We start from the raw sequence: 57291 nt of genomic DNA, 5'->3' as shown, positions 1-57291 counted from the left end.
CTCTTTGCAGGCACGCAGAATGCGCAGCGCGATTTCACCACGGTTAGCAATGACAATTTTATCCAGCATGCTTCGCCTCGTTATTCGATGACGACCAGCGGCTCGTCAAATTCAACCGGCTGGCCGCTTTCTACCAGGATCGCCTTCACAACGCCGGATTTATCGGCTTCGATCTGGTTCATCATTTTCATCGCTTCAACGATGCACAGGGTATCGCCAGCGTTCACTTTCTGACCCACTTCCACAAACGCTTTTGCGTCCGGGCTTGGGGTGCGGTAGAAGGTGCCGACCATCGGTGAACGGACAATGTGACCGCTGACTTCAGGCTTAGCGGCTTCAACCGGAGCGGCAGCAACCGGCGCAACGGCAGCGGCCAGTGCAGGCTGCGGAGCAGGTGCAGCATAAGCCTGCTGCATCATAGGATAACCGACATTGGCAGGTGAACGGCTGATGCGAACTGACTCTTCGCCTTCAGAGATTTCCAGCTCAGCAATGCCGGACTCTTCAACCAGTTCGATCAGTTTCTTAATTTTACGAATATCCATGAGTGTGGTTCCGTACTCTGTTTAATTGGAATGTGACAGGCGTTTTATCGCCGTTTGTAAAGCCCACGCGTACCCATCCGCGCCAAGTCCACAAATGACGCCGGCGGATACATCGGAAAGATAGGAGTGGTGCCGGAACGGCTCGCGTGCATGCACGTTGGAGAGATGCACCTCGATAAAAGGTATGCTTACCGCCAGCAAAGCATCACGCAGCGCAACGCTGGTGTGCGTGAACGCAGCCGGATTGATGATGATGTAATCCACATCGCTGCGCGCGGCGTGAATACGATCGATCAGCTGATATTCTGCGTTCGATTGCAAATGACTCAATTTCACATGGTGCTGGTCAGCCTGCTGCGCCAGATCGCTGACGATATCAGCCAGCGTGGCGTGACCATACTTGTCAGGCTCGCGCGTTCCCAGCAAATTCAGGTTGGGACCGTTCAACAACAGTATGTGAAATTTATGCGCCATCTTGCGGCTATCTCCTGCAATCATTAGGGCATCGCGTAAAATACCGCGACATCCTTCATTTGTCACCCTTGAGAGTGAAAAAGAAGGGTTTGCTTGCAATAAAGCCGGGCATTATATCCGTTTCGGGACAATTCGCAGCAAAATACTGGTCTTATCTGCGAAGTTGATCCGGTGCGGCCCGAAGGCCACACGTTTTAACAGAAAGCGGGGGGAGAAAACAACCTCAGGAAAATCAGCGGCTGAAGCTTTTGCGTAACTTTTTGTAGCGCCACGCCAGCAGCAGCGCGGCTGCCAGCGCATAGAGCCACGGCTGTGGTGACAGGACTTTGACTGACCAGAGATAGTGAATGGGAACGAGGATCGCTACCAGATAGATAGCGTTATGCAGCGTTTGCCAGCGTCTGCCCAGCTTGCGCTGCGCGCGCTGAAATGAGGTTATCGCCAGCGCAAATAGCACCACCCAGCTGATCATACCCAGCAGCAGATAGGGGCGGGCGAAAATTTCACTGCCGAGCAGGCGCAGATGCGTAAAGCCCAGCTCCAGCAGCCAGTAGCTGATCAGATGTAGCGTGGCCCAGGCAAAGCACCAGAGACCCAGCATCCGGCGGGTGCGGATCAGCAGTGGCTGTTTGAGATAGCGCGTCAGCGGAGTGACCAGCAGCGTTGCCAGCAACAGCTTCAGCGCCATTCTGCCGGTAAAGTGCTGAATATCTTTGGCCGGATCGGCACTCAGCCAGCCCTGAGCAGCCGAAAGCACCAGATAGATCAGCGGCAGCAGGGCGGCCAGGTGCAGCACCACTTTGAGCCAGGTAACCTGTCGCAGGGTCAGTCGCATTTAAAAATTCTCCCGCAGATCGAGCCCGCGATAGAGTGACGCAACCTCACGTGCATAACCGTTAAACAGCAGCGTAGGCTGCCGCTCTACGTTGAGCAGGCCGCCCGCGCCGATAAAACGCTCTGTCGCCTGTGACCAGCGCGGGTGGTCAACGTGCGGATTCACATTGGCGTAAAACCCATATTCGCTGGCGGCAATCTGGCTCCAGGTGGTCGGCGGCTGTTCAGCGGTCAGCGTAATTTTCACAATCGATTTAATGCCTTTAAATCCATATTTCCACGGCACCGTCAGGCGTATCGGGGCACCATTCTGCGGCGGCAGGGCTTTGCCGTAGACACCGGTGCTGAGCAGCGTCAGCGGATGCATCGCTTCATCCAGCCGCAATCCTTCAACATAGGGATAGTCGAGCCCGCCGCCAATAAAGCGATCTTTCTGACCTGGCATCTGTTCAGGGTCGTAGAGCGTCTGAAACGCCACATAGCGTGCGCGGCTGGTGGGTTCAGCCAGCTTCAGCAGCTTACTGAGTTCAAAGCCCACCCAGGGCACGACCATTGACCAGGCTTCAACGCAGCGCATACGGTAGATACGCTGCTCCATGGCAAAGCGTTTAAAAATGTCATCCATATCCAGCGTCATGGGCTTAGCCACTTCGCCATCAATACGCAGCTGCCAGGGTTCAGTCTTTAGTGAGCCGGCGTTAGCTGCGGGATCGGCCTTATCCAGGCCAAACTCATAAAAGTTGTTGTAGCCCGCAACCTTATCGTAAGGCGTCAGGGGTAAATCCGCCTGCCACTGTGCGGGTTTGGTGAACGTCAAATCGCGTCCTGCGGGTGCCGGCGGTCGATCGTTTCCTTTAAACCAGCTCAGAATGTCCGCCCGCGCGCTACCCGGCAGCGTCGCAGCGGCAGCGCCAATCCCCAGCGCCTTCAGTACCTGACGCCGGCGCAGCGCAAAGATGTTTTCCGGGGTAACATCAGCTTCAGTGAGAGTGTGCTTGAATTTCATGGTGTTCTCCGGCAGATAAGCAGTGATCATTAAGATGCGTAAACCCCATCGGCGATGCCACTTTGCCGGGGAAAATATGAAATTTCCTGGCAGACAGCCTCTGTTGAGAATAGGACGAAAAAGTCCGCCCGGCAGTCAGGCGCCGTGACTTTACCGTTATACTCGCGCGACAGCGTGCTTGCCGGAGCATTGGCGCTGATTCAGACAGCTATTTATGGTACTTTGCTCAGGATTGCGTCAGCTGAATGACGCACAGGCTGGCTGCCCGTTTATAACCGCAGTGGTACAGGCACAGGGATGCGATTAACAACGAAGTTTTCTGCGTTTATTACATTATTAAGCTTACTGGCAATGTTACTGATGCTGGTAGGCTGCGCTTTTAGTTTTATCTGGCTGTCGCAGGAGCGCGTTGAGAGCCGTATCGATACGCTGGCGACCGAAGTTGACAAAGCGCTGATGACTCAGTCGCCGCAGGAGGTTGAACAGTGGCTAACGCGGCTGATGCCGGTGATCAACGCTGAGCAGGTCACGCTGCTCAATGACGAAGGCGAAGTATTCCGTCTTACCCGCCATGAGAATCCGATGCTGGAAGATGAGCCTAACCGGTTTATTCAGCTTGAGCTGCCCCTGGTGCATGCGCCCGAAATGCAGCTGCGCGTCGTGGTTCTCGATCCGGCAAAAACCTGGTTCCGCTCCTTTACCGGCGCCTATACGCTGGTGGTGCTGCTGAGCGTGGTTGCCATTATGGCGGCGCTGCTGGCGATGACGCACCACTGGCTTAATCGCCGCTGGCGCAATATGGATCGGCTGGAGGCGCGCGCGGAACGCATTATTGCCGGCGAGCGCATTGCCCGCGTTCCGGGCACCACTGAATGGCCGGCTAAAGCCAGCCGCGCGCTGGATACGCTGCTCAGCGATCTGCAGGAAGCAGGAGAACAGCGTCTGCGAATCGATACGCTGATCCGCACGTTTGCGGCTCAGGATGCGCGCACGGGTCTCAATAATCGCCTCTTTTTTGATAACCAGCTGGCGACGCTGCTGGAAGATCAGGAGGATGTCGGTACGCATGGCGTGGTAATGATGATCCGCCTGCCTGACTTCGACAATCTGCATGAGATAATTGGTCCGACGCTGGCCGAAGAGTACCTGTTTGATATCATCAATATGTTTTCTACGTTTGTGCTGCGCTATCCGGGGGCGCTGCTGGCCCGCTATTTTCGCAGCGATTTTGCCGTGCTGCTGCCGCACCGGACGCTGAAAGAGGCGAACAGCATCGCCGAGCAGCTTATCAATGCGGTGGACTCGCTGCCGCCGATGCGCAGGGTGGATCGTGATGATTTAATCCATATCGGCATCAACGCCTGGTGCAGCGGACAGAGCGCACTGCAGGTGATGGAGAGCGTAGAGCTGGCCACGCGGCGCGCCGTGCTGCAGGGAGGCAACACCTGGTCAGTGGGCGAGGGTAATCCGCTGGAGATGGGCCGCGGCAGCGTGCGCTGGCGTACGCTGCTGGAGAATACGCTCAATCGCGGTGGTCCCCGTCTTTATCAAAAGCCTGCGGTACTGCTGGATGGTAAAGTGCACCACCGTGAGATGCTGGCGCGCATATTTGATGGTGATAAAGAAGTGGTTGCCGCCGAGTTTATGCCGCTGGTCATGCAGCTGGGGCTGACCGACAGCTGGGATCGCCAGCTGGTGACGCGCATCGCCGCGCTGACAGAAGTGTGGCCGGATGAGACGCTGGCGCTGCCGGTAAGTATCGATTCACTGCTGCAGCGCCCGTTCCAGCGCTGGCTGCAAAAATTGCTGCTGCAGTGTAATAAATCCCAGCGCCGGCGATTTTTATTTGAACTTGCCGAGGCGGATGTGTGTCAACACATCAATCGTTTGCTGCCGGTCTTTCACATGCTCACCACGTTTGGCTGCCGTATCGCAGTCGATCAGGCGGGAATGACGGTGGTCAGCAGCGCCTATATCCGCCAGCTTCCTGTTGATGTGATTAAGCTGGATCCGGGGCTGGTACGGAATATTGACCGCCGCACAGAGAATCAGCTTTTTGTGCAAAGCCTGCTGGAGGTGTGTAAATCCACCTCCAGCTATGTTTTTGCTGCTGGCGTGCGTACCCGGGCTGAATGGCAAACCCTGACTGCGCTTGGGGTAGCGGGCGGGCAGGGCGATCTGTTTGCGCCTTCCTTACCGGTTAACAGTAACGTTAAAAAACACTCGCAACGTTACCGCATTTGATGCGCTGGCAGGGTTTGTCCCGGCAATCGATGTTTTTCTGGCGTTAACCAGCGGGAGCGGGCAGAGCCAGAGGCATGAAATGTTAAATTTTATGTCGATAACCCCGCCGCAGGTCCGGGCAATTTGCGTTAAAGAGGGCCGTTTAGCGCTATCTGGCGCTGCCAGTAGCGAACAGTACCGGCCGGAAAAATTATATGGTCTATTTTTTCACCTTAGCCGAACGTTTTTGCGCCTTGTAGCGGCTTCGTGTGGTTGGTAAAGTAAGCGGATTTTATTTTCCGCCCCCAGCTTGCAGGATTATCCCTTAGTATGTTTAAAAAATTTCGCGGCATGTTTTCCAATGACTTGTCCATTGACCTGGGTACTGCGAATACCCTGATTTATGTAAAAGGACAGGGCATCGTGCTGAACGAGCCTTCAGTGGTTGCTATCCGTCAGGACCGCGCCGGCTCCCCAAAGAGCGTAGCGGCTGTTGGTCATGACGCAAAGCAGATGCTTGGCCGTACGCCGGGCAACATTGCCGCTATTCGTCCGATGAAAGATGGCGTGATTGCCGACTTCTTCGTGACTGAAAAAATGCTCCAGCACTTTATCAAGCAGGTACACAGCAACAGCTTTATGCGCCCGAGTCCGCGCGTACTGGTGTGTGTACCGGTCGGCGCGACCCAGGTTGAGCGTCGCGCTATCCGTGAATCTGCGCAGGGCGCAGGGGCACGCGAAGTATTCCTGATTGAAGAGCCGATGGCTGCGGCTATCGGTGCCGGCCTGCCGGTCTCTGAAGCAACCGGTTCTATGGTCGTGGATATCGGTGGCGGTACGACTGAAGTCGCCGTGATCTCCCTGAACGGCGTGGTCTACTCCTCTTCTGTACGTATCGGTGGCGATCGCTTTGATGAAGCTATCATTAACTACGTGCGCCGCAATTACGGTTCACTGATTGGTGAAGCCACCGCAGAACGTATCAAGCACGAAATCGGTTCAGCCTATCCGGGCGACGAAGTGCGCGAAATTGAAGTGCGCGGCCGTAACCTTGCAGAAGGTGTGCCGCGTGGCTTTACGCTGAACTCAAATGAAATTCTTGAAGCGCTGCAGGAGCCGCTGACCGGCATCGTCAGCGCGGTTATGGTTGCGCTGGAGCAGTGTCCGCCAGAGCTCGCTTCTGATATTTCAGAGCGTGGCATGGTGCTGACCGGCGGTGGCGCACTGCTGCGTAATCTGGATCGCCTGCTGATGGAAGAGACAGGTATTCCGGTCGTGGTAGCGGAAGATCCGCTGACCTGCGTAGCGCGTGGCGGCGGTAAAGCGCTGGAGATGATCGACATGCATGGTGGCGATCTGTTCAGCGAGGAGTAATTCCTCACTGGCTGCGACCATGGTCATATTGCGCAGGGAATCGCGACAATACTCATCATAAACTGAACCGCACGCAGCGTTGTATTATGCAGCGGCGGTTCAGGCATGGGTAAATGGCGCGGCTGCGTATGACGGCATAGTGCGTCCAGCCCTGGAGGCGCGGGTCTGCGGACTGGTGCTTCTTCCCTGATGTCGAGGAATTCGCAGAATTTATGAAGCCGATTTTTAGCAGGGGGCCTTCCCTGCAGTTGCGTCTCTTTCTGGCCGTTATCGTGGCAATTGCGATTATCATCGCCGACAGCCGCGTAAGTACTTTCTCCCGGATCCGCAACTATCTGGACACGTCAGTCAGCCCATTTTATTTTCTGGCCAACGGCCCGCGACAGCTGCTTGACGGCGTGTCGGATACGCTGGCATCCCGTCAGCAGCTGGAGCTGGAGAACAAAGCGCTGCGCCGCGAGCTTTTCCTGAAAAACAGCGATCTGCTGATGCTGGGGCAATATAAGCAGGAAAATGCCCGCCTGCGCGAGCTGCTTGGATCGCCGCTGCGTCAGGATGAGCACAAAATGGTGACGCAGGTGATCTCAACCGGCACCGATCCTTATACCGATCAGGTGGTGATCGATAAGGGCAGCGTAAACGGCGTTTACGAAGGTCAGCCGGTGATCAGCGATAAAGGCGTCGTCGGGCAGGTGGTGGCCGTTGGCCAGCTGACCAGCCGCGTGCTGCTGATCTGCGACGCCTCTCACGCGCTGCCGATTCAGGTGCTGCGTAACGATATTCGCGTTATTGCTGCCGGTAACGGCTGCAGCGAAGATCTGCAGCTGGAGCATCTGCCAGGCAATACTGATATTCGCGTCGGCGACGTGCTGGTGACATCCGGCCTCGGCGGCCGGTTCCCGGAAGGTTATCCGGTCGGCGTCGTGTCGTCAGTTAAGGTAGATACCCAGCGCGCCTATACGGTCATTCAGGCGCGTCCGACTGCCGGCCTGCAGCGTCTGCGCTACCTGCTGCTGCTGTGGGGAGCAGATAAAAATGGCGATATGCCGATGGCACCGGATGAGGTACATCGCGTAGCGAACGAGCGTCTGATGCAGATGATGCCTCAGGTGCTGCCACCGGCGGGTGAAATGGGGCCGCCGGCGCCCGCGGGGATGCAGCAGAGTCAGCAGATGGGACCGCCATCCTCTGCGGCCAGCGGGAATGTGCAGAGCACGCCGGCGAACACGCGTGGGGGCCAGCCTTGAGCCGATATCGCAGTCAGGGACGGTGGGTAATCTGGCTCTCTTTTCTGCTGGCATTAATTCTGCAAATCATGCCGTGGCCGGAGCAGTTCTATATGTTCCGGCCGTCGTGGCTGCTGCTTATTCTGATCTACTGGGTGCTGGCGCTGCCGCATCGGGTCAACGTCGGCACTGGATTCTTTCTCGGTGCCGTTATGGATCTGATTGCCGGCTCCACGCTGGGCGTACGCGCGCTGGCCTTCAGTATCATCGCCTACCTGGTCGCCTTTAAATTCCAGCTGTTCCGCAACCTCGCATTGTGGCAGCAGGCGTTAATGGTTATGGTTCTTTCACTGGCAGTAGATGTCATTGTTTTTTGGGCTGAATTCCTGGTCATAGACGTCTCATTCCGGCCAGAAATTTTCTGGAGTAGCGTGGTCGACGGCATCCTCTGGCCCTGGCTATTCTTATTGATGAGAAAGATCCGCCGGCAGTTTGCCGTTCAGTAAGGAACACAATGATTACCCTGTATCTGGCTTCCGGCTCGCCCCGCCGGCGCGAGCTGCTTACGCAGCTTGGGCTGCAGTTTGAGCGTCTGTTAACCCATACTGAAGAGCAGCGTCAGCCCGACGAAGCGGCTGAACATTACGTTCGCCGACTGGCGGCGGATAAAGCCCGCGCCGGTGTCACTATGGCACCCCGGGATCTGCCGGTGCTGGGCGCGGACACGATTGTGGTGCTGAATGGTGACGTACTGGAAAAACCGCGTGATGCGGAACACGCCGCAGAGATGCTGGCAAGCCTCTCCGGACAGACGCATCAGGTGATGACCGCGATAGCGCTGGCTGACAGCGAGACGCTGCTGGATTGCCTGGTGCTTACCGATGTGACCTTCCGCAACGTGACCGCTGATGAAATCGCGCACTATATCGCCAGTGGCGAACCGATGGATAAGGCGGGCGCCTATGGCATTCAGGGTCTGGGCGGTAATTTCGTGCGCACGATTAATGGCAGCTACTACGCCGTAGTGGGACTACCGCTGGTGGAAACCACAGAGCTGCTGAGCCATTTTCAGTCGCTGCGTGCATTAAGGGGACAGAATGACGGCTGAACTGCTGGTAAATGTGACACCTTCGGAAACGCGCGTTGCCTATATTGATGGCGGCATTTTGCAGGAAATTCATATTGAGCGCGAAGCGCGACGCGGCATTGTTGGCAACATCTACAAAGGCCGGGTCAGCCGCGTGCTGCCGGGTATGCAGGCCGCCTTTGTCGATATTGGCATGGATAAAGCCGCCTTTCTGCACGCCTCCGACATCATGCCGCATACCGAGTGTGTTGCCGGCGATGAAAAGAAAAATTTTGTTGTACGCGACATCGCCGAGCTGGTACGCCAGGGGCAGGATCTGATGGTGCAGGTAGTGAAAGATCCGCTCGGCACCAAGGGCGCACGCCTGACCACCGATATCACGCTGCCGTCCCGCTATCTGGTCTTTATGCCCGGCGCATCACACGTGGGTGTTTCACAGCGTATTGAAAGTGAGGCGGAGCGCGAACGGCTGAAAGCGGTGGTGGCTGCCTACTGTGACGATCTGGGCGGTTTTATTATTCGTACCGCTGCGGAAGGCATCGGCGCAGAAGAGCTGGCGCAAGATGCGGCGTTTCTCAAACGCCTGTGGACCAAAGTCAGCGAGCGCAAAAAGCGTAACCAGACGCGCTGCCTGCTCTATGGCGAACTGGCGCTGGCGCAGCGTGTGCTGCGCGATTTTGCCGGCGCCGCGCTGGATCGCATTCGCGTCGATTCGCGTCTGACCTGCGATCTGCTGGTGGAATTTACCAGCGAATATATTCCTGAAATGGCGGGCAAAATAGAGCATTACAGCGGCAAGCAGCCTATTTTCGATCTCTATGATGTAGAAAATGAGATTCAGCGTTCGCTGGAGCGCAAGGTCGAGCTTAAATCGGGTGGCTACCTGATTATCGATCAGACGGAGGCGATGACCACGGTAGATATCAACACCGGAGCGTTTGTTGGCCACCGCAACCTGGATGAAACCATATTTAATACGAATATCGAAGCGACGCAGGCTATTGCCCGTCAGCTGCGGTTACGTAACCTCGGCGGTATTATCATTATCGACTTTATCGACATGAGTAATGACGATCACCGCCGTCGCGTGCTGCATTCGCTGGAGAGTGCGCTGAGTAAAGATCGGGTCAAAACCGGGATCCATGGCTTTTCAGCGCTGGGCCTGGTGGAGATGACCCGTAAAAGAACGCGTGAAAGCATTGAGCATGTGCTCTGTGCCGACTGCCCGGTATGTAAAGGACGCGGCTCGCTGAAAACCGTAGAGACCGTCTGCTATGAAATCATGCGTGAAATTGTACGCGTGCATCACGCCTATGACTCCGACCGCTTTCTGGTTTACGTCTCGCCGGCGGTAGGCGAAGCGCTGAAAACAGATGAGTCGCATGCGCTGGCCGAAGTCGAAATCTTTGTCGGCAAACAGGTCAAAGTTCAGGTTGAACCGCTCTATACTCAGGAGCAGTTTGACGTCGTCATGATGTAGGGCCTGCGGCCAGACGTTATTATCCAGTGACCAGCAAGGAGAGATGTGTGAGGCGGTTGCCAGGGATTTTGTTACTGCTGATCGCCACAGTGATTGTCATTGTGGCGCTGCTGGTGAGCGGGCTGCGTCTGGTGATGCCGCATCTCAACAGCTATCGCAGCGACATTCTGCAGACGGTTTCACGCATCAGCGGCGTCACCGCAGACGCCAGCGAACTGCAGGGAACGTGGCAGAATTTTGGCCCGACGTTGCAGGTACGCGATCTGCGCATTGATATGAAGCAGGATGGCGAACTGCACATTGGCCGCATCACTCTTGCGCTGGATGTCTGGCAGTCGCTGCTGCACTGGCGCTGGCAGTTCCGCGATCTCACCTTCTGGCAGCTGCGTCTGGCGACGGAGCGGCCGCTGTTTACCCGCGACAGCGATACCACCAGCATCAAGCCTGCTCAGATTAACAACCTCTTCCTGCGCCAGTTCGATCACTTCGATTTACGCGACAGCACTATCCGCTTTCTGACGCCTTCAGGCCAGCATGCCGAGCTGGCAATACCGCGCCTTACCTGGCTGAATGAAGCCAGCCGGCATCGCGCTGAAGGCGAGGTCAGCCTCAGCAGCTTTACCGGCCAGCATGGCGTGGTGCAGGTCAGGCTGGATTTAAAGGATACCCGTGGCCTGCTGAACGACGGTCGCATCTGGATGCAGGCAGACGATGTGGATGTGCGTCCCTGGATTGGCCGCTGGCTGCGTGATAACACCAGTCTGGAGAGCGCGCGTATCAGCCTGGCGGCGTGGGCCAGCCTGCGCGATGGCGAACTCTATGCGGGCGATGTGCTGATTAAACAGGGTGGGGCGCGCTGGCGCGGCGAGCAGCGCGACCATCAGCTGCAGATTGACGGACTGACCGCACACCTGGCGCGCTTCCGCGACGGCTGGAGCCTGAATATACCGCAGACCCGGCTCAGCACCGATGGCGTGGCCTGGGCGCCCGGCCGGATTGCGCTGCTGTGGCAGCCTGAAGATAAAGCGGCAGCGGAGATCCGCGTGCGCGCTACCCGGCTGGACCTGCAGCGGTTTGCGCCGCTGGTGCCGCTGATTGGCCCGCTCTCGCCGACGCTGCTGGATACCTGGCGTGCGCTGCAGCCGCGCGGTTATATCGATACGCTGGCACTGGATGTTCCACTGGCGCAGCCGGAACAGACGCGACTGCAGGCGACGTGGCGCGATCTGGCATGGCATAACTGGAAGCTGCTGCCGGGCATCAGCAATCTCAGCGGGCGCGCCAGCGGGAGCGTCAGCAATGGTCAGGTTTATCTCAGCATGGGGCAGGCTGAAGTGCCCTATGGTGATATGTTCCAGGCGCCGCTGGATATTCATCAGCTGAGTGGCCAGCTGAGCTGGCTGCGCGACCGTCACGGCCTGACGCTGGCCGGACATCAGCTGGATGTGCAGGCGCGGTCGCTCTGGGCGCGCGGAGATTTCCGCTATCAGCAAAACAGTGACGCTGCACCACGGCTCGATATTCTGGCCGGCATCCGCGTAACCGACGCGGGTGATGCCTGGCGCTATCTGCCGGAACCGCTGATGGGGCATAACCTGACGCACTACCTGAGCGAAGCGATAAAAGGCGGGGAGACCGATAACGCCACGCTGCTGTTCGCCGGCGATCCGCGCCTGTTCCCGTTTAAGCATAACGACGGCATGTTTGAAGTTAAAGTGCCGCTGCGCAATGCCGCGTTTCGCTTTCAGCCGGGCTGGCCGGCCCTGCAGGATCTGGATATCGATCTCGATTTTGTGAATGACGGCCTGTGGATGCGCGCCGATAACGCGCGCCTGGGCAAGGTCGAAGCGCGTAACGTCACGGCCGTTATTCCGGATTATCTTAAAGAGAAACTGCTGATCGCCGGCGATCTGAGCGGGCAGGGGGCGGATATCGGCGCCTACTTTAATGAGACGCCGCTGAAATCGTCGCTCGGCGCGGCGCTGCAGCAGCTGCAGGTTGGGGGCAACGTCAAAAGCACGCTCAACCTGGAGATCCCGCTGGATGGCGAACAGGTACACGCCAGCGGCAACGTGGTGATGAATAACAACACGCTGCATATTAAACCGCTGAAGAGCACGCTGACGCAGCTGACAGGGCGTTTCCGCTATAACAACGGCAACCTTGAAAGCGAAGAGATGCAGGCAAACTGGTTTGGTCAGCCGCTGGGCGTGACCTTCAGCACGCAGGAAAATCCGCAGGATTTTGGCGTTAACGTCCACCTGCTGGGCGACTGGCAGCCCGCGCGTCTCAGCGTGATGCCAGCGGCGGTAGCGCGTCAGCTCAGCGGTTCACTCGCCTGGCAGGGCGATGTGGCTATTACGCTGCCGCATAGCGGAGGTGCGAACTACAGCGTCGATCTCAGAGGCGATGGCAAAGCAGTAAGCAGTCACTTACCTGCGCCGCTGACCAAATCTGCCGGCGAGGCGCTGCCGGTGACGGTTAAGGCTAAAGGCGATCTGAACGGCTTTATGCTCAGCGGCAGCGTGGGCGAGATGCACCGCTTTAACAGCCGCTGGCTGCTGGAGCCGCAGCTGCGCGTCGAACGCGGCATCTGGCAGAACCAGACCACGGCAACGCCTGCGCTCCCGGCGCAGCGCGGTATGGTATTAAACCTGCCGCCGCTGGATGGGGAAGCCTGGCTCGGTGTTCTGGCCGGAGCGGGCGGCAGCGGAGAGGGCGCCACGCAGGTGGGCGGGGTCGGCTTACCTGGCGATGTCACGCTGCATACGCCAGCCCTGACGCTGGGCGGGCAGCAGTGGCACGATCTCAGCGCCACTCTGCTGCAGGGCGCGGGCGGTGATGCGCAGCTGAAGCTGGAGAGTCGTGAAGCGCGCGGCACGCTGACAACAGCGCAGCGTGCACCGTGGCGCATCAATCTGAACTACCTTTATTACAATCCGCAATGGAAAGAGACCGGCAGCAAACAGGCGTCATCACCGTTCAGCGGCGACAGCGGGATCGATTTCAGCCAGTGGCCTGCGCTGCAGCTTAACTGCGATGAGTGCTGGCTGCGCGGACAGAAGTTCGGACAGATGGCTGCGACGCTGACGCCGCGCGGAGAGACGTTAGCACTCACTAACGGAATTGTGGACAGCGGCAGCGCCCGGCTCAGCATCAGTGGCGAATGGGTTAACTCGCCGGGCAATCCGCGCACCTCGCTGAAGGGACGCCTGAGCGGCAGCAATATCAATGACGCCACTAACTGGTTCGGTATGAACACGCCGCTGCGCGATGCGCCGTTTAACGTGGATTATGACCTGCACTGGCGCGCCGCGCCCTGGCAGCCTGCTGAGGCGTCGCTGAGCGGCACGCTGAAAACGCACTTTGGCAAAGGAGAGATTGCCGACGTTAATACCGGACGGGCAGGACAGCTGCTGCGTCTGGTAAGTTTTGATGCGCTGCTGCGCAAGCTGCGTCTGGATTTCAGCGATACCTTCAGCGATGGCTTCTATTTTGATTCAATCAACGGCACCGCCTGGATCGAAAACGGCGTCATGCGCACTGATAACCTGCTGGTAGATGGGCTGGAGGCGGATATCGCGATGCAGGGCCGGATCGATCTGGTACAGCGGAAAATTGATATGGAAGCGGTCGTGGCGCCAGAGATCTCCGCGTCGGTCGGTGTGGCAACGGCGTTTGCAATCAATCCGGTGGTTGGCGCCGCCGTTTTTGCCGCCAGCAAGGTACTGGGACCGCTCTGGAACAAGATTTCCCTGCTGCGCTATCACATCAGCGGCCCGCTGGATAAACCGGAAATCAGTGAAGTGCTGCGCAAAGCGCGCGACGCCGGCAGCAAGTGAATTTGACGCCGTCGGGGAATTGCCGCAGGCTATGACTATCTGAGCACATAATGAGTGAGAAACGATGACTCTGAATCTGGTAAGTGAGCAGTTACTAGCTGCGAACAGCATTAATCAGCAGGACCTCCATTCCCTGTTAGGGCAGCTTTCAGAACGTCGTCTGGATTATGCCGATCTCTATTTTCAGTCCAGCTTCCATGAGTCCTGGGTGCTGGAAGATAAAATTATTAAAGATGGCTCCTACCATATCGATCAGGGCGTTGGCGTACGTGCCGTAAGCGGTGAAAAAACCGGCTTCGCTTATGCAGACCAGATCACCCTGAATGCGCTACGGCAGTCTTCGGAAGCCGCGCGCAGTATCGTACGCGAGCAGGGCAATGGCACCGCACATACGCTGCAGGCAGTAATGCAACGTTCGCTCTATGCGCCGGTTAACCCGCTCGACAGCCTGACGCGCGAAGATAAAATCGCCCTGCTGCATCGCGTGGACCGCGTGGCGCGCGCGGCCGACCCGCGCGTACAGGAGGTCAATGCCAGCCTGAGCGGCGTTTATGAACAGGTGCTGGTTGCGGCAACCGATGGGACGCTGGCAGCCGATATTCGTCCGCTGGTGCGTCTGTCAATCAGCGTGCAGGTGGAAGATCAGGGCAAGCGCGAGCGCGGCTCAAGCGGCGGCGGCGCGCGTACCGGCTATGAATTTTTCCTCGCCGATGAGAGCGGTGACGTCCGGGCTGACGCCTGGGCGCGCGAAGCGGTGCGTATGGCGCTGGTTAACCTCTCTGCAGTGGCAGCCCCAGCTGGCGCGCTGCCGGTTGTGCTGGGCGCTGGCTGGCCGGGCGTGCTGCTGCACGAAGCGGTAGGACATGGCCTTGAGGGCGATTTTAACCGTCGTGAAACGTCGGTATTCAGCGGCAAGATGGGGCAGCTGGTTGCTTCGGAACTCTGCACCGTGGTGGATGATGGCACGCTGGAGGGGCTGCGCGGCTCGCTGGCGGTGGATGATGAGGGCGTTCCGGGTCAGTACAACATGCTGATCGAAAATGGCGTCCTGAAAGGCTATATCCAGGACAAGCTGAACGCCCGCCTGATGGGTGTGCCGCCAACCGGTAACGGCCGGCGCGAATCGTATGCGCATCTGCCGATGCCGCGCATGACTAATACCTACATGCTGGCGGGCAAGTCCACGCCGCAGGAGATCATCGAAAGCGTGGGATATGGCCTCTATGCACCTAACTTCGGCGGTGGTCAGGTCGATATCACCTCGGGCAAATTTGTCTTCTCTACCTCAGAGGCGTATCTGATTGAGAAAGGTAAAGTTACCCGGCCGGTTAAAGGCGCTACGCTGATTGGCTCCGGCATTGAGGCGATGCAGCAAATCTCAATGGTCGGTAACGATCTGGCGCTGGATAAAGGCGTCGGCGTATGCGGTAAAGAGGGTCAGAGCGTCCCGGTTGGCGTGGGCCAGCCAACGCTGAAGCTGGACAAAATCACCGTAGGCGGCACCGCCTGAGGTGCCGGACCTCTGTCACTATAAGGGCTGCCCGCGGGCAGCCTTTTTTGTGGCTGCATCAGCTATAAATGCCTCCGATTCAGCCACTTTGGCAAAAACAGACAGCGCGCTAAGTCGTGCGATTATTTATTCGGATTAAAAAGTGATTTATGTCACGATTTGTAGAAAACATATAGTCAGGCACGTTATTATACGCGCGCTGGGTTTATGCACTGCATTCCGTTACGGACCAGACAGGCTGATGATACGCTATGATTAGCGCAGGGCGGCCTGAAGGTTACTGCCATTTTTCTGCTGCCTGCTTAACCATTCCCGGTGCGGCACAGCGTGGGGGCAAAAGCGGTGCGATTCCGGCAAGGTCGAACTAAGGAACCGAAATGAGTGTGCTTCCGGTATTTGTCGTATTCGGGCTATCTTTCCCGCCCATCTTCATTGAACTACTGGTTTCGCTGGCGCTGTTCTGGCTGGTGAAACGTGTGCTGACGCCAAGCGGGATCTACGATCTGGTCTGGCATCCGGCTCTGTTTAACACGGCCCTGTATTGCTGTGTGTTTTATCTTGTATCCCGTCTATTCATCTGAGGTTTTAAGTGAAAGCGCTCATAAGAAAAATCGCGCGTTACGCGATTACGCTCCTGCTGGTTATCATCGCCGTCGTGATTGTCTTCCGCGCCTGGGTGTTCTACACCGAATCCCCGTGGACACGCGATGCTAAATTCTCTGCGAATGTGGTGGCTATCGCACCTGATGTCACCGGTCTGATCACCGACGTGCCGGTACATGACAACCAGCTGGTGAAAAAGGGCGATACGCTGTTTATCGTCGACCGGCCGCGCTATCAGAAAGCGCTGGCGCAGGCGCAGGCAGACGTGGACTACTATCAGGCGCTGGTGAGTGAAAAACGCCGCGAGGCGGGACGCCGTAATCAGCTCGGTACCAGCGCGATGTCGCGTGAGGCGATTGAACAGGCCAACAGCGATCTGCAGACCAGTGAACATCAGCTGGCGAAATCGATCGCTACCCGCGATCTGGCGGTTATCGATCTCGACCGTACCACGATCAAAGCCCCCTCTGATGGCTGGGTGACTAACCTCAATGTCTATGAGGGTGAGTTCATTACGCGCGGCTCCGTGGCGGTCGCGCTGGTACAGCAGCACTCTTTCTACGTGCTGGCTTATATGGAAGAGACCAAACTCAGCGGTGTGCGTCCGGGATTTCGCGCTGAAGTCACGCCGCTGGGCAGCAATACCGTGTTACGCGGCACGGTGGACAGCGTGGCTGCCGGGGTGACCAACAGCAGCAGCAGCATTGATAATAAAGGTATGGCAACGGTGGACTCTAATCTGGAATGGGTGCGCCTGGCGCAGCGCGTGCCGGTGCGTATCCGTCTGGATGCCCAGCCTGGCAACCGCTTCCCGGCAGGCACAACCGCGACCGTGGTGATCACCGGCGAGCAGGATCGGCAGACCAACGTCTCGCCGCTGGCGCAATTCTTCAATCGCCTGCGTGAGTTTGGTTAAGCGGGGGCGTGATGATTGAGTTTTTGCGTTTCCCGATCAAGCTGACGTTTGCGCTGGTGGCCGCGCTGATGATTGGCTTTCACTTTCATCTGGAAACGCCGCGCTGGGCGGTGATGACGGCCGGTATTGTCGCTGGCGGCACCGCCTTTGCGGCCGGCGGCGATCCCTACTCCGGCGCGCTGCGCTATCGCGGCGTGTTGCGCATCATCGGCACCTTTATCGGCTGTATCGCCGCGCTGACTATCATGATCACCACCGTGCGTGCGCCGGTCGTGATGTTGCTGCTGTGCTGCATGTGGGCCGGTTTCTGCGTCTGGCTCTCTTCGCTGATCAAAGTCGAAAACTCCTATGCGCTTGGGCTGGCAGGCTACACGGCGCTGATTATCGTTGTAACCGCTGACGCAACCGGCGGGCTGACGCTCGCCCCCCAGTTTGCCGTTGAGCGCTGCAGCGAAATTGTGCTCGGGATCCTCTGTGCGATTCTGGCAGATATGCTGTTTTCACCGCGTTCCATTAAAAAAGTCATCGATGCCGAAGTGGATGCACTGCTGGTGGCGCATTATAAACTGCTGCAGCTCTGCGTTGCGCATGAAGATAAAGATGAGGTGGACAAAGCCTGGAGCGCGCTGGTACGCCGCACCACTGCCCTGAACGGCATGCGCAGCCAGCTGATGATGGAGTCATCTCGCTGGCAGAACAGCAGTCGCCGGCTAAAGATGCTTAATACGCTGTCGCTGACGCTGATTACGCAGGCCGCTGAGACGTTTCTTATCCAGAACTCCCGGCCCGACTATATTCCGCCGCAGTTCCGGCTGCTGCTGGAAAAAGAGGCAAACAGCGCCGGTGAGGTGCATAAGCGCATGAAAGTGCTGCGTCGCGTTATCAGCGACAGCAGCAAAACGGTTCCGGTCACGCTGGCGAGCTGGACCGGAGCAGCGACTGAATATCTGCTGCTGATCAAAGGGATTAAATGCAACAGCCGTATCAGCGCCCTTGAAGAGAACATCCTGCAGCGGGAGATTATCGTTCAGGCCCGTTCGGCTGAAACGCACCATGCGATGATCAACGGTATTCGCACCTTTGTCGCCACCGCGCTGGGGGCCCTGTTCTGGCTCTATACCGGCTGGACCTCCGGCAGTGGCTGCATGGTCATGCTGGGGGTGATCACCGCACTGGCGATGCGCATGCCCAATCCGCTGATGATGGCCAAAGATTTCTTTTACGGTATGGCGGTCGCCGTGCCGCTCGGGTTGTTCTACTTCACCTGGGTTCTGCCTGCCACGCAGCAGAGTGCGCTGCTGCTTTGCATCGCCATCGGCCTGCTCGGCTTTGTCGGCGGTATCTTTGTGCAGCGGCGGCAGATTGGCACGCTGGGCGCGCTGATCGGCACAATCAATGTGCTGGTGCTGGATAACCCGATGAAGTTTGAATTCAACGTGTTTCTCGATAACGCGCTGGGGCAGTGGATCGGCAGCTTTGTCGCCATGATGGTGATTTTGCTGATTCGCGATAAATCCAAAGCGCGTACCGGCCGCAAACTGCTAAATCGCCTGATGTATGCTGCTGTTGCAGCGCTGACGACGAATCAGGCCCGGCGCCGGGAAAACCATCTGCCGGCGCTTTATCAGCAGCTTTTTCTGCTGCTCAATCTGTTTCCGGGCGATATCGATAAATACCGTATCGCCCTGACGCTGATTATTGGTCATCAGCGGCTGCGTAATGCAGAAGTGCCGGTCAATGCGGAGCTCTCCGCTTATCACCGGCAGCTGCGACACACCGCGGATCGGGTTATCTCAGCCAGCAGCGATGATAAGCGACGCGACGCGTTCAAAACGCTGTTGCAGGAGCTGGCTGGCTATCAGGAGAAGCTGGCGCATTATAGTGCCCCTGCCAGCGTCACGGAGCCGGTCGCCCGCCTGACGCAGATGCTGGACAAATATCAGAACACCCTCATCCAGATTTAAGCCTGCCGCCCCGGGCGGCGGCGGGTTTATGCCACGCTGACACAAATCGGCTGCGCGTTGCCATCTATACTTTCCTGACGGATGCATACTGACAGGAGAATATCGATGTCCGCTTCTTTGCAGCAACATGAACTCTTCAAAACCGGCTTCTTCGCTGCGGGTCAATGGCATGCCGCCTCCGCGACGTTTGACGTAACCAATCCGGCGACCGGCGAGGTCATTGCCCGCGTCGCCAAAGCGGGTAAAGCGGAAACCGAACAGGCGATCGCTGCCGCGCAGCGCGCTTTCCCCGGCTGGCGGGATAAAACGGCCAAAGAGCGATCCGGGATCCTGATGCGCTGGTATCAGCTGATCGTGGAAAACAAACGCTGGCTTGCAGAGCTGATGACCGCCGAGCAGGGTAAGCCGGTCAAAGAGGCGGAAGGCGAAGTAGAGTATGCCGCGAGCTTTATTCAGTGGTTTGCAGAAGAGGCAAAGCGCGCTAACGGCGAGATTATTCCGCCCGCTAAACCCGGCTCGCGTATTCTGGCCACGCGTGAACCGGTTGGCGTGGTCGCGGCGATTACCCCCTGGAATTTCCCGATGGCGATGCTGACCCGTAAGCTTGGGCCGGCGCTGGCCGCAGGCTGCACCGGGATCATTAAACCGGCGAACAATACACCGCTCAGCGCGTTTGCCCTGATAGCCCTGGCGCAGCAGGCTGGCGTGCCGGACGGCGTGCTCAATGCCGTCGCGGGCGATACCCAGGCGATCAGCGACGCTATCATGGCCTCACGCGCGGTGCGCAAAATCTCGTTTACCGGCTCAACTGCCGTGGGCAAAACGCTGATGCGCAATGCGGCTGAGACGATGAAAAAGGTCTCCATGGAGCTGGGCGGCAACGCGCCATATATCGTCTTTGAAGATGCGGATATTGACGCTGCGGTACAGGGTGCGATTGCCAATAAATTCCGCAATGCCGGTCAGGTCTGCGTGAGCGTGAATCGTTTTTATATCCATGAGCAGATTTACGATCGCTTTGTTACGCAGCTGGCAGAAGCGGTTAAGCAGCTCAAAGTCGGGAACGGTATGGATGAAGGCGTAATCGTCGGGCCGCTGATCGCTGCCTCCGCGCTGGAAAAAGTTGAAGAGCATGTGCAGGATGCGGTGCGTAAAGGTGGCCGAATTGTCACCGGTGGCGAACGGCATGCGCTGGGCGGCAATTTCTGGCAGCCCACGGTCATTGCCGGGGCGCAGGAGAGCATGATGCTGGCGCAGGAGGAGACATTTGGTCCGGTTGCGGCCTGCTTCCGCTTCAGCAGTGAAGAGGAGGTAATCGGGCGGGCGAATGATACCGAATATGGTCTGGCTGCCTACTTCTATACGCAGAATCTGCAGCGGGTGTTCCGCGTCGCTGCCGCGCTGGAAGCGGGGATGATCGGTATTAATGAGTGCGCGGTCTCTACTGAGGTGGCGCCGTTTGGCGGGATTAAAGAATCAGGTCTGGGACGCGAAGGCTCAGTGCTGGGTATTGAAGAGTACCTGGAAGTCAAAGCGCTGCATCTGGGCGGTCTCTCTTAGCAGGAGGATACAGCATGCGAACCGAGCGTTTCGATTTTGATGAAATCGTCGATCAGGCCCACTTCTACAGTCAGTTTGGCGAGCGTTTTATGCTGAACGAGGCCGCTATTCGCGATCCGGACGATCTCTGGCGGGTGATGACCGGTGAACAGCTTCCGCTGCCGCTGGAAATTGTCTTCGTTAATCTGGGGAGAGGGCAGAAACGCCGGTATAGCGCACTGATCCTGCTATTTGAAAAGGCAGAAGAGGAGCTGGAGGGCCAGCTCCGCTTTACCGCTCAGTAATACAACCCAAAAAGGGCCCCGCAAAGCGGGGCCAAAGGGTTCGTCAGGGGTGACGAGGAATTACTTATAGAGTTCGGCGGTCACATGATAGCTGTCGCCGGTACGCGCTTCGATGACGCGGTAAGCACTGGCACCCTGCGCATCAGCTTTCTGAGAAAGCTGTTCGCGATAATCCATTGGTGAACCGCCGGTACCGCTGATTGAGATGGTGCTGCCAGCAGGCTGCAGATTTTGTGCTGATTCACTGGTAACCAGTTGAGCCGCAGAGGCGCCAAAGGCAAACAGAGAGAGCAGGCCAGCCGTTGCAAGAGTTGTTTTGATTTTCATGATGTATCTCCTCGTTAGCATCAACAACCTGCAGCTACACCAGAGTAAGCGGGTCGTCGATTAGCATCGGCGTTGTATCACGCCGGTTGACAGTTATTTATAGAGTTCAGCTGTAGCGTGGTATGTGTTGTCGTTATAAGCCTCGATAACACGATACGCTTTTGCGCCCTGCGCATCGGCTTTTGCATTCAGCTGCTGGTGGATATCCATTGGCGAGCCGCCCACGCCGCTGACGCTGATGGTGCCGGCAGACTGCAGGTTCGCTGCCTGATCGGCAGAAATAGAATCTGCTGCAGAAGCGCCAAATGAGAGTGCAGAGAGAATGCTTAGGGTGGCGATAGCCGCTTTAACGTTCATGGTATTTTCCTCGTCTGTGATTTTTATCTTTTTAGTTAGTGTGATTTGCGTCACGAAAAGAAGTATAGATCTAATAACGCGGGAAATTAATACTTCGCTAATAATGTTTCGTTGTTATCCTTTATCCTTATGCCACTTTTTTATAACGTTAAGTTATTAAAATCGGCTATTTTTCATCCGTTAAGCGCTTTTTTTTCGCAAAAACAGTGATCTGCGTCAAATTAACTTTTCGTGCCAAAGTTTATGGTCAATGCCGCTGCACGCTGGCGAAAAAATTAGTTAAAACGGGCGAAAGAGCGGTTACAGGCAGGAGAATATATGGCTGAGAGTAACAGGAGCTTAAAGGTCTGACCTATATTAGCCGGCTTGATAACCTTTAGCGATAAAGGCGGGGCGAAGTAACAGAGGACATCAGGTATCTGAACGCCAGAAGGTGCCGGCAGACTGGCCACCGGCAAAGAAGTGTTACAGCTCCTGCTCAAACAGCACCAGTACCGCGTCATAGAGCTGCTTAACGGTAAAAGCACGCGCCGGGGTGATGAAAATGGTGTCATCGCCGGCGATAGTACCCAGAATTCCTTCTGCTTTGCCGAGAGAATCGAGCAGGCGGGCAATCAGCTGCGCGGCGCCCGGACTGGTATGAATCACGACCAGCGCTTCATTGTAATCGATATCCAGCACCAGGTTTTTCAGCGGGCTGGTAGCGGTAGGGACGCCCAGTTCAGCGGGCAGGCAGTAAACCATCTCCATTTTCGCGTTGCGCGTGCGCACCGCGCCAAACTTTGTCAGCATGCGGGAGACTTTTGACTGATTGATATTTTCAAAGCCATCTTCCTGCAGCGCCTGCACGATTTCGCCCTGAGAGCTGAATTTTTCTTCTTTAAGCAAGGCTTTAAATGCCTTGATAAGGTCGTCTTGTTTTGAAGGATTACGCATAAGCTACCAATGAATGAGAGGCGCAGCAGGCAACAAGCCTGCAGCTGATAAATTATTATGCATTTAGATGAATTTTTATGCAATGCGTCAGTAGCGACTTTCGCCATACGTCCGCGCGGGACGGGCATTCTAGCAGAAACTGGCTACGCACCAAAATCGCGCGCTGACGCGCAAAGCAGAGGTTGCAAAGTTGTTATATTATTGACGTGGTAACAACCAGATCGACGATCAAAGCCGTATATCTCTGCTGGCTGCGATAAGATCATTCAGGTGCTTCTGAAACAGAGCGGTATCGGAAGCGGATAGCAGCATGCTGCCTGTGCGCAACGGCTATGTCGCTATCGCCTGAGATGTTGACTAAACTCGTAAGCTGATGGATTTCTGGCATATCTTTGCCCCATCTTAATAAGGAGTTCAGGATGAAAGTTGCCGTTCTCGGAGCCGCTGGCGGTATTGGCCAGGCGCTGGCTCTGCTGCTCAAAACGCAGTTACCCGCGGGTTCCGCCCTCTCTCTCTATGATATTGCACCGGTCACGCCTGGCGTGGCGGTCGATCTCAGCCATATCCCTACCGCTGTGACGGTTGAAGGTTTCAGCGGTGAAGATGCCACCCCTGCGTTGAAGGGGGCCGACGTGGTCCTGATTTCTGCCGGGGTAGCGCGTAAGCCCGGCATGGATCGCGCGGATTTGTTTAACGTTAACGCGGGCATTGTCCGAAACCTGATCGCGCAGGTAGCCAGCACGGCGCCCAAAGCGCTGATTGGCGTCATTACTAATCCGGTTAATACCACCGTGGCGATCGCCGCAGAGGTGCTGAAAAAAGCCGGCGTTTACGATAAAAACCGGCTGTTTGGCGTCTCCACGCTGGATGTCATTCGTGCTAATACCTTTGTCGCTGCGCTCAAGGGTAAACAGCCAGGAGAAGTAGAGGTGCCGGTCGTGGGCGGCCACTCTGGCGTGACCATTCTGCCGCTGCTGTCGCAGGTGCCGGGCGTCAGCTTCAGCGAGCAGGAGATCGCCGATCTTACAAAGCGTATTCAGAACGCCGGCACCGAAGTGGTGGAAGCCAAAGCGGGTGGCGGATCGGCGACTCTCTCAATGGGGCAGGCCGCCGCACGCTTTGGTCTGTCGCTGATCCGTGCGCTGCAGGGTGAGGCCAATGTAGTTGAATGCGCCTATGTCGAAGGCGACGGTGAATATGCGCGCTTCTTCTCTCAGCCGCTGCTGCTGGGGAAAAACGGGATTGCCGAACGTCGCCCGCTGGGCACGCTGAGCGAATTTGAACAGCAGGCGCTGCACGGTATGCTGGAGACGCTGAAAAAAGATATTGCGCAGGGTGAAGAGTTTGTGAAGCAGTAACTCCTGTTACGCAGTGTGAAACGCCCGGCTGAAGCCGGGCGTTTTTGTTACAGTCCGCCAGATTTGAAGGTCTGCGTCGCCGCCGTGCCATTGCCGGCAGGCGTTTTGCGTCCCAGCGTTTCCATACGTACCTGGAAGGGCGGGAAAGGCATCTCAATATTGTGCTCCGCGAAGCCCCGCAGAATGAGCTGATGCAGCTCATGCCGTAGCGGCATGCGATGGCCCATCTCTGCCGCATGCACGCGCAGCTCAAACAGCTGAATACCCTGCTGCAGGTCCACCAGGTAAACTTCCGGCGGCGGCATATCCAGCACATAGGTGCAGCGCTCGGCCGCCTGTTTCAGTATGGTGGTGGCTTCTTCACTGTTTACGCGCGCCGGCGCCGGAATCGTCAGCACCACACGCGTAACGGAATCTGACAAAGACCAGTTCACGAACTGCTCGGTAATAAACGCTTTATTGGGCACGATAATCTCTTTCCGGTCCCAGTCGGTAATGGTGGTCGCGCGGGTGTTAATACGCGTAATGCTGCCGGTAAGATCGCGAATAGTGACGGTATCGCCGATGCGGATCGGTTTTTCAAACAGTATAATCAGGCCGGAGATAAAGTTGGCAAAAATCTCCTGCAGGCCAAATCCGAGCCCAAGACCCAGTGCAGCGACCAGCCACTGCAGCTTTGACCACTCCACGCCAATCATTGAGAAGCCTATCAGGCCCCCCATCAGCATCAGCGCATATTTGGTCAGCGTTGTAATGGCGTAGCCGGTACCCGGCGCGAGGCTGAGATGCTGCAGCAGCGCCAGCTCCAGCAGCGCCGGCATATTGCGGACCAGCTGCGTGGTGATGATCAGCACCAGAATGGCGATAAGCACCGCACCCAGCGTGATAGGCTGCACGCTCTCAACGCCCTGAACCGTGGTACTGGCATCCCAGAGCGGAATGTTATCGAGGAAGCTAAACGCGGAGTGGATTTCCGACCAGAGCAGGATCACCGATACCAGTGCAATCAGCGTCAGGATAGAGCGCACCAGCCGCAGCGACTGCGCACTGATGGCATCGAGGTCAATCACCGGCTCATCAATTTCAATGGTGTCAGTATTGGTGGCGCTCTGCTGCTCTTTTTCTTCTTCACTGCGGGCGCGATTGGCCAGCATATCAGCGCGACGCTGGCGGGCGCGATCAAACGCAATGCGTCGGCGCTGAATCAGCATCCAGCGGCGAATAATGTGATAAATCACCAGCAGGAAGAACCAGATACAGACTGAGGTTTCCAGGCGAGCCAGCAGCGCCTGGGCGGTTGCCAGATAGCCGATGCAGGATGCAAAAGCGGCCACCAGCGGAATGGCGATCATCAGGTTCCACAGGATGCGATTGACAAAATTATCACCGCTGCCCTCTTTATCAAGATAAAGCGGAATACCGGCGCGCTTCAGGCTGACCGTGACAATGCTCAGTGCACCGCAAATCAGCACAAAACAGAGTCGTCCCAGCGTCGCGGAAAACTGTGGATCTTCCAGATTGCCAAAGGCGATCAGCAGCATGATCAGCGGTACAATCAGCCCAACCGTCAGCGAATAGTAGCGCATGGCGCGCGCCACCCGCGTCTGCGGCCAGCGAAAATGCACGACAAACAGGCCGTCGTGACGGGCAAAGGCGGCGCTGATCATAAACGCCCATAGCAGAGGCAGCGTGGCGGTAATGCCATCCCCTATCGCCACGGCAAACGGATAGGGCCACGCATGCTGCAGGCCATACCCCAGTGCCGCCCAGAGCACCGGCAGCGGCAGCGCCACCAGAATGGACCAGAATACCGTCCGCAGCGTCAGGCTGAAGCGATCCTGTGTCACTTTGCCCACGCGGCTGGCGGCGCGCGCCATAAACGCGTTGTAGTGGCGGCGTGAGCTGATGCTGAAACCCACCAGCAGCACGGCACCCATAATCGGCAGCACCGTTTCACGACTGGTAAACATCATGGCCAGCGCTTTGCCCATCTGACCCAGCGTATCCAGCGACAGCAGGCGGGTGAGGGCGCTTGCTACCTCAAGGGGATACTTCAGGCCCACCGGACTGACATCTGCCGTCCAGAAGAGGTAACGATGCGTCGCCTCTTTAACTTCGCTGAGCGCATCCTGCAGCTGCGTGTTTGACACCCGCAGCTTAGTGATCTCCAGAATCAGCGTATCGCAGCCGGAGATCAGCGAATTAAGCAGTTCACGCTGGGTGCGCAGCTGCGCGTCCAGGATCCGGCTCTGTTCGCTGGTATAAGGCGTGCCATCTTCCTGCTTCTCTTTACGCAATGTCTGCTGACGCTCGAGCAGTGACTCATAGTGCAGCCGCTGCACCCGCAGCTCGCCCATTTCGCTATCGATCTGCTGTGCTTTTGGCATATCGGGCAGACGGGCTACCTGCGCGCGCAGTGCTTCACCCAGCAAATTAGAGGCGCCCAGCCACTGTGACTGCTCGCGCAGCGTGCTCAGCGCCTGGCGCACCTGCAGCGTCTGATTAGTTGCCAGACGCTGCTGCGAGGCGACCAGATCCATACGCTGCGCCTGCTGATTCAGATCGGCAGAGAGCTGACGATTAATACGCAGCTGCTCGCTAATGGTGGGCGGCAGATCGCCGCTGTTTTCCGCCAGCTGCTCCGTGCGCTCCAGCGCCAGTTCCGCCTCGCGCTGACGCTGATTGTTCAGCTGGCTGCGCAGCGCCTGCAAATAGTTATCCAGCTGCGTGGCTTTCCGCTGATGCACTTCTGCCCGCATGCGCGCCAGTTCCTGACGGTTATTGGCTGAGAGCTGCGCCAGCTCCAGCTCATCCACCCGGGCTTTGCTCGCTGCGCTTTCCGCCTGACGGGCATACACCTGCGCCTGGGCAAGGGGTGACGCGTTGTTTGAAATGCCCTGCGCGCGACGCTCATTCTCCGTCATGGCACGGCGCGCATCAGTCTGCTGCTGCGGCAGCTGCGCCAGCGAGTCGCTGATTTCACGTGCGCGGTCCTGCTCCTGCTGCGCCTGCCGTCCCTCTTCCAGCAGCTGGCTGCTGACCTGGAGTATTTCCTGATCCAGTTCCGCATTGCTCATGTTGCTGCGTACGGGTTTGCTGGTCTCGTTCAGCGTGGCGATCTGCTGGCGCAGTTCGCGTGCCAGCCGGGGAAAATCGTCGATCACCTGCTGATACTGCTTCGCCCGCTCCAGCGAGTCGCTGCGTTCAGAGAGAAAATTGATGGCCGCTTCCAGCGCCTGCACCTGTTCGGTTTGTGCAGGACTGTTTTTAGCGGATTTCGCCTCATCCAGCTCCTGCTGCAGCTGCGTAGTGGAGGGGAGGGAGGCGGCACAGAGAGGGCTGCTGAGCACGAGGCTCAGCAGTAGAACAAGGAAAGCGCGCACGGGAGCAGGTCTCTGATTATTGAGTCAGCGGGGCGCTGTCGCCAGACTGCGGCAGTGCAATAGCCAGCGGCTGGCCGAGACGCGTTTTACTTTCCGCCTCCAGGCTTTCCGCCAGTTTTACCCGGTCAGGAGCGAACAGGTTGATCACGGTTGAACCCAGCTTGAAACGGCCCATTTCCTGACCTTTCAGCAGTACGACCGCACCATCATGTTCGGCAGAAGGATAGCGCCAGCGTTTGATCACACCTTCACGCGGCGGCGTCACGGTTCCTGCCCAGACAGTTTCAATACTGCCGACGATAGTGGCACCCACCAGAATTTGCACCATCGGGCCGTGATCGGTATCAAATACGCAGATAACGCGCTCATTACGCGCAAACAGATTAGGAATATTGCGCGCCGTGAGCGGGTTAACGGAGTAGAGGTCGCCCGGCACGTAGATCATTTCACGCAGGATGCCGTTGCAGGGCATATGCACGCGGTGGTAGTCGCGCGGGGCAAGATAAGTGGTAACGAACTCCCCATCAATAAACTTCTCTGCCAGCTCGTCGTTGCCTGCCAGCAGCGCCTGCAGCGTATAGTAGTGTCCTTTCGCCTGAAAAATCTGATCGCCGGTGATGCGGCCCAGCTGGCTGATCGCGCCGTCACACGGCAGCGCCAGCAGCGAGGCGTCAGGATCGACAGGGCGGGCACCCTCTTTCAGCGGGCGGACAAAGAAATCGTTGAACGTGCGATAGCTGCCGGTATGTGGCTTACTGGCTTCCGCCATATCAACATTATAGAACCAGACGAAAGCATCAATGACCGCTTTGGTCAGCCAGCCACCGCGGCGACTGGCGCCCCAGCCGGCGAGTTCGGTCAGCGCCTTCTTGGGCAGAATATGATTCAGGCCGAGTTTAAAACGATCAAACACCGTTGCCTCCTGGCTTAATACCTGTGGTTTACGTAAAAAAGGGGGGGCGGATTGTAGCAGCGCCCCGGTGAGTTAGCGACTATGTCGTTTTACCGATCAATCTTCATCGGCAGAAAAGTTTTTACGCGTTTTTACCTGCGCCATACTCTCAAGAATACGGTGGTAATTATCAAAGCGCGACGCGTTGATCAGGCCATTCTCTACCGCTTCACGGATTGCGCAGCCGGGATCGGTATCGTGCTTGCAGTCGCGGAACTTACAGCTGCCGAGAAATTCGCGGAATTCGATAAACCCGCGGGTAACCTGTTCCGGCTCAAGATGCCACAGGCCAAATTCACGCACTCCGGGTGAGTCGATTACATCGCCGCCGTGCGGGCAGTGGTAAAGACGTGAGGCGGTCGTGGTGTGCTGACCCAGTCCGGACACATCCGACACATCATTGGTCAGAATCTCACTGCCGGCAACATCCAGTCCCAGCAGCCGGTTCAGCAGGCTCGATTTACCCACGCCTGACTGGCCGGCAAAAATGCTGACGCGCCCGGTCAGTGCCGCTTCCAGATCTTTCAGGCCATCCTGTGCGTAGCTGGAGACCATCAGCACGCGATAGCCGATATGGCGATAGATATCCATCTGCTCATCAACAAACGCACGCGCGTCACTATCCAGCAGATCGATCTTGTTGAGTACCAGTAACGGCTCAATACCCAGCGTTTCGCTGGCGACCAGATAGCGGTCGATAATATTGAGCGAAAGCTCCGGCAAAATAGCTGACACGATCATGATCTGATCGATATTGGCCGCGATAGGCTTTACGCCGTCATAAAAATCGGGGCGGGTCAGCACGGTTTTACGCTCGTGTACCGCTTCAACGATACCTTTACCGCCATTTTCATTCGCTGCACGCCATACAACGCGATCGCCGGTAACCAGCGAGCGGATAGTGCGGCGGATATTACAGCGATGCACTTCGCCCGCCTGGTCTTCGACATCTGCGTGCATGCCAAAGCGGCTGATCACCACGCCCTCAGACGCATCGCCAAACAGGCTATCATCAGGCTCCGGTTTTTCACTCCGTTGCTGCAGACGACGCTGATGGTTTGCGCTTACGCGACGTTGTTGACCCTTCGACAGTTTATTTTTGCTCACGCATCCTCTCACGCTTTCGCCAGGCTTCGCCCCGCTGGGCAAAACGTCTATGATACACCTTAACGCGGTCGAATGACGACACTGGCAACGGATGGAAAATAGATGACAGCTGGAAACGAAAATAACCTGATCTGGATCGACCTTGAAATGACCGGACTCGATCCGCTTCGCGATCGCATTATTGAGATCGCGACGATCGTTACCGATGCAAACTTAAACGTGCTCGCTGAGGGGCCGGTACTGGCGGTGCATCAGTCTGATGAGCAGCTGGCCCTGATGGATGAGTGGAACGTGCGGACCCATACCGGCAGTGGCCTGGTTGAGCGGGTCAAAACGAGTCAGTATGACGATCGGGCGGCAGAACAAGCCACGCTGGCGTTTCTGCAGCAGTGGGTGCCTGCCAACACTTCACCGATTTGCGGCAACAGCATCGGTCAGGATCGCCGTTTTCTGTTTAACTATATGCCAGAGCTGGAAGCCTACTTCCATTACCGCTATCTGGATGTCAGCACGCTGAAAGAGCTGGCGCGACGCTGGAAACCGCAGATCCTGCCGGGCTTTAAAAAAGCGGGTACGCACCAGGCGCTGGATGATATTCGCGAGTCAATCGCGGAGCTGGCGTACTATCGCGAGCATTTTTTGCAGCTTTAACGGCCTGAAATGCACAGTAAAGCATCATTTTGTCGATTAAATCAGCAAACGCGCTGAAAGCGCAAAATTTTGCGATAAGAGGCTTGCGGCAAAAACGAATTCTCGTATAATGCGCACCCCGTACCGATGAAGAATTTCGTGTGGTGCGCAGCAGTAAAGCATCAGCGTTTATCCCTCCGCGTGAAAGTTACGCCGGTTCAGATAGTCGCGATGATGATGCGGGAATAGCTCAGTTGGTAGAGCACGACCTTGCCAAGGTCGGGGTCGCGAGTTCGAGTCTCGTTTCCCGCTCCAGATTTAAAGATGTAGTCAGATACCAATATCAGATGTTTTGCTTTGCCGCATAGCAGCAGGCTGAATATCAACGATAATGCGGGAATAGCTCAGTTGGTAGAGCACGACCTTGCCAAGGTCGGGGTCGCGAGTTCGAGTCTCGTTTCCCGCTCCAGAATCTGTTTTGTAGTAACCTCTTTGCGGGAATAGCTCAGTTGGTAGAGCACGACCTTGCCAAGGTCGGGGTCGCGAGTTCGAGTCTCGTTTCCCGCTCCAGTTTTCTTATTCACGATTGTTTCCTGCCTGCGGGCGTCATCAGACATTAAGCACTGCTTTTGCTCTTTCTGCAGTCTGCGTTGTTCTGAACATTACACACGCTGTGTCAGCGTCGATATTGCCGATGGTTTGCTGCATACCGCTGCAAGTTATCCACAATTTGTCCGTGCCTGAAAGGCGGCGTTATACCCATCATGCAAAACCCTTTTAAACAGAGTTATCCACAAGCTCTGGCTCGACGCCTGCGCGTTATTCAGCAAATATAAGTTTACAGTTTACATTCAAGTAATTGTTTTTATTATATAAATCACTATTTCATTATGTTAATGGTCTCTATAGACCACGCATGCTTGTGCGTCACTATTTTTATAAAAAAATCTTATGCACAGCGTGTGGACAAGCCTGTGTGCAGCAGATGCGCTCAATCATGCATCACGTGTCAGACCCTTTTCCACGGCGCGGACTAAACGCAGCGTTTTCGCAGGCTGCACCTCAATAACTTCAGCTGCGCGCTTCTGCTGCTGCTGATCCAGCGCCCAGTCAATATGCTCATCCAGCAGCGGATCTTCACCGCGTCGCTGCTGCAGCGCCGCCACGCATTCATCTGACCAGGGGGCATTGCCCAGCGCCACGGCAATGTTGCGCAGCCAGCGCAGATGACCGATTCGCCGGATTGCCGAGCCTTCCGTCACGCGCAGAAAACGCGCCTCATCCCAGCCAAACAGCGCGGTCAGCTCTGGCGCATGCAGTACCGCACGCGGTGAAAAGTCCGCTTCATCCGTCAGCTGGCTGTAGCGGTTCCAGGGACAGATCAGCTGGCAGTCATCACAGCCATAAATACGGTTGCCGATTAGCGGGCGAAACGCTTCAGGGATGGCGCCTTCCAGCTCAATGGTGAGGTAGGAGATACAGCGCCGCGCATCCACAACATAGGGCTCCACAATGGCCCCGGTCGGGCAGATTGTCATGCAGGCGACGCAGCGGCCACACTGCTCCTCCTGGGGAGCATCAACCGGCAGCGGCAGATCGATCAGCAGTTCACCGAGAAAAAACCATGAGCCTGCTTCACGATTCAGAATCAGTGAATGTTTTCCGGTCCAGCCGAGGCCCGCTTTCGCCGCCAGCTGCCGCTCCATTACGGGAGCGGAATCCACAAACGGGCGAAAATTGAGTTCACTGCAGTGCGCCTGGATCATTTCTCCGAGCTTTTTCAGACGATTGCGCAATACTTTGTGATAGTCGCGACCCAGCGCATAGCGGCTAACGTAGCCAAGCTGAGGATTTTTCAGGGTTTGGGCAAAAGCCGCTTTTGCAGGCAGATAGTTCATGCGGACGCTGATCACCCGCAGCGTGCCGGGCAACAGTTCATGCGGACGCGCACGCATCATGCCGTGACGCGCCATCCATGCCATCTCACCGTGATACTGCTTGTCCAGCCACGCCTGGAGCTTTGGCTCTTCGGCACGTAAATCGGTGTCGCAGATGCCGACCTGCTGAAAGCCGAGGTCGCGGCCCCACTGTTTAATCTGTTGAGCAAGCTGTTGAAGATCGAGAGGGTATGACATGAGAAACCAGGCAGTTGATGCAAACGCGCGCAGTTTATCACACTCTGTCTGGCCTGCGCAGGCCATGGCGCAGCTGGAGCAGGATGCAGCAGACAGCCTGGGGCTGACGCTTTATGAACTGATGCAGCGCGCCGGTCAGGCGAGCTTTACCCTGGCGCGCCAGAGCTGGCCAGAAGCCGGGCACTGGCTGATCCTGTGCGGCCACGGCAACAACGGCGGTGATGGCTACGTCATTGCGCGGCTGGCTCAGGCAGCCGGTATGGCGGTCACGCTGCTGGCGTGTGAGGGCAGCAGGCCGCTGCCTGATGAAGCACGGCAGGCGCGCGAAGCCTGGCTGGACGCAGGCGGCGAGATCCATGCCGCAGACAGCCCGTGGCCGGAGCAGGTCGATTTAATTGTGGACGCGCTGCTGGGCACCGGCCTCAGCCGCGCGCCCGCGGCACCTTATGCACCCCTGATTGAAGCGATCAATCAGCACACCGCGCCGGTACTGGCTATCGACGTGCCGTCCGGCTTACTGGCGACGACCGGTGCCACGCCAGGTGCGGCGGTTGTCGCCAGTCGCACGCTGAGCATGATTGCGCTGAAGCCGGGTCTGCTGACGGGAAAAGCACGCGATCATGTCGGTGAGCTGCGCTGCGATACGCTGGGCCTTGATGCCTGGCTCAGCGGGCAACAGGCGCCTGTCCGGCGCTATGCAGCGGAGCACCTGACGCGCTGGCTTAAACCGCGCCAGGCGACCTCGCATAAAGGCGATCACGGACAGCTGCTGATTATTGGCGGCGACAGCGGTACTGCCGGCGCCATCCGTATGACCGGCGAGGCGGCACTACGCAGCGGTGCCGGACTGGTGCGCGTGCTGACGCAGGCTGATAATATCGGTCCGCTTATTACCGCACGTCCTGAGCTGATGGTTGATGCATTTACGCGCGAAAAACTGCATAACGCGCTGGCGTGGGCGGACGTCGTGGCGATTGGGCCGGGTATGGGACAACGCGACTGGGCACAGCAGGCGCTGCAGCAGGTCGCGGCCTGTGAAAAGCCCATGCTTTGGGATGCAGATGCGCTTAACCTGCTGGCAATCAATCCGGATAACCGTCAGAATCGCATCATTACGCCGCATCCCGGCGAAGCGGCCCGGCTGCTCGGAGTAAAAACCAGTGAAATCGAGCACGATCGCCTGCAGGCCGCGCAGACCCTGGCCCGGCGTTATGGCGGAGTCGTGGTTCTGAAAGGCGCCGGTACGGTCATTGCCAGCGCCGCGGGCGATATTGCCATTGCTGATGTCGGTAACGCCGGTATGGCGTCGGGCGGCATGGGCGATACGCTGAGCGGTATCATTGCGGCCCTGCTGGGCCAGCAGCTTTCGCTGTTTGAAGCCGCCTGTGCGGGCTGCGTGGTACACGGCGCAGCGGCCGATGCAGTTGCCCGTCAGCACGGAACGCGCGGTATGTTAGCCACTGATTTGTTTGAGCAACTGTGGCAGTTTGTTAATCCAGAGATGATGCAATAATAACGCATGAAAACCTGTGTAATTTCTTTGCCCGATGAGGCGGCAACCCTGAAAATGGGTGCGCAACTGGCTCGCGTTTGCAGCAGCGCGGCCGTTATTTATCTGTATGGCGATCTGGGCGCCGGTAAAACGACGTTCAGCCGCGGCTTTCTGCAGGCGCTCGGTCATCAGGGCAATGTTAAAAGCCCGACCTATACGCTGGTTGAGCCCTATGAGATTGGCGATCGTACCCTCTATCATTTCGACCTCTATCGCCTGGCCGATCCGGAAGAGCTGGAGTTTATGGGTATCCGCGACTATTTCAGCGGTGAGGCGCTCTGTCTGGTTGAATGGCCGCAGCAGGGCGCAGGCTTTCTGCCCGAGCCCGATCTGTCACTGACGCTGCGTTATGCAGAAACGGGGCGTGAAGCAGAAATCACGGCGGTTTCCGCACACGGCGCCGTGCTGCTGGAGCAGATGCAGCAGGGAGATCCGGCATGAAGCCACGGATAAAAAGCATCGTGCTGGTCGTGCTCTGCCTGTTTTCCGCTACGTCATTTGCCGCCACGCTTTCAGATATTAAAGTTGAGAACGGGGCGAATCAGGCAACGGTGACGCTCAGCTTCAACGGCCAGCCGGTATACGGTTTTTTTCCGCTGCATAACCCTGACCGGGTGGTGCTGGATATTCGCCAGAGCGGCACGATCAAAGGGCTGCCGCTGAGCTTCAGCGGTGAAAACATCGTGCAGCGCATTCGCAACAGCCAGCCTAAAGATGCCCAGAGCATCCGGCTGGTATTTGATTTAAACCAGTCCACTAAAACGCGCGCTGCGACGCAGCGTGACGGCAATAATTATCGCGTGGTGTTTACCCTGCGCGGCACCCGGCCGGTAAACCGCAGCAGCACCGCAGCCGCGCCGGTTACCGCTGCGCGCCAGAGCGCCAGCGTAGCCAGCAGCCAGGGCAATCCGTTTGATGGCAATCCGGTCACCGCGGTGACCAACAGCAACACCACGATACGTCCGGGCGGCGCGGTTACCCTTAACGATGCGGTGATTGTGGCCATTGACGCCGGTCATGGCGGGCAGGATCCGGGGGCGATGGGGCAGCGCGGGCTGCGGGAAAAAAACGTTACTATCGCCATTGCACGCAAGCTTAAAGCGCTGCTGGATCGGGATCCGATGTTTAAACCGGTGCTGACGCGCAACGGCGATTACTTTATCTCGGTGATGGGACGTTCAGAGGTTGCCCGCAAAGAGAACGCCAATTTGCTGGTCTCTATTCACGCCGATGCGGCGCCAAACCACTCGGCAACCGGCGCTTCCGTCTGGGTGCTGTCAAACCGGCGCGCCAATAACGAAATGGCAAACTGGCTGGAGCAGAAAGAGAAACAGTCTGAGCTGCTGGGCGGAGCGGGCGATCTGCTGGCGAACAGCCAGGCCGATCCCTATCTCAGCCAGGCGGTGCTGGATCTGCAGTTTGGCCACTCGCAGCGCGTCGGTTATGACGTAGCGGTCAAAGTTCTGCAGCAGTTACGCGGCATCACGCCGCTGCATAAACGGTTGCCGGAGCACGCCAGCCTTGGCGTGTTGCGTTCACCCGATATTCCATCTTTACTGGTTGAAACCGGCTTTATCAGTAACGCCGGGGAGGAGCGGCTGCTTGGCAGCAGTGCGTACCAGGAAAAAATTGCGCTGGCGATCCATAAAGGCCTGCGCAGTTATTTCCTCGCACATCCGTTACAGTCCGTCCCAAAGCAGGAAAACCGGCCGCTGGACAGCGCACCAGCGGTTAGCGTCGCCAGCAATCCCGCCAGCGGAACCGTACAGTATACGGGCGTGACGCAGCGCCACACGGTAACGCGCGGCGAAACGCTGTCGGGAATCGCCGCAAAGTATGGGGTCAGCATGGCGACGCTGCGCGATCTCAACAACCTGAAGCGCGACGTGGTCTGGGTGGGGCAGCGCCTGAAAGTACCTGCCGGCAGCCGCGTCAGCACGACGGCTGCACGCCCGGCGCGCCACAAAGTGGTTCGCGGTGATTCGCTGACGGCCATTGCCGTGCGTTACGGCGTGAGTCCGAAAGCGATTATGCAGGCCAATAATATGAAGTCAGACAATGTAATGCTGGGACAGAATTTAAAAATTCCTCAATCCTGATCGCTGGCCTTCGGGCCAGCAAGCTACAAGGATCACCACCATGCCTATACAGATTTTACCGCCGCAGCTGGCAAACCAGATTGCCGCTGGCGAAGTGGTTGAGCGTCCGGCATCGGTTGTAAAAGAGCTGGTGGAGAACAGCCTCGATGCCGGCGCAACGCGTATCGATATCGATATTGAAAAAGGCGGAGCCCGGCTGATTCGCATTCGCGATAATGGCTGCGGTATTCCCAAAGCAGAGCTGGCGATGGCGCTGGCGCGTCACGCTACCAGTAAAATTGCGTCGCTGGACGATCTCGAAGCGATAGCCAGCCTTGGCTTTCGCGGTGAAGCGCTGGCCAGCATTAGTTCAGTTTCCCGTCTGACGCTGACCTCACGCACCGCCGATCAGCAGGAAGCGTGGCAGGCGTACGCCGAAGGGCGTGATATGCAGGTCACCGTTAAGCCGGCGGCCCATCCGGTGGGAACCTCGCTGGAGGTGCTGGATCTGTTCTACAACACGCCGGCCCGGCGCAAATTTATGCGCACGGAAAAAACGGAGTTCACCCATATTGATGAAGTGATCCGTCGCATTGCGCTGGCGCGTTTTGACGTCGCGATTTCGCTCACGCACAACGGTAAACTGGTGCGTCAGTACCGCGGCGTGACGCAGACGTCGCAACAGGAACGACGTCTGGGCGCGATCTGCGGTACGGCATTTATGCAGCATGCGCTGCGTATCGACTGGCAGCATGACGATCTGGCGCTGCGCGGCTGGGTAGCCGATCCGGCTGGCGCGCGGCAAACTCCGGACCTGCAATATTGCTACGTCAACGGTCGTATGATGCGCGACAAGCTGATCAACCATGCCATCCGCCAGGCCTGGCAGGCCCAGGGGGGCGACGATCAGCAGCCTGCCTATGTACTCTATCTGGAGATCGACCCGCATCAGGTTGATGTCAACGTTCATCCTGCCAAGCATGAAGTGCGCTTTCACCAGTCGCGACTGGTGCATGACTTTATCTGGCAGGGCGTGATGAGCGTGCTGCAGGCGAGCCGCAGTGCGGAGCTGCCGGAAGTCGCGGCAAAAGAGCCTGCTGCACCGTGGCAGCCAGAGAACCGTCAGGCCGCCGGCGGTAACCATTTTGCTCAGCCTGCCGCTGCCCCATCCCGGCCTGACGACGCCGCCGCCAGCCCGCGCGATCGTGCGCCCGCCCGCAGCGGAAACGCGGGCGCAGGCTGGCAGCATAAAGAACCCGCGTATCGCGCTCGTGAGGGCGCCGCGTATCAGCAGCTGCTGAAGGCGCCCTCAGCCGCACCCGCGGCACCGACACCGGCTCCGGCAGCCCCACAGAGAACGCGCGAGCCTACAGCTGATGCACCGCTGGCCGCGCACGCGCAGAGTTTTGGTCGCGTGCTCAGCGTCGTCCGCGAGCGCTATGCGCTGCTGGAGCGGGGCGCAGCGCTCCAGCTACTCTCGCTGTCCGTCGCTTCGCGCTGGCTAAAACAGGCGCAGCTTCAGCCGGGGGAGGAGGGGCTGCGGCCGCAGCCGCTGCTGATACCGGTACGCCTGAAAATTGCCGCCAGTGAGCAGGAGGTCATTACCACCCGGGCTGCGCTGCTGCAGCAGATGGGTATTGATTTGCAGCGGGATGGGCAGCATGTCACCCTGCGCGCGGTGCCTTTACCGTTAAGAACACAAAATTTACAAATCTTGATTCCAGAACTGTTAGGCTACCTGGCCCGGCAGCAAGAGGTTTCTGCGTCCATGCTGGCTCAGTGGCTGGCACGTCGTGAGGATGCAGAGGAGCCACACTGGAATCACTCGCAGGCGATTGCGCTACTGGCGGAGCTGGAACGGCTCTGTCCGCAGCTGCTGAAGTCGCCGCCTTCAGGTCTGTTACAGACCCTGGATATTGAGAGCGCGATTAACGCGTTAAAGCATGAGTGAACTAAACCAGGCTGGCCGGCCAAAGGCTATTTTTTTGATGGGGCCAACCGCCTCCGGCAAAACCGCGCTGGCCATTGCATTACGCCAGCAGCTGCCGGTAGAGCTGATTAGCGTTGACTCCGCCCTGATCTATCGCGGGATGGATATAGGAACAGCAAAACCTTCAGCTGAAGAGCAGGCGCTGGCTCCTCACCGTCTGCTGGACATACGCGATCCGGCGGAGAGTTATTCTGCCGCTGAATTTCGTCGCGATGCGCTGGCAGAAATGGCGGAGATTACCCGGGAAGGTAAAATTCCGCTGCTTGTTGGTGGAACCATGCTCTACTTTAAGGCGTTGCTTGAAGGGTTGTCGCCGCTGCCCCCGGCCGATCCGCAAATACGTCAGCAAATAGAGCAAACGGCGGCTGAACAAGGGTGGGAAACCCTGCACCGCCAGCTGTGTGAAATCGATCCGGTCGCCGGCAGTCGTATTCATCCGAATGATCCGCAGAGACTTTCGCGAGCACTGGAAGTTTTTTTTATTTCGGGTAAAACTTTAACGGAACTGACAAAAACGTCCGGTGAAGCGCTACCCTACGATGTGCACCAGTTTGCGATCGCTCCGGCGCATCGTGAAATGCTGCACCAGCGCATTGCAATGCGTTACGACCAGATGTTAGCGTCAGGCTTTGAGGCGGAGGCTCGTGCCCTTTTTGCGCGAGGTGATTTGCATACGGATATGCCTTCCATTCGTTGTGTCGGTTATCGCCAGATGTGGTCTTATCTTTCAGGCGAAATCAGCTATGACGATATGGTTTATCGGGGAATTTGCGCCACCCGGCAGTTAGCCAAGCGCCAGATGACCTGGTTACGAGGCTGGGAAGGTGTGCACTGGTTAGACAGTGATGCGCCTGAAACAGCCCGCGACACGGTACTTCAGGTAGTTAGTGCTAAGCAGGGCTGATTGTGTACAATTGATCGGTTAGCGTGCGCAAATTTTTACGCAGTTTTTCTGAACCACGGTTCTTAAGTAACAAACAACAAGCATATAAGGAAAAGATAGAATGGCTAAGGGGCAATCATTACAAGACCCGTTTCTGAACGCACTGCGTCGTGAACGTGTTCCGGTTTCGATTTATCTGGTGAACGGCATTAAGCTGCAGGGACAAATTGAGTCTTTCGATCAGTTCGTTATTTTACTGAAAAACACAGTGAGCCAGATGGTGTATAAGCACGCCATCTCTACCGTGGTTCCTTCGCGTCCGGTTTCGCATCACAGTAATAATGCGGGCGGCGGCGGTAGCAGTAACTACCACCACGGCGGAAGCAATCAGAGCGCTCAATCGCAGCCACAACAAGACGGTGATAGCGCAGAGTAAGTTTGCGTAGCCGTAAAGCCAGGGCCGGGGAGCAATCAGGTTTTCCCGTCCTGGTTATTTTATTTTAGCGAGGTTATAGCTTGTTTGACCGTTATGATGCCGGTGAGCAGGCCGTACTGGTACACATCTGGTTCTCCCAAGACAAAGAGCTGGAAGATTTGCAGGAGTTTGAAACTCTTGTCTCTTCTGCGGGCGTCGATGCACTGCAGGTCATTACCGGCAGTCGTAAAGCGCCACATCCCAAATATTTTGTCGGTGAAGGAAAGGCAGTTGAAATTGCCGATGCGGTAAAAGCGAGTGGAGCATCGGTCGTATTATTCGATCATGCCTTATCTCCTGCTCAGGAACGTAATCTCGAGCGTCTGTGCGAATGTCGTGTTATCGATCGCACCGGCTTAATTCTCGACATCTTTGCGCAGCGCGCCCGTACCCATGAAGGGAAATTGCAGGTCGAGCTGGCGCAGCTACGCCATCTGGCCACCCGCCTGGTGCGCGGCTGGACACACCTTGAACGTCAGAAAGGCGGCATCGGACTACGTGGACCCGGTGAAACTCAGCTGGAAACTGACCGGCGCTTGCTGCGCGGTCGCATCAGCCAGATCCTGTCGCGGCTTGAGCGCGTTGAAAAGCAGCGTGAACAGGGACGTCAGGCGCGTGCCAAAGCTGATGTGCCTACTGTTTCGCTGGTGGGTTACACCAACGCCGGAAAATCCACCCTGTTTAACGCGGTAACGTCTGCCAATGTGTATGCGGCGGATCAGCTGTTTGCCACGCTCGATCCAACCCTGCGCCGTCTTAATGTCGCCGACGTAGGCGAGGTGGTGCTGGCCGATACCGTCGGTTTTATCCGCCATCTTCCGCACGATCTGGTCGCGGCGTTTAAAGCAACGCTGCAGGAGACCCGCCAGGCAACTCTGCTGCTGCACGTCATCGATGCAGCTGATTTACGCGTTACCGACAACATTGACGCCGTGAATGAAGTGCTGGCTGAAATTGAGGCGGATGAGATCCCCTCGCTGCTGGTTATGAACAAAATCGATATGCTGGATGGGTTTGAACCGCGTATCGATCGCGATGAAGAGCAGCGCCCGACGCGCGTATGGCTCTCAGCGCAAAACGGCATCGGTCTGGAGCTATTGTGGCAGGCGCTCTCAGAACGGCTGGCAGGTGAGATTGCGCAGTATGAACTGCGTTTGCCACCTGAAGCAGGACGTCTGCGTAGCCGCTTTTACCAGCTGCAGGCGATAGAAAAAGAGTGGAATGAAGAAGATGGCAGTACGGGTTTGCAGGTGCGTATGCCGATTATCGACTGGCATCGCTTATGCAAACAGGAGCCGTTGCTAACCAGTTATATTGTTTGATATTGCCCAAACGCCTTTATCTGACACATGAGAATGGTGCTGTAAGTATGACTGCAGGCTGTCTGCGCCGGAACAGGGTTTCGCGGGCGCAACGTCAACTGCGCGCATGACCGGATGCTTACCTCTGTAGCGGATCCGGCGGCGGGCAGGCAGTTCACCACGCGGCGGCAGGCGACGTGAAAGGTAAAACACGTAAATACAATAAATGGAGTAGAAACATGGCGTGGAATCAGCCCGGAAATAACGGACAGGACCGCGACCCGTGGGGAAGCAGCAATAATCAAGGCGGCAACTCTGGGGGGAATAAAGGAGGGCGCGAGCAGGGGCCTCCCGATCTGGATGATATCTTCCGTAAGCTGAGTAAAAAACTCGGCGGACTGGGCGGTGGCAAACAGAACGATAACGGTCAGCGCAGCGGCGGTAGCGGTGGCAAACTGGTTGGCATTGCAGGCGCAGCCGTAGTGATTATCTGGGCGGCAAGCGGCTTCTACACCATCAAAGAAGCGGAACGCGGTGTTGTAACCCGTTTTGGCAAATTCAGTCATCTGGTTGAGCCTGGCCTCAACTGGAAGCCGACATTTATTGATAACGTACGCGCTGTCAACGTTGAAGCCGTGCGCGAGCTGGCTGCATCAGGCGTGATGCTGACATCCGATGAAAACGTGGTACGCGTTGAGATGAACGTCCAGTATCGCGTGACCGATCCGGAGCGCTATCTCTATGCAGTAACCAGCGCGGATGACAGCCTGCGTCAGGCCACCGACAGCGCGCTGCGTGGCGTGATTGGTCGTTCCACCATGGATCGCATTCTGACCGAAGGGCGTACCGTGGTGCGTAGCGATACGCAGCGTGAGATTGACGAAACGATTCGCCCCTACAATATGGGGATCACCCTGCTTGACGTAAACTTCCAGGCGGCGCGTCCACCGGAAGAGGTAAAAGCCGCGTTTGATGATGCGATCGCCGCACGCGAAAACCGTGAGCAGTATGTGCGTGAAGCAGAAGCCTATGCCAACGAAGTGCAGCCGCGTGCCAACGGTCAGGCGCAGCGTATTCTGGAAGAAGCGCGAGCGTACAAAGAGCGTACCGTACTGGAAGCGCAGGGTGAGGTTGCCCGTTTTGCGCGTCTGCTGCCGGAGTACAAGGCGGCTCCGCAAATTACCAAAGAGCGTCTCTATATCGAAACCATGGAGCGCGTGCTGAGTCATACGCGCAAAGTGCTGGTTAACGATCGCAGCAACAATCTGATGGTACTGCCGCTCGACCAGCTGCTGCGCAACGGCCAGTCAGGCAGCCAGAGCGGTCAGAACAACACTAACCTGATGAAATTGCCTTCGTCGCCAGGCAGCAGTGCCGATCGCAACAGTAACTCATCTTATAGTCCGGACAGCGTCATGGACCAGCGTCGCGCAAACGCGCTGCGCAACGATACCCAGCGCGAAGGGAGGGAGTAACCGATGCGTAAGCCAATCATCGCCGTAATTATCGTAGTGCTGGTGGTGCTCTACGCGTCACTGTTTGTTGTGCAGGAAGGCCAGCGCGGTATCGTGCTGCGTTTTGGTAAAGTCCTGCGCGACGACGAGAATAAGCCACAGGTTTATTCGCCGGGTCTGCACTTTAAAATCCCATTTATTGAAACCGTGAAATCGCTGGATGCGCGTATCCAGACCATGGATAACCAGGCCGATCGCTTTGTCACTAAAGAGAAGAAAGATCTGATCGTCGACTCTTATATCAAGTGGCGTATCAGCGACTTCAGCCGCTACTACCTGGCAACGGGCGGTGGCGATATCTCTCAGGCTGAGGTGCTGCTGAAACGTAAGTTCAGCGACCGTCTGCGTTCAGAAATGGGCCGCCTCGATGTGAAAGATATTGTGACCGATTCGCGTGGCCGTCTGACCACTGACGTACGCGATGCGCTGAACACGGGCAGCGCGGGTAACGATGATGAAGTACAGACGCCGGCAGCAGATGATGCCATCGCCAGCGCTGCCGCACGCGTTGAGCGCGAAACCAATAGCAGCGAGCCTGCGCCAAATCCAAACAGTATGGCGGCGCTGGGTATTCAGGTTGTTGATGTGCGTATTAAGCAGATCAACCTGCCAACTGAAGTCTCTGACGCTATCTACAACCGTATGCGCGCCGAGCGTGAAGCGGTTGCCCGTAGCCAGCGTTCACAGGGGCAGGAAGAGGCAGAAAAACTGCGTGCGCAGGCTGATTACCAGGTAACCCGTACGCTGGCTGAAGCGCAGCGTCAGGCGCTGATCTCGCGCGGTGAAGGGGATGGTGAAGCCGCCAAGCTGTTCGCCGATGCCTTCAGCCAGGATCCTGATTTCTATGCGTTCATTCGCAGCCTGCGGGCGTATGAAAACAGCTTTGCGGATAATCAGGACGTCATGGTGCTGAGCCCGGATAGCGATTTCTTCCGCTATATGAAAGCACCGACCAACGTTTCACGATAAGCGCTTATAAAGCCAGGGCCGACACTGATGTCGGCCCTTTTTTTTGGATAACGTATGAATTCAACCATCTGGATGGCGCTGGCGCTGGTGCTGATACTGGAAGGCGCAGGGCCGATGTTAATGCCGCGACTCTGGCGGCGCCTGATCCTTTCTCTGACGCAGCTGCCTGACCGCCTGCTGCATCGTTTTGGCGGTGGACTGGTGGTGGCGGGCGTGGTGATTTACTGCCTGTTCAGCCAGCATATGCAGGGATAATCGCGCCGCTTACCGGTTAAGTTGTGCCTGTCGGGCCGAGCCTCCCCAACATGTTGTGAGCTGAACAAAAGGCAGGCAAAAAACAGCGCAAACGTGTGCTAAAAGTGCTGAAACTGTGAAAAACCGATGGTAGAATCCATTTTTAAGCAATCGGTGATTTTAGAAATGGGTAAGAACGTCGTCGTACTGGGCACCCAATGGGGTGACGAAGGTAAAGGTAAAATCGTAGACCTTCTGACTGAACGCGCTAATTATGTGGTGCGTTACCAGGGTGGCCACAATGCAGGCCATACACTTGTCATCAACGGTGAAAAAACCGTCCTCCACTTAATTCCTTCTGGCATCCTGCGTGAAAATGTTACCAGCATCATTGGTAATGGAGTGGTATTGTCACCTGAAGCGCTGATGAAAGAGATGAATGGTCTGGAAGCGCGCGGTGTGCCGGTACGTGAACGTCTGCTGATTTCTGAAGCCTGCCCGCTGATCCTGCAATATCACGTTGCAATGGATCTGGCACGCGAAAAAGCGCGCGGTGCCAAAGCGATCGGTACCACGGGCCGCGGTATCGGGCCTGCCTATGAAGATAAAGTGGCGCGTCGCGGCCTGCGGGTCAGCGATCTGTTCAACAAAGAGACCTTTGCAGCCAAGCTGAAAGAGATTGTTGATTTCTATAACTTCCAGCTGGTGAACTACTACAAAACCGATGCCGTTGACTACGAAAAAGTGCTGAGCGACGTGATGGCCGTAGCGGACATCCTGACCAGCATGGTAGTGGACGTATCCGATCTGCTGGATGGCGCGCGCAAGCGTGGCGATCTGATCATGTTTGAAGGTGCGCAGGGTACCCTGCTGGATATCGACCACGGTACTTACCCCTATGTGACTTCCTCTAACACCACCGCAGGCGGCGTGGCAACCGGCTCCGGTATCGGTCCGCGCTATGTCGACTACGTGCTGGGTATCGTGAAAGCCTACTCCACCCGCGTCGGAGCGGGTCCGTTCCCGACCGAGCTGTTTGATGAGACCGGTGAGTTTCTGTGCAAGCAGGGCAATGAGTTTGGTGCCACTACCGGCCGCCGTCGCCGTACCGGCTGGCTTGATGCGGTTGCTGTACGCCGTGCCGTACAGATCAACTCGCTTTCCGGCTTCTGCATGACCAAACTGGACGTGCTGGATGGCCTGAAAGAGGTTAAAATCTGTGTCGGCTACCGTATGCCGGATGGCCGCGAGATGACCACTACGCCGCTGGCAGCTGAAGGCTGGGAAGGTATCGAACCGATTTACGAAACTCTGCCTGGCTGGAGTGAGACCACCTTTGGTGTCAAAACCGTGGAGGGTCTGCCCCAGGCCGCACGTGATTACATCAAGCGTGTCGAAGAAGTAACCGGTGTGCCGGTTGATATTATCTCAACAGGTCCGGACCGTAGTGAGACCATGATTCTGCGCGATCCGTTCGACGCATAATCTTCTCAGGCCGGACATGTTCCGGCCTCTGTTTATCCGCTGTCTGCTTCCGCTCACTCTGTTTTTTTCGGCTCAGGACCACACGGGCATGAAAAAAGCGCTTCGGGTTTTTCCGCACTGGTTTATCATCATTGTTAATCGAAGCGCGCAGCTGGCGCTAAAACTAAAAAATCTGATGGTTTACTGAGGTATATGTGCAGCTAACAAGTTTTACCGATTATGGTCTGCGCGCACTGATTTACATGGCTACGCTGCCCGAGGGCAGGCAGACTAACATTACTGAAGTCACCGATACTTACGGCGTATCGCGTAACCATATGGTAAAAATCATCAATCAACTGAGCCGGGCCGGCTTTGTAGCTGCTACACGCGGCAAAAACGGCGGAATTCGTTTAGGCATGGACCCGGAAAAAATTATTATTGGCGACGTTGTCAGAAAGATGGAGCCGCTGCAGTTAGTTAACTGTGACACCTGCGCCATCACCCCAGCCTGCCGCTTACGTAAGGCGCTTAATGACGCCGTGCAGTTATTTTTGCAGGAGCTGGATAACTATACGCTGGCCGATCTGGTAAGAAACAACGATTCGCTCTACCACATCCTATTGTCCGAACCGCCGGTGGCAATCCACTCCAAATGACATCGGAGGAACCTAATGTCAAAAGATCCTTTTCAGGACAGAGAAGCTGAAAAATATGATAACCCGATCCCCAGCCGCGAATTTATTCTCGGGCTGCTGGAGCAGCGGGAAAAACCAGCCAGCCGCGAAGAGATTGCGGGGGCGTTAAACATCACCAGTGAAGATCAGCTGGAGGCGCTGCGCCGTCGTCTGCGCGCAATGGAGCGTGACGGTCAGCTGGTCTTTACCCGTCGTCAGTGCTATGCGCTGCCGGAACGCCTCGACCTGCTGCGCGGCAAAGTGATAGGCCATCGTGACGGCTACGGCTTTTTACGCGCTGAAGGGCAAAAAGATGACTTCTATCTTTCCGCCGAACAGATGAAATTCTGCCTGCATGGCGACGTGATCCTGGCGCAGCCAGGCGGTGCCGATCGTAAAGGTCGCCGTGAAGCGCGCGTGGTGCGGGTGCTTGAACCGCGCAACAGCCAGATTGTCGGCCGCTACTTTACCGATGCCGGCACGGGCTTCGTGGTGCCGGACGATAGCCGTCTGAGCTTTGATATTCTTATTCCGCAGGACGCAACGCTTGATGCCCGGATGGGCTCTGTTGTCGTGGTCGAGATTGTGCAGCGCGCCACGCGCCGCACCAAAGCTATCGGTAAAGTCACCGAAATCCTCGGCGACAATATGGGCACCGGTCTGGCAGTTGATATGGCGCTGCGTACGCATGAAATTCCGCACACCTGGCCGGAAGAGGTCGAAAGAGAGATTGCGAAGCTGAAAGAAGAGGTGCCGGAAGCGGCGAAGCAGGGACGTATCGATCTGCGTCAGCTGCCGCTGGTTACCATTGATGGCGAAGATGCCCGCGACTTCGATGATGCCGTCTACTGCGAGAAAAAGCGCGGTGGTGGCTGGCGCCTGTGGGTAGCGATCGCTGACGTAAGTTACTACGTGCGGCCGGGTACGGCGCTGGATGACGAAGCGCATCAGCGCGGAACATCAGTCTACTTCCCGTCGCAGGTCGTGCCGATGCTGCCTGAGATCCTCTCCAACGGCCTCTGCTCGCTGAATCCGCAGGTTGACCGCCTTTGCATGGTCTGTGAGATGACTATCTCTGCCAGCGGTAAACTGACCGGCTATAAGCATTATGAAGCGGTGATGAACTCACACGCGCGACTGACCTATAACAAAGTCTGGAATATCCTGCAGGGTAATCCCGAGCTGCGTGAGCAGTATGCGGCACAGGTAAAACATCTCGAAGAGCTGCACGCTATGTACGAGGTGCTGGAAACCGCACGCGAGCAGCGCGGTGGCATCTCATTTGAAACGGAAGAAGCGAAGTTTATCTTCAACGCTGAGCGCCGTATTGAGCGCGTTGAGCGCACGGTACGTAACGACGCGCATAAACTTATCGAAGAGTGCATGATCCTCGCTAACATCGCGTCTGCCCGCTTTGTGGAGAAACACCAGGAGCCGGCGCTGTTCCGCGATCACGATCGTCCGAGTGAAGACAGCATCACCAGTTTCCGCACCGTACTGAGCGAGCTGGGTCTGAGCCTGCCGGGCGGCGCAAAACCGCAGCCTGTGGACTACGCCGAACTGCTGGATCAGATCGCCGAGCGTCCGGATGCTGAGATGCTGCAGACCATGCTGCTGCGCTCCATGAAACAGGCGGTCTACGATCCGGAAAACCGCGGACACTTTGGTCTGGCGCTGGCTTCTTACGCCCACTTTACTTCGCCGATCCGCCGCTATCCGGATCTGCTGCTGCACCGTGCGATTAAATATCTGCTGGCAAAAGAGCAGGGCATGGAAAACGGTATCACTACGCCGAACGGCGGCTACCACTATGATATGCAGCAGATGCTGCAGCTGGGTCAGCACTGTTCGATGACCGAGCGCCGCGCTGATGAAGCGACGCGCGACGTTGCTGACTGGCTGAAGTGCGACTTCATGCAGGATCAGGTGGGCAATGTGTTTAACGGCGTGATCTCCAGCGTGACCGGCTTTGGCTTCTTTGTGCGGCTGAGCGATCTGTTCATCGATGGCCTGGTGCATGTCTCCACGCTGGATAATGACTACTATCGCTTTGATGCCGTCGGACAGCGTCTGATCGGCGAATCGGGCGGCCGTACCTATCGTCTTGGCGATGCGGTGGAAGTACGCGTGGATGCGGTGCACATGGATGAGCGTAAAATCGATTTTGCACTGATCTCCAGCAAGCGCGTGCCGCGTGGCGAAGGCAAAACCGCGCGGGAACGCGAGAAGCGCAGCGGCAAGCCTGCCACAAAGCGCCGTCGCGACGCGGGTAAAAAAGGCAACTTTGAACCGGATGCGGCTTTCCGTGGTGAAAAGAAACCGGCTGCTGCGCAGAAAAGTGAGAAAAAAGGTAATAAAGTCTCTGAGAAAACCCGTAAAATCGCCGCCGCCACTAAGGCTAAGCGGGCATCAAAGAAAAGCAGCGCGACCTGATGGTCACCGGATTGTCCTGACAGGCAATCCGGGTATGCTTTACGCGCTGTACCGGATGCGCCGCCGCGCGCATCCTGAACCCGGATCTCAGCGATCGCTGTTCTAACCCAATCTTGAGCAAAATAATGAGCGAAATAGTTTTTGGCATTCATGCCGTGCAGGCGCTGCTGGAGCGCGACCCCCAGCGTTTTCAGGAAGTTTTCATTCTCAAAGGGCGCGACAATCGCCGCCTGCAGCCGCTGATTGCCGCACTGGAAGCTCAGGGTATTGTGATCCAGCTGGCTAACCGCCAGTGGCTCGATGCACAGGTAGAGGGCGGCGTGCATCAGGGCATCGTGGCGCGTATCAAACCGGGTAAAAATTACCAGGAGGGCGATCTGCCCGATCTGCTGCAGTCGCTGGAGAAACCGTTTCTGCTGATCCTCGACGGCGTAACCGATCCACACAACCTGGGTGCCTGCCTGCGCAGTGCTGACGCGGCGGGTGTTCATGCGGTCATCGTGCCGAAAGATCGTGCTGCACCGCTTAACGCCACGGCAAAAAAAGTCGCCAGCGGCGCTGCGGAAAACGTTCCGCTCATTCGCGTCACTAACCTGGCGCGCACTATGCGACTGCTGCAGGAATACAACATCTGGATCGTTGGCACTGCCGGTGAGGCGGATCATACGGTTTATCAGAGCAAAATGACCGGTCCGCTGGCGCTGGTGATGGGGGCAGAGGGCGAAGGTATGCGCCGCCTGACGCGCGAACACTGCGATGAGCTGATCAGCATTCCGATGGCAGGCAGCGTCTCTTCGCTGAACGTCTCGGTGGCGACCGGCGTCTGCCTGTTTGAGGCCGTGCGCCAGCGCCAGGCGTGATCGGCACCGCAAAATATCAACAAGCGCTTTCCCCTCCTGTACGGCTCTCCTGAATAATTCAGACAGAGCAGGCTGCCAGACGGTTACTCTGCCTGGCAGCCTCGTCGCTATGATGCGTTATCATCAGGAGGCGCTATGTTTCATACCACTCACCACGTATTCAACCAGCCTCATCCTCTCTGCAACAGTAATCTGTTTACCCGCGACAGCGCGCTGTGCGATGCCGTGGTGCGCGAAGGCGCGGCCTGGGACCAGGCGTGGCTGGCGTCGGTTGGTCTGCAGCTTGGCAGCGCGGAATCGCTGGAGCTGGGACGGCTGGCCAATAGTGAACCGCCGGTACTGCAGCGCTATGACGCGCGCGGCGAGCGCATCGACGAGGTGCGGTTTCATCCCGCCTGGCATCTGCTGATGCAGGGCGTCTGTGCCAGCCGCTTACATAATCTCAGCTGGCAGCCTGATGCCCCGGCTCATGCCATGGTAGCGCGTGCGGCGCGCTTTATTCTGCATGCCCAGGCGGAAGCGGGTTCCCTCTGTCCGGTCACCATGACGCACGCCGCGCTTCCTCTGCTGCAGGCGCATCTGCCCGCAGCCTATGCTGACTGGCGCGCAGGCCTGCTGAGCGACCGCTATGATGCCCATCACCTGCCAGGCGGTCAGAAGCGCGGGCTGCTGATTGGCATGGGGATGACTGAAAAGCAGGGCGGTACTGACGTGCTGACTAACACCACGCGCGCTGAACCACTCGGTGTGCGTGCGCCGGGCGAGCCGTGGCGCATTACCGGTCATAAATGGTTTTTCTCTGTGCCGCAAAGCGATGCGCATCTGATCCTGGCCCATACCTCACGCGGCCTGAGCTGTTTTTTTCTGCCGCGACTGCTGCCTGACGGCACGCGCAATGCGCTGCGCATCGAGCAGCTCAAGGAGAAGCTGGGCAACCGCTCCAATGCCAGCGCTGAAGTGGAGTTTCAGGATGCCACCGGCTGGCTGATGGGCGAAGAGGGTGAAGGCGTGCGGCTGTTGTTACGCATGGGCGGCATGACGCGCTTCGACTGCGCGCTCGGCAGCCACGGCCTGATGCGCCGTGCGCTGTCGGTGGCGCTGCATCATGCGCAGCAGCGACAGGTCATGGGCAAACCGCTCAGCGAGCAGCCGCTGATGCGCCTCCAGCTGGCACGACAGGCGCTGCAGCTTGAAGCGCAGACTGCGCTGTTGCTGCGGCTCGCCCGGGCGTGGTCAGCGCCAGCCAGCGAGACGGAGCGGCTCTATGCCCGGCTCTTTACACCGGTAGCGAAGTTTGCCATCTGCCGGGCCGGTATGCCGTTTGTCGCGGAGAGCATGGAGGTGCTGGGCGGTATCGGCTACTGCGAACAGAGCGAACTGCCGCGGCTGTATCGCGAGATGCCGGTTAACAGCATCTGGGAGGGATCGGGCAATGTCATGTGTCTGGATATTCTGCGCGTACTGCAGCGCTATCCTGCATGCCATGCGCTGCTGCAGCAGGAGTTTGAGGCGGTGAGGGGCGCTAATCGTCATGTTGATCGCAGCTGGCGTCAGCTGCGTCTGCAGCTGCGTCATCCGCATGAAGCGCAGGCGCGTGACCTGGCGCAGGAGCTGTTCTGGCTGGCGAGTGCGGCGATACTGCTGAAAGTTGCAGAACCGCCGCTGGCCGATGCGTGGTGTGCGCTTGCGCTCGACGGGCGCGGCGCACGTGGCCCGGATGAGACGCTGGCCGCGCGTCTGCTACTGCGCGCCGGCGCTGCCTGAAGGCGCGCCGTAGAGGATCGCGGTGGCGTACCACAGGCCGGGAAAGGAGGTGTCATCCAGCATCACAATCTGATAATAGACAGCCCCAGCCTGGCTGGCGCGTGCGGCAATCGCGCGCTGTACATCATCCGGTGAACCGCGCGTCGACGCGCTGATATTGCCCAGCTTCGGCAGTCCGGCGCTCTGCGCGCGCGAAATCTCCTGTGGCTGTGAGGCGGGCGGCGGCGGCGCCTGCGGGGTCGACTGCAGCGTTGAACATCCACACAGCACCAGACTCAACAGCAGTAACAGACGGGACATAACGGCTCCGGAAGTGCAGGGAAGATAGCTAAAGTGTAAGCCATCTTCCCGCAATCATCAGCTGTTGAGCCTGAACAGGCTGACCAGCGCCGTAAGATGATGCCCTTTTTCGCTCAGATGCCGGGCGGTGCTCTCAGACTGCATAACCATATCGCTGCTCTGATGCGTCGCCTGACCAATATGGTTCATCGCCAGATTAACCTGACCGATACCCGCCGCCTGCTCCTGCGCCGCAATATTGATCTCATCCATCAGCGTTTTGACCTGCTCAAAATGCGTCACAATGTGGCTCATATTATCGCGCGTCTGCTCAGAGAGCGCATGGCCCGCCGCAACCCGCTCAATGGATCGGGCGATCAGCGTATCGATCTCTTTTGCTGCGCTGGCGCTGCGTTGCGCCAGCGCCCGCACTTCGGCGGCGACCACGGCAAAGCCGCGCCCGTGTTCGCCGGCGCGCGCGGCTTCTACGGCCGCGTTCAGGGCCAGGATATTGGTCTGGAATGCTATTGACTCAATCACATGGGTAATATCGGCAATACTCTGCGACGCAACCCTGATCTCCGCCATGGTTTCCGCTGAGCGGGCGACAGTGGCCCCACCCTGACTGACGGTACCGGCAGCTTCGCTCATCAGTGCCATCGCCTGACGTACGTTAGCCGCGGTCTGCGCCACCGTGGCGCCAAACTGCTCCATGCTGGCGGAAGTCTCTTCCACGCTGCTCGCCTGACGGCTAATCTGCTCGCTGATGGTCGCGCTGCCAGCCGCAATCGTATCGGTGCCGTCACTGATCTCCTGAGCGGCGCCCCGCACCTGGCGCACCACTTTTTCCAGCCCGTCGCCAATGCCGTTGATGGCAGCCACCAGCTGGCCCACCTCATCGCGTCGCGCTGAGTTAAGATGCGCCTGAAGGTTACCTGCCGCATACTCTTCGGCCAGATGGATCACCTGCTGCAACGGGCGGGTAAGGGCATGACGACAGTAAAAAACAAAGCCGGCAGCAAACAGCAGCACCAGCGCCAGGCCGATAGCCATAAACAGGTTGCGACTCTGCGTAACCGGCGCCAGCAACGCGGCACGGCTGACCTCACCGGCAATAACCCAGTCCCAGCCCGGCAGCTGCTGCCACGCCAGCAGCCGGGTTTCACCGGCGTCCTCAAAGCTGAGCAGCCCGGCGGGCTGAGTCAGCAGCCGCTGCTGTACCGCCTGACTCCAGCGTGGCTGCTGACCCTCAGCGTGGCGGTCAAACAGGTAGGTACCCTGTTTGCTGCCCGGCGTACCGTTCAGCACAAAGAAACTGCCGCTGTCACCAAGATGGCGCGCCAGCACTTTGTCGCGTATCAGCGCATACTGCGTATCGATTTTTACGCCGACAAATAAAATCGCAATGACGCTGCCGCTTTCATCACGTACCGGCTCATACTGGGTGATATAGCGATGCCCGAACAGCGTAGCCAGCCCGCGCCATGTGGTGCCTTGCTGCACGCTGCGCCAGGCGGCGCTGCTGCGATCGAGCCGGGTGCCAATGGCGCGGCTGCCATCCTCTTTTTTCAGTGACGTCGCGATACGCACGTAGTCATCGCCGTCGCGGACAAAGATGGTTGTTACCGCGCCGGTACGCTCAAAAAAGTCATCCACGGCAAGCTGATCGAGATTGAGCGTTTTCAGACCGGCACGCAGCACCGGCGTGCTCAGCTCGCCTGTCTGAACGCGGGTGCTCTCGTCACGGCTGAAACGTTTAGGTAAAAAGCTCTGGAATAATCTGGTGTAGTTTGCCACCTCTTCGGAGAGCGTAGCGTTAAACAGCGTGGCCATTTCACTGATGCCCTGCACCTGATTGGTCATATCGTCGGTTGCCAGCTGCTCCAGCTGACGGGCGGCGTTATGGCTCAGGGTAAATGTCAGGATAAACAGTACGACGGCGACGCTGAAAGACGTCAATACAGACAGCCTGACGCCAAGGCTCAGGGCGCTGAGAGAAAGACGCTTCATAAAATACCTGTTATTTAGAATGGGGGAGAACGATCAACGGCAAAAACCGGCAAAGGTTTAGGGTGAAAAAGCAGCGACGTTAATCTGCTAACGCGCCGGCAGAGAACAGGTACACTCGGTATCAGATGCACGCTATTCAGGAGCGCTACCGTGATTGAACTGACAACAGAGACTCTGGCAGGAATCGAGTGTATTCATGCCGCACCCGCCGGTCAGCGGCAGACTCCGCTGCCCGCCATTCTCTTTTACCATGGCTTTACCTCATCAAAAGAGGTTTACAGCTACTTTGCTGTGGCGCTGGCGCAGGCAGGATTTCGCGTCATCATGCCTGATGCAGAGATGCACGGGGCGCGTTATCAGGGCGATAGCGCACTGCGTATGACGCGTTTCTGGGAGATTTTGCGCCAGAATATTGATGAGCTGCCGCAGCTGGAGAGCGCGCTGCGTGACAAACGCTGGATCGCCGGCGAACGTTTTGCGGTGGCGGGGGCGTCAATGGGCGGGATGACGGCGCTGGGAGCCATGGCGCGCTACCCGCACATTCAGAGTGTTGGCTGTCTGATGGGATCGGGCTATTTCCGGCAGCTCAGCGAGCAGCTCTTCCCGCCGCTGGTACCGAAAACCGCTGAGCAGCAGCAGCTGCTTGCTGCGCGCCTGGCGCCGCTGAGCGCTTACGATCCCGCCACAAAGCTGGCCCGGCTTGCCAGCCGGCCGCTGCTGCTCTGGCACGGCGAAGCGGATGAGGTGGTGCCTTTCGCTGAGACGCAGCGCCTTGCAGAGGCGCTGCGCGCCACACAGCAGGATGGTCAGCTTACGTTCCTGTCTGAGCCGCAGATTGGGCATAAAATCACGCCCGCCGCGCTCACCGCGCTGGTGGCGTTTTTTGCGCGTTCCCTCTGAGCAGCCGCCAGCGGGGACTTCAGCGCTGCCCGGACAGTCGATCGGCGGGGCGCTGCGCAGCGGTAAACGGGTTATCAGCCGGCGCATCCAGCCGGTTAACATAGATATAGCCTGAAGCCGCTTTACTGCTGCTTCTCATCTGCTGCGCAGAGTCAGTAACGCTGGCAATGGCGGGGGAAGAGAGAAAGAGACTCAGTAAAGTGGCGACAATGACAGCTTTCATAATCGACTCCTCACCTGTGATACTTCATCAATCGCGCACGCGGTGCATTGTTCAGGGCGCTTTTATAGAGTTTAGTTTTTAACCAGCGCAGCGCCAGAGCGGCTTTTTGAACGCGTACTTCAATGTTTTTGAAAAAACGCGCGTAACAGGCTGAAGTTGCACGCTTAGCACAAAAAGGCGCGCTGTCTGGCACGCCTGTGCAAAACAGGCGAAATGTGCGCTTGTGTTTAGCCCCTGAGGTCAGTATGATTACGCGTCAATTTTTCAGCTGCATTCAGAGGTGTGTGTCATTTAACGATGATATGCAACCTATAACGTTCCTTGCTTCCATGGGCCGCAGCTGACCCTGACAGGAGGCTGAATAATCCGTAAGGAGCTATCGATGCGTCATTACGAAATCGTATTTATGGTCCATCCTGACCAGAGCGAACAGGTTCCGGGCATGATCGAGCGTTACACTGGTGCTATCACTGGTGCACAGGGCACGATCCACCGTCTGGAAGACTGGGGCCGCCGTCAGCTGGCTTACCCGATCAACAAACTGCACAAAGCTCACTATGTTCTGCTGAACGTAGAAGCGCCGCAGGAAGTGATCGACGAGCTGGAAACTAACTTCCGCTTCAACGACGCCGTTATCCGCAGCATGGTTATGCGCGTTAAGCACGCGGTAACTGAAGCTTCTCCGATGGTTAAAGCGAAAGACGAGCGTCGTGAGCGCCGCGAAGATTTCGCTAACGAATCGGCAGAAGAGTCAGATGCTGGGGATTCTGAAGAGTAATTCCCGATGACGGCAAATCAGCTGCGTCTGTCTGGCACAGTGTGCAGGACGCCAGTTCGAAACGTCAGTCCGTCAGGGATCCCACACTGCCAGTTCATGCTTGAGCATCGTTCTGTGCAGGAGGAGGCCGGGTTTCACCGGCAAGCCTGGTGTCAGATGCCGGTGATTATCAGCGGCAGCGCCCATCAGGCGATTACTCAACATATAACGGTCGGCACGCAACTCACGCTCACAGGTTTTATTAGCTGCCATCAGGCACGCAATGGCCAGAGCAAACTTGTGTTACATGCCGAGCAGATTGAATTGATAGATTCTGGAGACTAGCCAAATGGCACGTTATTTCCGTCGTCGCAAGTTCTGCCGTTTCACCGCGGAAGGCGTTCAAGAGATCGATTATAAAGATATCGCAACGCTGAAAAACTACATCACTGAAAGCGGCAAGATTGTTCCAAGCCGTATCACCGGTACTCGTGCTAAATACCAGCGTCAGCTGGCTCGTGCTATCAAGCGCGCGCGTTACCTGTCTCTGCTGCCGTACACTGATCGTCATCAGTAATCGGCAACTGTCCATTAACGACTTTAAGAGGATAAGGTAATGCAAGTTATTCTGCTTGATAAAGTAGCAAACCTGGGCAGCCTGGGTGACCAGGTTAACGTTAAAGCGGGCTACGCTCGTAACTTCCTGGTACCACAGGGCAAAGCTGTTCCTGCTACCAAGAAAAACGTTGAGTTCTTTGAAACTCGTCGTGCTGAACTGGAAGCCAAACTGGCTGACGCTCTGGCAGCTGCCAACGCACGTGCTGAGAAAATCAGCGGCCTGGGCACCGTTACCATCGCGTCTAAAGCAGGCGACGAAGGTAAACTGTTCGGTTCTATCGGTACCCGCGACATCGCTGATGCAGTTTCTGCAGCAGGTGTTGAGGTGTCTAAGAGCGAAGTTCGCCTGCCGAACGGCGTTCTGCGCACCACCGGTGAGCATGAAGTTGACTTCCAGGTTCATAGCGAAGTTTTCGCTAAACTGGTTGTGAATGTAGTTGCTGCATAATTTTATGCAGTGATGCGAAAACGCCGGCCCTGTGCCGGCGTTTTTGTTTCCGGCGCTTACTGAGCGCGGATAAAGCTGCCGTCGGGCTGACGGGTAAACAGCACCGGACCGTTACTGCCATCAACGGTAAGGCCAGTCACCACGCCGTCGCCATTCTGGCGAATTTTCACCTGCTGACCGCTCTGCAGCGAGCTCAGCGGCGAGCCTTCCCCCTCCACACGCGCCATTGCAAACACATCATTAACCGGCAGATTATTGTCCCGGAACAGCTGCGCCAGCGTCTGGCCCGAGGCTACGCTGTAGCTGCGCCAGGTGCCCTGCGCATCAATAGCCGGCTGGCCGTTTTGCGGCGCAGAAGCGCTATCCTGATTACCAGAAAGCTCCGCCTGCATTGGCACCTCTTTCGGCTGACTCTCAACCGAACGTTCAACCGGATATTTGCCGTTGCTGGTCGGCCAGAGAAACGCCAGCAGCACGATTATCAGGGCAATAACGATGCCGCGGCGATGAAGCGGCGGCAGGGGATCCATCCAGCGTACATCATCCAGCAGGTGCCAGACGCGCTGCAGGGCAGCAGGCATGCGGGACGGGGTATCTGTGGCCATAGGTGAATCCTCCTCGCCAGCGGTTTTATGCAGTCTGGCTGGCAGCCAGCGTTGCAGCCAGGGTAACAGCGTTCGCGTGGTGCGCGTCCGGCGACGTCGCGGGGCAATCTGGCCCATGTTATCTCTCTTGTTTTACAGTATGGGCAATGACAGCAGGAAGTGCCCGCCAGCATTGAAAAATTTGACCTGCGTATTGTTTCTGTTTCGTCGCCAAATGTCATCACGCACCGCGTGAGATTTTACGCCAGCCGCGTGCGCTGCTATGCTGCCGGTTCAATTTTATCCGGGATTAAGGAATCAAGATGACGACCCCTTCATTTGACAGCGTCGAATCACAAGCAAGTTACGGTATCGGTTTACAGGTTGGTCAGCAGCTGCAGGAGTCTGGACTGCAGGGTCTGCAGCCTGAAGCACTGCTGGCAGGTCTGCGCGACGCGCTGGAAGGGAACTCACCGGCGGTTCCGGTTGATGTGGTACACCGTGCGCTGCGCGAAGTACACGAGCGTGCAGAAGGCGTGCGCCGCGAGCGCACCGAAGCGATGGCCGCACAGGGTCAGCAGTTCCTGGAGCAGAATGCCCAGCGTGAAGGCGTGAGCACGACGGAGTCAGGCCTGCAGTTTAGCGTGATCAAACAGGGCGATGGTCCGATTCCGTCACGTCAGGATCGCGTACGCGTGCACTACACCGGTAAGCTTATCGACGGCAGCGTGTTCGACAGCTCCGTTGCCCGCGGTGAGCCAGCAGAGTTTCCGGTTACCGGCGTTATCGCTGGCTGGATCGAAGCATTAACGCTGATGCCGGTTGGCTCAAAATGGGAGCTGACTATTCCGCACAACCTCGCCTACGGTGAGCGTGGTGCCGGCGCCTCAATCCCGCCATTCAGCACCCTGATTTTTGAAGTTGAGCTGCTGGAAATCCTGTAATAGCTTCGCCGCCAGGGGCGTATAAATGCGCCCCCTGTGGGTTGGCCGATGTAGGGGCGCCATTAATGGCGCCCTTGTTGCGTGCGGGGCTGAAACCAGGGGCGTATAAATGCGCCCCCTGCGGGTTGGCCGATGTAGGGGCGCCATTAATGGCGCCCCTGTTGCGTGCGGGGCTGAAACCAGGGGCGCATTAATGCGCCCCCTACGGGTAGGCCGGTGTA

Annotated in this window: 52 protein-coding genes and 3 tRNA genes (1 of these 55 only partly in view); 39 read left to right on the top strand and 16 right to left on the bottom strand. The window is 57.4% G+C overall.

All coding sequences use genetic code 11. The features are described from left to right. The 5 genes from accC to msrP all read right to left on the bottom strand — a co-directional run. Nucleotides 1-69: the start of an acetyl-CoA carboxylase biotin carboxylase subunit gene (accC, locus tag B4056_RS00275; protein ID WP_071669161.1), read on the bottom strand. The gene continues 1281 nt to the left of window position 1, outside the view; the window shows 69 of its 1350 coding nt (coding positions 1-69); the start codon lies at nucleotides 67-69; its stop codon lies beyond the left edge, outside the window. Between the two features lie 11 nt (nucleotides 70-80). Beyond that, entirely contained in the window at nucleotides 81-545 is a 465-nt protein-coding gene (gene accB / locus B4056_RS00270) for an acetyl-CoA carboxylase biotin carboxyl carrier protein (RefSeq protein WP_039380716.1), read from the bottom strand. Nucleotides 546-566: 21 nt separating this feature from the next. After that, the gene (aroQ, locus tag B4056_RS00265; RefSeq protein WP_071669162.1) at nucleotides 567-1019 is read right to left on the bottom strand and encodes a type II 3-dehydroquinate dehydratase; all 453 of its coding nucleotides are present in this window, start codon (nucleotides 1017-1019) and stop codon (nucleotides 567-569) included. Between the two features lie 232 nt (nucleotides 1020-1251). Next, a complete protein-coding gene (gene msrQ / locus B4056_RS00260) occupies nucleotides 1252-1854 on the bottom strand; it encodes a protein-methionine-sulfoxide reductase heme-binding subunit MsrQ (protein ID WP_113655509.1) in 603 nt (200 codons plus the stop codon). Continuing rightward, nucleotides 1855-2859: a protein-methionine-sulfoxide reductase catalytic subunit MsrP gene (msrP, locus tag B4056_RS00255; protein WP_071669248.1), complete on the bottom strand. Its 1005-nt coding sequence runs from the start codon at nucleotides 2857-2859 to the stop codon at nucleotides 1855-1857. Between the two features lie 297 nt (nucleotides 2860-3156). Here msrP and csrD point away from each other — a divergent pair, with 297 nt between their 5' ends. The 13 genes from csrD to B4056_RS00190 all read left to right on the top strand — a co-directional run bounded on the left by csrD (nucleotide 3157) and on the right by B4056_RS00190 (nucleotide 20928). Further along, a complete protein-coding gene (gene csrD / locus B4056_RS00250) occupies nucleotides 3157-5103 on the top strand; it encodes an RNase E specificity factor CsrD (protein WP_094111842.1) in 1947 nt (648 codons plus the stop codon). 309 nt (nucleotides 5104-5412) lie between these two features. Continuing rightward, nucleotides 5413-6456, top strand: coding sequence for a rod shape-determining protein MreB (gene mreB / locus B4056_RS00245; protein WP_003855260.1), 1044 nt, complete (start codon nucleotides 5413-5415; stop codon nucleotides 6454-6456). Nucleotides 6457-6668: 212 nt separating this feature from the next. Continuing rightward, nucleotides 6669-7703 (top strand): rod shape-determining protein MreC, encoded by a 1035-nt coding sequence (gene mreC, locus B4056_RS00240; RefSeq protein WP_094111843.1) that lies wholly within the window; start codon nucleotides 6669-6671, stop codon nucleotides 7701-7703. Further along, entirely contained in the window at nucleotides 7700-8188 is a 489-nt protein-coding gene (gene mreD / locus B4056_RS00235; RefSeq protein ID WP_039380697.1) for a rod shape-determining protein MreD, read from the top strand. Before mreC ends, mreD begins: the two co-directional genes overlap by 4 nt. 8 nt (nucleotides 8189-8196) lie before the next feature. After that, entirely contained in the window at nucleotides 8197-8790 is a 594-nt protein-coding gene (locus tag B4056_RS00230) for a Maf family protein (protein WP_150034721.1), read from the top strand. Then, the gene (gene rng, locus B4056_RS00225; RefSeq protein ID WP_071669165.1) at nucleotides 8780-10249 is read left to right on the top strand and encodes a ribonuclease G; all 1470 of its coding nucleotides are present in this window, start codon (nucleotides 8780-8782) and stop codon (nucleotides 10247-10249) included. Before B4056_RS00230 ends, rng begins: the two co-directional genes overlap by 11 nt. Before the next feature lie 47 nt (nucleotides 10250-10296). After that, on the top strand, nucleotides 10297-14091 hold the full coding sequence (gene yhdP, locus B4056_RS00220; RefSeq protein WP_150034720.1) for an AsmA2 domain-containing protein YhdP: 3795 nt from the start codon (nucleotides 10297-10299) through the stop codon (nucleotides 14089-14091). Between the two features lie 64 nt (nucleotides 14092-14155). Beyond that, nucleotides 14156-15601, top strand: a complete 1446-nt coding sequence (gene tldD, locus B4056_RS00215; protein ID WP_288653428.1) for a metalloprotease TldD — start codon at nucleotides 14156-14158, stop codon at nucleotides 15599-15601. 377 nt (nucleotides 15602-15978) lie between these two features. Then, the gene (gene aaeX, locus B4056_RS00210) at nucleotides 15979-16182 is read left to right on the top strand and encodes a p-hydroxybenzoic acid efflux pump operon protein AaeX (RefSeq protein ID WP_065648072.1); all 204 of its coding nucleotides are present in this window, start codon (nucleotides 15979-15981) and stop codon (nucleotides 16180-16182) included. Between the two features lie 8 nt (nucleotides 16183-16190). Then, nucleotides 16191-17120, top strand: coding sequence for a p-hydroxybenzoic acid efflux pump subunit AaeA (aaeA, locus tag B4056_RS00205; RefSeq protein ID WP_288653426.1), 930 nt, complete (start codon nucleotides 16191-16193; stop codon nucleotides 17118-17120). A gap of 11 nt (nucleotides 17121-17131) precedes the next feature. Next, nucleotides 17132-19084, top strand: a complete 1953-nt coding sequence (gene aaeB, locus B4056_RS00200; RefSeq protein ID WP_094111847.1) for a p-hydroxybenzoic acid efflux pump subunit AaeB — start codon at nucleotides 17132-17134, stop codon at nucleotides 19082-19084. Between the two features lie 105 nt (nucleotides 19085-19189). Next, nucleotides 19190-20644, top strand: a complete 1455-nt coding sequence (locus B4056_RS00195) for an NAD-dependent succinate-semialdehyde dehydrogenase (RefSeq protein WP_104085375.1) — start codon at nucleotides 19190-19192, stop codon at nucleotides 20642-20644. A 14-nt stretch (nucleotides 20645-20658) separates the two neighbouring features. Continuing rightward, nucleotides 20659-20928, top strand: coding sequence for a barstar family protein (locus tag B4056_RS00190; RefSeq protein WP_094111849.1), 270 nt, complete (start codon nucleotides 20659-20661; stop codon nucleotides 20926-20928). Nucleotides 20929-20988: 60 nt separating this feature from the next. Here B4056_RS00190 and yhcN (B4056_RS00185) read toward each other — a convergent pair whose 3' ends face one another. The 3 genes from yhcN (B4056_RS00185) to argR all read right to left on the bottom strand — a co-directional run bounded on the left by yhcN (B4056_RS00185) (nucleotide 20989) and on the right by argR (nucleotide 22548). Next, the gene (gene yhcN, locus B4056_RS00185) at nucleotides 20989-21255 is read right to left on the bottom strand and encodes a peroxide/acid stress response protein YhcN (RefSeq protein WP_039380672.1); all 267 of its coding nucleotides are present in this window, start codon (nucleotides 21253-21255) and stop codon (nucleotides 20989-20991) included. 93 nt (nucleotides 21256-21348) lie between these two features. After that, nucleotides 21349-21612, bottom strand: coding sequence for a peroxide/acid stress response protein YhcN (yhcN, locus tag B4056_RS00180; RefSeq protein WP_039380669.1), 264 nt, complete (start codon nucleotides 21610-21612; stop codon nucleotides 21349-21351). 465 nt (nucleotides 21613-22077) lie between these two features. After that, entirely contained in the window at nucleotides 22078-22548 is a 471-nt protein-coding gene (gene argR / locus B4056_RS00175; RefSeq protein WP_039380667.1) for a transcriptional regulator ArgR, read from the bottom strand. Between the two features lie 419 nt (nucleotides 22549-22967). Here argR and mdh point away from each other — a divergent pair, with 419 nt between their 5' ends. Then, nucleotides 22968-23906: a malate dehydrogenase gene (gene mdh, locus B4056_RS00170; RefSeq protein ID WP_094111851.1), complete on the top strand. Its 939-nt coding sequence runs from the start codon at nucleotides 22968-22970 to the stop codon at nucleotides 23904-23906. 47 nt (nucleotides 23907-23953) lie between these two features. Here mdh and mscM read toward each other — a convergent pair whose 3' ends face one another. The 3 genes from mscM to rsgA form a co-directional block, all read right to left on the bottom strand. Further along, entirely contained in the window at nucleotides 23954-27289 is a 3336-nt protein-coding gene (gene mscM, locus B4056_RS00165) for a miniconductance mechanosensitive channel MscM (RefSeq protein ID WP_071669169.1), read from the bottom strand. A gap of 16 nt (nucleotides 27290-27305) precedes the next feature. Beyond that, nucleotides 27306-28202: an archaetidylserine decarboxylase gene (gene asd / locus B4056_RS00160; protein WP_288653423.1), complete on the bottom strand. Its 897-nt coding sequence runs from the start codon at nucleotides 28200-28202 to the stop codon at nucleotides 27306-27308. A 96-nt stretch (nucleotides 28203-28298) separates the two neighbouring features. Next, the gene (rsgA, locus tag B4056_RS00155; protein WP_039380655.1) at nucleotides 28299-29348 is read right to left on the bottom strand and encodes a small ribosomal subunit biogenesis GTPase RsgA; all 1050 of its coding nucleotides are present in this window, start codon (nucleotides 29346-29348) and stop codon (nucleotides 28299-28301) included. 102 nt (nucleotides 29349-29450) lie between these two features. On the opposite strand from rsgA, the gene orn reads away from it, so the two are divergent. The 4 genes from orn to B4056_RS00135 all read left to right on the top strand — a co-directional run bounded on the left by orn (nucleotide 29451) and on the right by B4056_RS00135 (nucleotide 30548). Continuing rightward, complete coding sequence (gene orn / locus B4056_RS00150) at nucleotides 29451-29999, top strand: oligoribonuclease (RefSeq protein ID WP_039380653.1); 549 nt, start codon at nucleotides 29451-29453, stop codon at nucleotides 29997-29999. A gap of 218 nt (nucleotides 30000-30217) precedes the next feature. After that, nucleotides 30218-30293: transfer RNA gene (locus B4056_RS00145), tRNA-Gly, on the top strand. Nucleotides 30294-30371: 78 nt separating this feature from the next. Next, a tRNA-Gly gene (locus B4056_RS00140) sits at nucleotides 30372-30447 on the top strand. Nucleotides 30448-30472: 25 nt separating this feature from the next. After that, nucleotides 30473-30548 (top strand) — tRNA-Gly (locus B4056_RS00135). A 425-nt stretch (nucleotides 30549-30973) separates the two neighbouring features. Here B4056_RS00135 and queG read toward each other — a convergent pair. Continuing rightward, nucleotides 30974-32113 carry a tRNA epoxyqueuosine(34) reductase QueG gene (gene queG, locus B4056_RS00130; RefSeq protein WP_094111856.1) on the bottom strand — a complete coding sequence of 380 codons (1140 nt, stop codon included), beginning with the start codon at nucleotides 32111-32113 and terminating at the stop codon, nucleotides 30974-30976. Between queG and nnr the strand changes: the two genes are divergently transcribed. From nnr to B4056_RS00055, 15 genes are all read left to right on the top strand, one after another. Continuing rightward, complete coding sequence (gene nnr / locus B4056_RS00125) at nucleotides 32112-33626, top strand: bifunctional ADP-dependent NAD(P)H-hydrate dehydratase/NAD(P)H-hydrate epimerase (protein ID WP_113655511.1); 1515 nt, start codon at nucleotides 32112-32114, stop codon at nucleotides 33624-33626. The two genes, queG and nnr, sit on opposite strands and share 2 nt — an antisense overlap. Nucleotides 33627-33632: 6 nt before the next feature. Next, on the top strand, nucleotides 33633-34106 hold the full coding sequence (gene tsaE, locus B4056_RS00120) for a tRNA (adenosine(37)-N6)-threonylcarbamoyltransferase complex ATPase subunit type 1 TsaE (protein WP_039380649.1): 474 nt from the start codon (nucleotides 33633-33635) through the stop codon (nucleotides 34104-34106). Then, nucleotides 34103-35764 (top strand): N-acetylmuramoyl-L-alanine amidase AmiB, encoded by a 1662-nt coding sequence (gene amiB, locus B4056_RS00115; RefSeq protein ID WP_094111854.1) that lies wholly within the window; start codon nucleotides 34103-34105, stop codon nucleotides 35762-35764. The genes tsaE and amiB overlap by 4 nt, the downstream gene beginning before the upstream one ends. 40 nt (nucleotides 35765-35804) lie before the next feature. Continuing rightward, nucleotides 35805-37694 carry a DNA mismatch repair endonuclease MutL gene (mutL, locus tag B4056_RS00110; protein WP_288653418.1) on the top strand — a complete coding sequence of 630 codons (1890 nt, stop codon included), beginning with the start codon at nucleotides 35805-35807 and terminating at the stop codon, nucleotides 37692-37694. Continuing rightward, nucleotides 37687-38637 (top strand): tRNA (adenosine(37)-N6)-dimethylallyltransferase MiaA, encoded by a 951-nt coding sequence (miaA, locus tag B4056_RS00105; RefSeq protein ID WP_094112182.1) that lies wholly within the window; start codon nucleotides 37687-37689, stop codon nucleotides 38635-38637. The genes mutL and miaA overlap by 8 nt, the downstream gene beginning before the upstream one ends. Nucleotides 38638-38737: 100 nt before the next feature. Next, nucleotides 38738-39052, top strand: a complete 315-nt coding sequence (hfq, locus tag B4056_RS00100) for an RNA chaperone Hfq (RefSeq protein WP_039380637.1) — start codon at nucleotides 38738-38740, stop codon at nucleotides 39050-39052. 80 nt (nucleotides 39053-39132) lie between these two features. Then, nucleotides 39133-40413 (top strand): ribosome rescue GTPase HflX, encoded by a 1281-nt coding sequence (gene hflX / locus B4056_RS00095; protein ID WP_094112183.1) that lies wholly within the window; start codon nucleotides 39133-39135, stop codon nucleotides 40411-40413. A 218-nt stretch (nucleotides 40414-40631) separates the two neighbouring features. Beyond that, nucleotides 40632-41867 carry an FtsH protease activity modulator HflK gene (hflK, locus tag B4056_RS00090; protein WP_071669173.1) on the top strand — a complete coding sequence of 412 codons (1236 nt, stop codon included), beginning with the start codon at nucleotides 40632-40634 and terminating at the stop codon, nucleotides 41865-41867. Nucleotides 41868-41870: 3 nt separating this feature from the next. Then, nucleotides 41871-42875 (top strand): protease modulator HflC, encoded by a 1005-nt coding sequence (hflC, locus tag B4056_RS00085; RefSeq protein ID WP_039380630.1) that lies wholly within the window; start codon nucleotides 41871-41873, stop codon nucleotides 42873-42875. Nucleotides 42876-42929: 54 nt separating this feature from the next. Beyond that, nucleotides 42930-43130, top strand: a complete 201-nt coding sequence (locus tag B4056_RS00080) for a DUF2065 domain-containing protein (protein WP_094112184.1) — start codon at nucleotides 42930-42932, stop codon at nucleotides 43128-43130. A gap of 165 nt (nucleotides 43131-43295) precedes the next feature. Continuing rightward, nucleotides 43296-44594 (top strand): adenylosuccinate synthase, encoded by a 1299-nt coding sequence (locus B4056_RS00075; protein ID WP_071669175.1) that lies wholly within the window; start codon nucleotides 43296-43298, stop codon nucleotides 44592-44594. 194 nt (nucleotides 44595-44788) lie between these two features. Continuing rightward, nucleotides 44789-45232 carry a nitric oxide-sensing transcriptional repressor NsrR gene (gene nsrR / locus B4056_RS00070; protein WP_039380624.1) on the top strand — a complete coding sequence of 148 codons (444 nt, stop codon included), beginning with the start codon at nucleotides 44789-44791 and terminating at the stop codon, nucleotides 45230-45232. Between the two features lie 15 nt (nucleotides 45233-45247). Then, nucleotides 45248-47683, top strand: a complete 2436-nt coding sequence (gene rnr / locus B4056_RS00065) for a ribonuclease R (RefSeq protein WP_039380621.1) — start codon at nucleotides 45248-45250, stop codon at nucleotides 47681-47683. A 125-nt stretch (nucleotides 47684-47808) separates the two neighbouring features. Further along, complete coding sequence (gene rlmB, locus B4056_RS00060; protein WP_288653414.1) at nucleotides 47809-48543, top strand: 23S rRNA (guanosine(2251)-2'-O)-methyltransferase RlmB; 735 nt, start codon at nucleotides 47809-47811, stop codon at nucleotides 48541-48543. 135 nt (nucleotides 48544-48678) lie between these two features. After that, complete coding sequence (locus B4056_RS00055; RefSeq protein WP_039380614.1) at nucleotides 48679-50307, top strand: isovaleryl-CoA dehydrogenase; 1629 nt, start codon at nucleotides 48679-48681, stop codon at nucleotides 50305-50307. Here B4056_RS00055 and bsmA read toward each other — a convergent pair. After that, nucleotides 50284-50607, bottom strand: coding sequence for a biofilm peroxide resistance protein BsmA (bsmA, locus tag B4056_RS00050; protein WP_094112185.1), 324 nt, complete (start codon nucleotides 50605-50607; stop codon nucleotides 50284-50286). The two genes, B4056_RS00055 and bsmA, sit on opposite strands and share 24 nt — an antisense overlap. 57 nt (nucleotides 50608-50664) lie before the next feature. After that, nucleotides 50665-52596, bottom strand: coding sequence for a methyl-accepting chemotaxis protein (locus tag B4056_RS00045; protein ID WP_094112186.1), 1932 nt, complete (start codon nucleotides 52594-52596; stop codon nucleotides 50665-50667). 150 nt (nucleotides 52597-52746) lie between these two features. Between B4056_RS00045 and yjfP the strand changes: the two genes are divergently transcribed. After that, nucleotides 52747-53496: an esterase gene (gene yjfP / locus B4056_RS00040; protein WP_288653411.1), complete on the top strand. Its 750-nt coding sequence runs from the start codon at nucleotides 52747-52749 to the stop codon at nucleotides 53494-53496. A 19-nt stretch (nucleotides 53497-53515) separates the two neighbouring features. On the opposite strand, the gene B4056_RS00035 is transcribed toward yjfP, so the two are convergent. Beyond that, on the bottom strand, nucleotides 53516-53719 hold the full coding sequence (locus B4056_RS00035) for a hypothetical protein (RefSeq protein WP_039380605.1): 204 nt from the start codon (nucleotides 53717-53719) through the stop codon (nucleotides 53516-53518). A 382-nt stretch (nucleotides 53720-54101) separates the two neighbouring features. Between B4056_RS00035 and rpsF the strand changes: the two genes are divergently transcribed. From rpsF to rplI, 4 genes are read left to right on the top strand one after another with little or no spacing between them, the layout of a single operon-like run. Then, the gene (rpsF, locus tag B4056_RS00030; RefSeq protein WP_039380603.1) at nucleotides 54102-54497 is read left to right on the top strand and encodes a 30S ribosomal protein S6; all 396 of its coding nucleotides are present in this window, start codon (nucleotides 54102-54104) and stop codon (nucleotides 54495-54497) included. Between the two features lie 6 nt (nucleotides 54498-54503). After that, entirely contained in the window at nucleotides 54504-54821 is a 318-nt protein-coding gene (gene priB / locus B4056_RS00025) for a primosomal replication protein N (RefSeq protein WP_071669179.1), read from the top strand. Nucleotides 54822-54825: 4 nt separating this feature from the next. Next, nucleotides 54826-55053 (top strand): 30S ribosomal protein S18, encoded by a 228-nt coding sequence (rpsR, locus tag B4056_RS00020; protein WP_000135199.1) that lies wholly within the window; start codon nucleotides 54826-54828, stop codon nucleotides 55051-55053. Between the two features lie 39 nt (nucleotides 55054-55092). Beyond that, nucleotides 55093-55542: a 50S ribosomal protein L9 gene (rplI, locus tag B4056_RS00015; protein WP_288653402.1), complete on the top strand. Its 450-nt coding sequence runs from the start codon at nucleotides 55093-55095 to the stop codon at nucleotides 55540-55542. Nucleotides 55543-55598: 56 nt separating this feature from the next. Here rplI and B4056_RS00010 read toward each other — a convergent pair whose 3' ends face one another. Continuing rightward, nucleotides 55599-56264: an OapA family protein gene (locus B4056_RS00010; protein ID WP_150034714.1), complete on the bottom strand. Its 666-nt coding sequence runs from the start codon at nucleotides 56262-56264 to the stop codon at nucleotides 55599-55601. Between the two features lie 185 nt (nucleotides 56265-56449). Here B4056_RS00010 and fklB point away from each other — a divergent pair, with 185 nt between their 5' ends. Then, nucleotides 56450-57070, top strand: coding sequence for an FKBP-type peptidyl-prolyl cis-trans isomerase (fklB, locus tag B4056_RS00005; protein WP_071669180.1), 621 nt, complete (start codon nucleotides 56450-56452; stop codon nucleotides 57068-57070). Nucleotides 57071-57291 lie beyond the last annotated feature (221 nt).

The sequence above is a fragment of the Pantoea sp. UBA7232 genome, from assembly GCF_002473195.1.
Classification (GTDB): domain Bacteria; phylum Pseudomonadota; class Gammaproteobacteria; order Enterobacterales; family Enterobacteriaceae; genus Pantoea; species Pantoea eucrina.
Note: the sequence above shows the minus strand (reverse complement) of the source record. Positions and strands in the feature narration are given on the sequence as shown.

What these genes read in the sequence shown, in the direction of transcription:
- amiB (WP_094111854.1), top strand. Translation starts at nt 34,103, where the DNA reads ATGAAGCCACGGATAAAAAGCATCGTGCTGGTCGTGCTCTGCCTGTTT.
- rpsR (WP_000135199.1), top strand. Translation starts at nt 54,826, where the DNA reads ATGGCACGTTATTTCCGTCGTCGCAAGTTCTGCCGTTTCACCGCGGAA.
- yhcN (WP_039380669.1), bottom strand. Translation starts at nt 21,612, where the DNA reads ATGAACGTTAAAGCGGCTATCGCCACCCTAAGCATTCTCTCTGCACTC.
- csrD (WP_094111842.1), top strand. Translation starts at nt 3,157, where the DNA reads ATGCGATTAACAACGAAGTTTTCTGCGTTTATTACATTATTAAGCTTA.
- rpsF (WP_039380603.1), top strand. Translation starts at nt 54,102, where the DNA reads ATGCGTCATTACGAAATCGTATTTATGGTCCATCCTGACCAGAGCGAA.
- B4056_RS00010 (WP_150034714.1), bottom strand. Translation starts at nt 56,264, where the DNA reads ATGGGCCAGATTGCCCCGCGACGTCGCCGGACGCGCACCACGCGAACG.
- nnr (WP_113655511.1), top strand. Translation starts at nt 32,112, where the DNA reads ATGAGAAACCAGGCAGTTGATGCAAACGCGCGCAGTTTATCACACTCT.
- hfq (WP_039380637.1), top strand. Translation starts at nt 38,738, where the DNA reads ATGGCTAAGGGGCAATCATTACAAGACCCGTTTCTGAACGCACTGCGT.
- rnr (WP_039380621.1), top strand. Translation starts at nt 45,248, where the DNA reads ATGTCAAAAGATCCTTTTCAGGACAGAGAAGCTGAAAAATATGATAAC.
- mutL (WP_288653418.1), top strand. Translation starts at nt 35,805, where the DNA reads ATGCCTATACAGATTTTACCGCCGCAGCTGGCAAACCAGATTGCCGCT.
- miaA (WP_094112182.1), top strand. Translation starts at nt 37,687, where the DNA reads ATGAGTGAACTAAACCAGGCTGGCCGGCCAAAGGCTATTTTTTTGATG.
- mreC (WP_094111843.1), top strand. Translation starts at nt 6,669, where the DNA reads ATGAAGCCGATTTTTAGCAGGGGGCCTTCCCTGCAGTTGCGTCTCTTT.
- bsmA (WP_094112185.1), bottom strand. Translation starts at nt 50,607, where the DNA reads ATGTCCCGTCTGTTACTGCTGTTGAGTCTGGTGCTGTGTGGATGTTCA.
- mdh (WP_094111851.1), top strand. Translation starts at nt 22,968, where the DNA reads ATGAAAGTTGCCGTTCTCGGAGCCGCTGGCGGTATTGGCCAGGCGCTG.
- hflC (WP_039380630.1), top strand. Translation starts at nt 41,871, where the DNA reads ATGCGTAAGCCAATCATCGCCGTAATTATCGTAGTGCTGGTGGTGCTC.
- B4056_RS00080 (WP_094112184.1), top strand. Translation starts at nt 42,930, where the DNA reads ATGAATTCAACCATCTGGATGGCGCTGGCGCTGGTGCTGATACTGGAA.
- tsaE (WP_039380649.1), top strand. Translation starts at nt 33,633, where the DNA reads ATGAAAACCTGTGTAATTTCTTTGCCCGATGAGGCGGCAACCCTGAAA.
- msrP (WP_071669248.1), bottom strand. Translation starts at nt 2,859, where the DNA reads ATGAAATTCAAGCACACTCTCACTGAAGCTGATGTTACCCCGGAAAAC.
- hflK (WP_071669173.1), top strand. Translation starts at nt 40,632, where the DNA reads ATGGCGTGGAATCAGCCCGGAAATAACGGACAGGACCGCGACCCGTGG.
- rlmB (WP_288653414.1), top strand. Translation starts at nt 47,809, where the DNA reads ATGAGCGAAATAGTTTTTGGCATTCATGCCGTGCAGGCGCTGCTGGAG.
- priB (WP_071669179.1), top strand. Translation starts at nt 54,504, where the DNA reads ATGACGGCAAATCAGCTGCGTCTGTCTGGCACAGTGTGCAGGACGCCA.
- tldD (WP_288653428.1), top strand. Translation starts at nt 14,156, where the DNA reads ATGACTCTGAATCTGGTAAGTGAGCAGTTACTAGCTGCGAACAGCATT.
- rng (WP_071669165.1), top strand. Translation starts at nt 8,780, where the DNA reads ATGACGGCTGAACTGCTGGTAAATGTGACACCTTCGGAAACGCGCGTT.
- B4056_RS00035 (WP_039380605.1), bottom strand. Translation starts at nt 53,719, where the DNA reads ATGAAAGCTGTCATTGTCGCCACTTTACTGAGTCTCTTTCTCTCTTCC.
- B4056_RS00075 (WP_071669175.1), top strand. Translation starts at nt 43,296, where the DNA reads ATGGGTAAGAACGTCGTCGTACTGGGCACCCAATGGGGTGACGAAGGT.
- B4056_RS00055 (WP_039380614.1), top strand. Translation starts at nt 48,679, where the DNA reads ATGTTTCATACCACTCACCACGTATTCAACCAGCCTCATCCTCTCTGC.
- B4056_RS00195 (WP_104085375.1), top strand. Translation starts at nt 19,190, where the DNA reads ATGTCCGCTTCTTTGCAGCAACATGAACTCTTCAAAACCGGCTTCTTC.
- B4056_RS00190 (WP_094111849.1), top strand. Translation starts at nt 20,659, where the DNA reads ATGCGAACCGAGCGTTTCGATTTTGATGAAATCGTCGATCAGGCCCAC.
- orn (WP_039380653.1), top strand. Translation starts at nt 29,451, where the DNA reads ATGACAGCTGGAAACGAAAATAACCTGATCTGGATCGACCTTGAAATG.
- yhcN (WP_039380672.1), bottom strand. Translation starts at nt 21,255, where the DNA reads ATGAAAATCAAAACAACTCTTGCAACGGCTGGCCTGCTCTCTCTGTTT.
- accB (WP_039380716.1), bottom strand. Translation starts at nt 545, where the DNA reads ATGGATATTCGTAAAATTAAGAAACTGATCGAACTGGTTGAAGAGTCC.
- msrQ (WP_113655509.1), bottom strand. Translation starts at nt 1,854, where the DNA reads ATGCGACTGACCCTGCGACAGGTTACCTGGCTCAAAGTGGTGCTGCAC.
- aroQ (WP_071669162.1), bottom strand. Translation starts at nt 1,019, where the DNA reads ATGGCGCATAAATTTCACATACTGTTGTTGAACGGTCCCAACCTGAAT.
- B4056_RS00230 (WP_150034721.1), top strand. Translation starts at nt 8,197, where the DNA reads ATGATTACCCTGTATCTGGCTTCCGGCTCGCCCCGCCGGCGCGAGCTG.
- fklB (WP_071669180.1), top strand. Translation starts at nt 56,450, where the DNA reads ATGACGACCCCTTCATTTGACAGCGTCGAATCACAAGCAAGTTACGGT.
- mreB (WP_003855260.1), top strand. Translation starts at nt 5,413, where the DNA reads ATGTTTAAAAAATTTCGCGGCATGTTTTCCAATGACTTGTCCATTGAC.
- B4056_RS00045 (WP_094112186.1), bottom strand. Translation starts at nt 52,596, where the DNA reads ATGAAGCGTCTTTCTCTCAGCGCCCTGAGCCTTGGCGTCAGGCTGTCT.
- aaeX (WP_065648072.1), top strand. Translation starts at nt 15,979, where the DNA reads ATGAGTGTGCTTCCGGTATTTGTCGTATTCGGGCTATCTTTCCCGCCC.
- rplI (WP_288653402.1), top strand. Translation starts at nt 55,093, where the DNA reads ATGCAAGTTATTCTGCTTGATAAAGTAGCAAACCTGGGCAGCCTGGGT.
- aaeB (WP_094111847.1), top strand. Translation starts at nt 17,132, where the DNA reads ATGATTGAGTTTTTGCGTTTCCCGATCAAGCTGACGTTTGCGCTGGTG.
- queG (WP_094111856.1), bottom strand. Translation starts at nt 32,113, where the DNA reads ATGTCATACCCTCTCGATCTTCAACAGCTTGCTCAACAGATTAAACAG.
- argR (WP_039380667.1), bottom strand. Translation starts at nt 22,548, where the DNA reads ATGCGTAATCCTTCAAAACAAGACGACCTTATCAAGGCATTTAAAGCC.